At 64.6% G+C, this 55,840-nt stretch carries 56 protein-coding genes (1 of these 56 cut by a window edge); 25 read left to right on the top strand and 31 right to left on the bottom strand.

Annotated features, from left to right (window positions below; all coding sequences use genetic code 11):
• Window positions 1-944, top strand: the 3' portion of a protein-coding gene (locus HOP51_RS17170; RefSeq protein ID WP_276574362.1) for a cytochrome D1 domain-containing protein. The gene continues 268 nt to the left of window position 1, outside the view; only the last 944 of its 1,212 coding nucleotides appear in the window; its start codon lies beyond the left edge, outside the window; the stop codon is at window positions 942-944.
• An 87-nt stretch (window positions 945-1,031) separates the two neighbouring features.
• Here the strand turns inward: HOP51_RS17170 and HOP51_RS17165 are convergent, their stop codons facing one another.
• The 3 genes from HOP51_RS17165 to HOP51_RS17155 form a co-directional block, all read right to left on the bottom strand.
• Window positions 1,032-2,753 (bottom strand): nitrite reductase, encoded by a 1,722-nt coding sequence (locus tag HOP51_RS17165; RefSeq protein ID WP_234275137.1) that lies wholly within the window; start codon window positions 2,751-2,753, stop codon window positions 1,032-1,034.
• A 539-nt stretch (window positions 2,754-3,292) separates the two neighbouring features.
• Complete coding sequence (locus HOP51_RS17160) at window positions 3,293-4,459, bottom strand: cytochrome P450 (protein WP_234275136.1); 1,167 nt, start codon at window positions 4,457-4,459, stop codon at window positions 3,293-3,295.
• 20 nt (window positions 4,460-4,479) lie between these two features.
• A complete protein-coding gene (locus HOP51_RS17155) occupies window positions 4,480-4,926 on the bottom strand; it encodes a MarR family winged helix-turn-helix transcriptional regulator (RefSeq protein ID WP_228716951.1) in 447 nt (148 codons plus the stop codon).
• 78 nt (window positions 4,927-5,004) lie between these two features.
• On the opposite strand from HOP51_RS17155, the gene HOP51_RS17150 reads away from it, so the two are divergent.
• The 6 genes from HOP51_RS17150 (at window position 5,005) to HOP51_RS17125 (ending at window position 10,513) form a co-directional block, all read left to right on the top strand.
• Window positions 5,005-5,565 carry a YIP1 family protein gene (locus tag HOP51_RS17150; RefSeq protein WP_234275135.1) on the top strand — a complete coding sequence of 187 codons (561 nt, stop codon included), beginning with the start codon at window positions 5,005-5,007 and terminating at the stop codon, window positions 5,563-5,565.
• A 91-nt stretch (window positions 5,566-5,656) separates the two neighbouring features.
• Window positions 5,657-6,652 (top strand): ubiquinone anaerobic biosynthesis protein UbiU, encoded by a 996-nt coding sequence (ubiU, locus tag HOP51_RS17145; protein ID WP_234275134.1) that lies wholly within the window; start codon window positions 5,657-5,659, stop codon window positions 6,650-6,652.
• Window positions 6,653-6,660: 8 nt separating this feature from the next.
• Window positions 6,661-7,575, top strand: a complete 915-nt coding sequence (locus HOP51_RS17140) for a U32 family peptidase (protein WP_234275133.1) — start codon at window positions 6,661-6,663, stop codon at window positions 7,573-7,575.
• A gap of 187 nt (window positions 7,576-7,762) precedes the next feature.
• The gene (locus HOP51_RS17135) at window positions 7,763-9,493 is read left to right on the top strand and encodes a ribonucleoside triphosphate reductase (RefSeq protein ID WP_234275132.1); all 1,731 of its coding nucleotides are present in this window, start codon (window positions 7,763-7,765) and stop codon (window positions 9,491-9,493) included.
• A gap of 47 nt (window positions 9,494-9,540) precedes the next feature.
• Window positions 9,541-9,705 carry an anaerobic ribonucleoside-triphosphate reductase gene (gene nrdD / locus HOP51_RS17130; RefSeq protein WP_234275131.1) on the top strand — a complete coding sequence of 55 codons (165 nt, stop codon included), beginning with the start codon at window positions 9,541-9,543 and terminating at the stop codon, window positions 9,703-9,705.
• 58 nt (window positions 9,706-9,763) lie between these two features.
• Entirely contained in the window at window positions 9,764-10,513 is a 750-nt protein-coding gene (locus HOP51_RS17125) for an anaerobic ribonucleoside-triphosphate reductase activating protein (RefSeq protein WP_234275130.1), read from the top strand.
• A 3-nt stretch (window positions 10,514-10,516) separates the two neighbouring features.
• On the opposite strand, the gene cdd is transcribed toward HOP51_RS17125, so the two are convergent.
• The 6 genes from cdd to HOP51_RS17095 are packed head-to-tail and all read right to left on the bottom strand — an operon-like array spanning window position 10,517 to window position 16,362.
• Window positions 10,517-10,924 carry a cytidine deaminase gene (gene cdd / locus HOP51_RS17120; protein ID WP_234275129.1) on the bottom strand — a complete coding sequence of 136 codons (408 nt, stop codon included), beginning with the start codon at window positions 10,922-10,924 and terminating at the stop codon, window positions 10,517-10,519.
• Between the two features lie 8 nt (window positions 10,925-10,932).
• Window positions 10,933-11,661 (bottom strand): purine-nucleoside phosphorylase, encoded by a 729-nt coding sequence (gene deoD, locus HOP51_RS17115; RefSeq protein WP_234275128.1) that lies wholly within the window; start codon window positions 11,659-11,661, stop codon window positions 10,933-10,935.
• Between the two features lie 10 nt (window positions 11,662-11,671).
• Entirely contained in the window at window positions 11,672-12,922 is a 1,251-nt protein-coding gene (locus HOP51_RS17110) for a phosphopentomutase (RefSeq protein ID WP_234275127.1), read from the bottom strand.
• Window positions 12,919-14,280: a thymidine phosphorylase gene (gene deoA, locus HOP51_RS17105; RefSeq protein ID WP_234275126.1), complete on the bottom strand. Its 1,362-nt coding sequence runs from the start codon at window positions 14,278-14,280 to the stop codon at window positions 12,919-12,921. Before deoA ends, HOP51_RS17110 begins: the two co-directional genes overlap by 4 nt.
• Window positions 14,280-15,053: a deoxyribose-phosphate aldolase gene (deoC, locus tag HOP51_RS17100; RefSeq protein WP_234275125.1), complete on the bottom strand. Its 774-nt coding sequence runs from the start codon at window positions 15,051-15,053 to the stop codon at window positions 14,280-14,282. Before deoC ends, deoA begins: the two co-directional genes overlap by 1 nt.
• A 37-nt stretch (window positions 15,054-15,090) precedes the next feature.
• On the bottom strand, window positions 15,091-16,362 hold the full coding sequence (locus HOP51_RS17095; protein ID WP_234275124.1) for a NupC/NupG family nucleoside CNT transporter: 1,272 nt from the start codon (window positions 16,360-16,362) through the stop codon (window positions 15,091-15,093).
• Window positions 16,363-16,639: 277 nt separating this feature from the next.
• Here HOP51_RS17095 and HOP51_RS17090 point away from each other — a divergent pair, with 277 nt between their 5' ends.
• The gene (locus HOP51_RS17090) at window positions 16,640-17,389 is read left to right on the top strand and encodes a DeoR/GlpR family DNA-binding transcription regulator (RefSeq protein WP_234275123.1); all 750 of its coding nucleotides are present in this window, start codon (window positions 16,640-16,642) and stop codon (window positions 17,387-17,389) included.
• Between the two features lie 81 nt (window positions 17,390-17,470).
• Here the strand turns inward: HOP51_RS17090 and HOP51_RS17085 are convergent, their stop codons facing one another.
• The 4 genes from HOP51_RS17085 to norR form a co-directional block, all read right to left on the bottom strand.
• Window positions 17,471-18,226 (bottom strand): ribonucleoside-diphosphate reductase, encoded by a 756-nt coding sequence (locus HOP51_RS17085; RefSeq protein WP_234275122.1) that lies wholly within the window; start codon window positions 18,224-18,226, stop codon window positions 17,471-17,473.
• Window positions 18,227-18,277: 51 nt separating this feature from the next.
• Window positions 18,278-20,389, bottom strand: coding sequence for an adenosylcobalamin-dependent ribonucleoside-diphosphate reductase (locus tag HOP51_RS17080; RefSeq protein WP_234275121.1), 2,112 nt, complete (start codon window positions 20,387-20,389; stop codon window positions 18,278-18,280).
• 37 nt (window positions 20,390-20,426) lie between these two features.
• Complete coding sequence (gene ubiT / locus HOP51_RS17075) at window positions 20,427-20,909, bottom strand: ubiquinone anaerobic biosynthesis accessory factor UbiT (protein ID WP_234275120.1); 483 nt, start codon at window positions 20,907-20,909, stop codon at window positions 20,427-20,429.
• A gap of 217 nt (window positions 20,910-21,126) precedes the next feature.
• A complete protein-coding gene (gene norR, locus HOP51_RS17070) occupies window positions 21,127-22,671 on the bottom strand; it encodes a nitric oxide reductase transcriptional regulator NorR (protein WP_234275119.1) in 1,545 nt (514 codons plus the stop codon).
• A gap of 149 nt (window positions 22,672-22,820) precedes the next feature.
• Between norR and ytfE the strand changes: the two genes are divergently transcribed.
• Window positions 22,821-23,477 (top strand): iron-sulfur cluster repair protein YtfE, encoded by a 657-nt coding sequence (gene ytfE, locus HOP51_RS17065; RefSeq protein ID WP_234275118.1) that lies wholly within the window; start codon window positions 22,821-22,823, stop codon window positions 23,475-23,477.
• Window positions 23,478-23,541: 64 nt separating this feature from the next.
• Window positions 23,542-24,657, top strand: a complete 1,116-nt coding sequence (locus HOP51_RS20975; RefSeq protein ID WP_276574361.1) for a methyl-accepting chemotaxis protein — start codon at window positions 23,542-23,544, stop codon at window positions 24,655-24,657.
• Between the two features lie 103 nt (window positions 24,658-24,760).
• Here HOP51_RS20975 and hemN read toward each other — a convergent pair whose 3' ends face one another.
• Together hemN and HOP51_RS17045 are read right to left on the bottom strand one after the other, a co-directional pair.
• Window positions 24,761-26,146, bottom strand: a complete 1,386-nt coding sequence (hemN, locus tag HOP51_RS17050; protein WP_234275117.1) for an oxygen-independent coproporphyrinogen III oxidase — start codon at window positions 26,144-26,146, stop codon at window positions 24,761-24,763.
• A gap of 100 nt (window positions 26,147-26,246) precedes the next feature.
• A complete protein-coding gene (locus HOP51_RS17045) occupies window positions 26,247-27,458 on the bottom strand; it encodes an NnrS family protein (RefSeq protein ID WP_234275116.1) in 1,212 nt (403 codons plus the stop codon).
• 68 nt (window positions 27,459-27,526) lie between these two features.
• Here HOP51_RS17045 and HOP51_RS17040 point away from each other — a divergent pair, with 68 nt between their 5' ends.
• The 11 genes from HOP51_RS17040 to HOP51_RS16990 all read left to right on the top strand — a co-directional run bounded on the left by HOP51_RS17040 (window position 27,527) and on the right by HOP51_RS16990 (window position 37,938).
• A complete protein-coding gene (locus tag HOP51_RS17040; protein ID WP_234275115.1) occupies window positions 27,527-27,949 on the top strand; it encodes a YbaN family protein in 423 nt (140 codons plus the stop codon).
• 42 nt (window positions 27,950-27,991) lie between these two features.
• Window positions 27,992-28,438 carry an Rrf2 family transcriptional regulator gene (locus HOP51_RS17035; protein ID WP_234275114.1) on the top strand — a complete coding sequence of 149 codons (447 nt, stop codon included), beginning with the start codon at window positions 27,992-27,994 and terminating at the stop codon, window positions 28,436-28,438.
• Window positions 28,439-28,539: 101 nt separating this feature from the next.
• Window positions 28,540-28,851 (top strand): c-type cytochrome, encoded by a 312-nt coding sequence (locus HOP51_RS17030; protein ID WP_234275113.1) that lies wholly within the window; start codon window positions 28,540-28,542, stop codon window positions 28,849-28,851.
• A gap of 271 nt (window positions 28,852-29,122) precedes the next feature.
• Window positions 29,123-31,264 (top strand): transcriptional regulator NosR, encoded by a 2,142-nt coding sequence (gene nosR, locus HOP51_RS17025; protein WP_234275112.1) that lies wholly within the window; start codon window positions 29,123-29,125, stop codon window positions 31,262-31,264.
• Window positions 31,265-31,267: 3 nt separating this feature from the next.
• Window positions 31,268-33,163 carry a TAT-dependent nitrous-oxide reductase gene (gene nosZ / locus HOP51_RS17020; protein ID WP_234275111.1) on the top strand — a complete coding sequence of 632 codons (1,896 nt, stop codon included), beginning with the start codon at window positions 31,268-31,270 and terminating at the stop codon, window positions 33,161-33,163.
• A gap of 54 nt (window positions 33,164-33,217) precedes the next feature.
• Window positions 33,218-34,540 carry a nitrous oxide reductase family maturation protein NosD gene (locus HOP51_RS17015; protein ID WP_234275110.1) on the top strand — a complete coding sequence of 441 codons (1,323 nt, stop codon included), beginning with the start codon at window positions 33,218-33,220 and terminating at the stop codon, window positions 34,538-34,540.
• Window positions 34,537-35,484: an ABC transporter ATP-binding protein gene (locus tag HOP51_RS17010; RefSeq protein ID WP_234275109.1), complete on the top strand. Its 948-nt coding sequence runs from the start codon at window positions 34,537-34,539 to the stop codon at window positions 35,482-35,484. The genes HOP51_RS17015 and HOP51_RS17010 overlap by 4 nt, the downstream gene beginning before the upstream one ends.
• Window positions 35,481-36,305 carry an ABC transporter permease gene (locus HOP51_RS17005; protein ID WP_234275108.1) on the top strand — a complete coding sequence of 275 codons (825 nt, stop codon included), beginning with the start codon at window positions 35,481-35,483 and terminating at the stop codon, window positions 36,303-36,305. The genes HOP51_RS17010 and HOP51_RS17005 overlap by 4 nt, the downstream gene beginning before the upstream one ends.
• A 20-nt stretch (window positions 36,306-36,325) precedes the next feature.
• The gene (locus HOP51_RS17000; RefSeq protein ID WP_234275107.1) at window positions 36,326-36,910 is read left to right on the top strand and encodes a nitrous oxide reductase accessory protein NosL; all 585 of its coding nucleotides are present in this window, start codon (window positions 36,326-36,328) and stop codon (window positions 36,908-36,910) included.
• A 96-nt stretch (window positions 36,911-37,006) separates the two neighbouring features.
• Complete coding sequence (locus tag HOP51_RS16995; protein WP_234275106.1) at window positions 37,007-37,576, top strand: hypothetical protein; 570 nt, start codon at window positions 37,007-37,009, stop codon at window positions 37,574-37,576.
• Window positions 37,576-37,938: a DUF6164 family protein gene (locus tag HOP51_RS16990; protein WP_234275105.1), complete on the top strand. Its 363-nt coding sequence runs from the start codon at window positions 37,576-37,578 to the stop codon at window positions 37,936-37,938. The genes HOP51_RS16995 and HOP51_RS16990 overlap by 1 nt, the downstream gene beginning before the upstream one ends.
• A gap of 16 nt (window positions 37,939-37,954) precedes the next feature.
• On the opposite strand, the gene HOP51_RS16985 is transcribed toward HOP51_RS16990, so the two are convergent.
• From HOP51_RS16985 to HOP51_RS16945, 9 genes are all read right to left on the bottom strand, one after another.
• Window positions 37,955-38,512, bottom strand: coding sequence for a hypothetical protein (locus HOP51_RS16985; RefSeq protein ID WP_234275104.1), 558 nt, complete (start codon window positions 38,510-38,512; stop codon window positions 37,955-37,957).
• 35 nt (window positions 38,513-38,547) lie between these two features.
• Entirely contained in the window at window positions 38,548-38,889 is a 342-nt protein-coding gene (locus HOP51_RS16980) for a cupredoxin domain-containing protein (RefSeq protein ID WP_234275103.1), read from the bottom strand.
• A 29-nt stretch (window positions 38,890-38,918) separates the two neighbouring features.
• Window positions 38,919-40,598: a NapC/NirT family cytochrome c gene (locus tag HOP51_RS16975; RefSeq protein ID WP_234275102.1), complete on the bottom strand. Its 1,680-nt coding sequence runs from the start codon at window positions 40,596-40,598 to the stop codon at window positions 38,919-38,921.
• Window positions 40,599-40,763: 165 nt separating this feature from the next.
• Window positions 40,764-42,374: a cytochrome D1 domain-containing protein gene (locus HOP51_RS16970; protein WP_234275101.1), complete on the bottom strand. Its 1,611-nt coding sequence runs from the start codon at window positions 42,372-42,374 to the stop codon at window positions 40,764-40,766.
• Window positions 42,375-42,647: 273 nt separating this feature from the next.
• Window positions 42,648-43,409, bottom strand: coding sequence for a Crp/Fnr family transcriptional regulator (locus HOP51_RS16965; protein WP_234275100.1), 762 nt, complete (start codon window positions 43,407-43,409; stop codon window positions 42,648-42,650).
• Between the two features lie 30 nt (window positions 43,410-43,439).
• Window positions 43,440-44,330: a c-type cytochrome biogenesis protein CcmI gene (gene ccmI / locus HOP51_RS16960; protein ID WP_234275099.1), complete on the bottom strand. Its 891-nt coding sequence runs from the start codon at window positions 44,328-44,330 to the stop codon at window positions 43,440-43,442.
• A 14-nt stretch (window positions 44,331-44,344) separates the two neighbouring features.
• A complete protein-coding gene (locus HOP51_RS16955; RefSeq protein WP_234275098.1) occupies window positions 44,345-44,818 on the bottom strand; it encodes a cytochrome c-type biogenesis protein in 474 nt (157 codons plus the stop codon).
• Window positions 44,815-45,375 carry a DsbE family thiol:disulfide interchange protein gene (locus HOP51_RS16950; protein WP_234275097.1) on the bottom strand — a complete coding sequence of 187 codons (561 nt, stop codon included), beginning with the start codon at window positions 45,373-45,375 and terminating at the stop codon, window positions 44,815-44,817. Before HOP51_RS16950 ends, HOP51_RS16955 begins: the two co-directional genes overlap by 4 nt.
• On the bottom strand, window positions 45,375-47,378 hold the full coding sequence (locus HOP51_RS16945; RefSeq protein WP_234275096.1) for a heme lyase CcmF/NrfE family subunit: 2,004 nt from the start codon (window positions 47,376-47,378) through the stop codon (window positions 45,375-45,377). Before HOP51_RS16945 ends, HOP51_RS16950 begins: the two co-directional genes overlap by 1 nt.
• A gap of 450 nt (window positions 47,379-47,828) precedes the next feature.
• Between HOP51_RS16945 and HOP51_RS16940 the strand changes: the two genes are divergently transcribed.
• Complete coding sequence (locus HOP51_RS16940; protein WP_276574363.1) at window positions 47,829-48,350, top strand: peptidylprolyl isomerase; 522 nt, start codon at window positions 47,829-47,831, stop codon at window positions 48,348-48,350.
• A gap of 59 nt (window positions 48,351-48,409) precedes the next feature.
• On the opposite strand, the gene HOP51_RS16935 is transcribed toward HOP51_RS16940, so the two are convergent.
• On the bottom strand, window positions 48,410-48,790 hold the full coding sequence (locus HOP51_RS16935) for a VanZ family protein (RefSeq protein WP_234275095.1): 381 nt from the start codon (window positions 48,788-48,790) through the stop codon (window positions 48,410-48,412).
• Window positions 48,783-49,865, bottom strand: a complete 1,083-nt coding sequence (hemE, locus tag HOP51_RS16930) for a uroporphyrinogen decarboxylase (RefSeq protein ID WP_234275094.1) — start codon at window positions 49,863-49,865, stop codon at window positions 48,783-48,785. The genes HOP51_RS16935 and hemE overlap by 8 nt, the downstream gene beginning before the upstream one ends.
• Window positions 49,866-50,033: 168 nt before the next feature.
• Between hemE and ribA the strand changes: the two genes are divergently transcribed.
• From ribA to HOP51_RS16915, 3 genes are all read left to right on the top strand, one after another.
• Window positions 50,034-50,669, top strand: a complete 636-nt coding sequence (ribA, locus tag HOP51_RS16925) for a GTP cyclohydrolase II (protein WP_234275093.1) — start codon at window positions 50,034-50,036, stop codon at window positions 50,667-50,669.
• 220 nt (window positions 50,670-50,889) lie between these two features.
• Window positions 50,890-51,756 (top strand): dienelactone hydrolase family protein, encoded by an 867-nt coding sequence (locus HOP51_RS16920; RefSeq protein ID WP_234275092.1) that lies wholly within the window; start codon window positions 50,890-50,892, stop codon window positions 51,754-51,756.
• 35 nt (window positions 51,757-51,791) lie between these two features.
• Entirely contained in the window at window positions 51,792-51,941 is a 150-nt protein-coding gene (locus HOP51_RS16915; RefSeq protein WP_234275091.1) for a hypothetical protein, read from the top strand.
• 427 nt (window positions 51,942-52,368) lie between these two features.
• On the opposite strand, the gene HOP51_RS16910 is transcribed toward HOP51_RS16915, so the two are convergent.
• From HOP51_RS16910 to HOP51_RS16890, 5 genes are all read right to left on the bottom strand, one after another.
• The gene (locus HOP51_RS16910; RefSeq protein ID WP_234275090.1) at window positions 52,369-52,647 is read right to left on the bottom strand and encodes a PAAR domain-containing protein; all 279 of its coding nucleotides are present in this window, start codon (window positions 52,645-52,647) and stop codon (window positions 52,369-52,371) included.
• A 176-nt stretch (window positions 52,648-52,823) separates the two neighbouring features.
• Window positions 52,824-53,051: a PAAR domain-containing protein gene (locus tag HOP51_RS16905; RefSeq protein WP_234275089.1), complete on the bottom strand. Its 228-nt coding sequence runs from the start codon at window positions 53,049-53,051 to the stop codon at window positions 52,824-52,826.
• 50 nt (window positions 53,052-53,101) lie between these two features.
• A complete protein-coding gene (locus HOP51_RS16900) occupies window positions 53,102-54,121 on the bottom strand; it encodes a DUF6708 domain-containing protein (RefSeq protein ID WP_234275088.1) in 1,020 nt (339 codons plus the stop codon).
• 54 nt (window positions 54,122-54,175) lie between these two features.
• The gene (locus HOP51_RS16895; protein WP_234275087.1) at window positions 54,176-55,198 is read right to left on the bottom strand and encodes a DUF6708 domain-containing protein; all 1,023 of its coding nucleotides are present in this window, start codon (window positions 55,196-55,198) and stop codon (window positions 54,176-54,178) included.
• 4 nt (window positions 55,199-55,202) lie between these two features.
• On the bottom strand, window positions 55,203-55,840 hold a 638-nt coding region (locus HOP51_RS16890), incomplete at its 5' end, for a hypothetical protein (protein ID WP_234275086.1).

The following is a 55,840-nucleotide window of genomic DNA, read 5'->3' as shown; positions in this document are numbered from 1 at the left end:
ACGGCGGCCTGACCAAGCTCGACCTGCTCACCGGCGAGATCGCCGGGCGTATCATCCAGGGCGGCAACAGCATCGGCGGCGCCATCTCCCAGGACGGCCGCTTCGTGGCGGTGGGCAACTACGAACCGGGCGGGGTGAAGGTGTTCGATACCGAGACCATGGAACTCGTCATCGACGTACCGGCCACCTACGAAAAATCCGATGGCAGCAGCGCCCAGGCCAAGGTGGTGGGGGTGGTGGACGTGCCGGGCAACATGTTCGTCTTCAGCCTGTTCGAGGCCGGCGAGATCTGGACGCTAGACATGTCGCAGGACGAGCCTGAGCTGAGCAAGTTCCGTGACGTGGGCAGCATGCCCTACGATGCCCTGATCACCCCCAACGGCCGCTACTACATCGCCGGCCTGTTCGGCGAGGACGGCATGGCCCTGCTCGACCTATGGCATCCGGAAAGCGGCGTGCAGCGCATCCTGCCCGACTACGGCCAGGGCGAGGAGCGCTTGCCGGTGTACAAGATGCCCCATCTCGAGGGCTGGGCCATGGCCGGCGACCGGGCCTTCTTCCCCGCGGTGGGACGCAACGAGGTGCTGGTGGCCGATACCACCGACTGGTCGTTGACCCATCGCATCGGGGTTCACGGACAGCCGATCTTCGTCATGAGCCGCCCCGACGAACGCCAGGTATGGGTCACCTTCGCTCACCCGCTCAACGACAAGGTGCAGGTGATCGACACCCAGACCCTGGAGGTGATCGAGACCCTCGAACCCGGCGAATCGATCCTGCACAAGGAGTTCACCCCCCGCGGCGAGCACATCTGGATCTCGGCCCGCGACAGCAACCAGGTGGTGGTCTACGACACCCGCACCTTCGAGGAGTTGGCCAGGCTGCCGGCAGAGTCCCCGAGTGGGATCTTCTTTACCCACCGGGCACACCAAATCGGGCTGTAGCGCCCTCGATAGTTGTGCCCCGATCGTCATCCACCACGCCAGGGCCCCAGGTCATGCGACCCGGGCCCTGTCACGTTCGCCGTACGATCAGTAGACCTCATGCATGGAGTTGTAGACGTTGAACTTGCCGGTAGGCGTCACCAGCCGTTCGTCCTTGATCACCGCCTTGAGACTGCGGGTGGCGTCATCGACCACCACCAGTGCCGAGGTGGCGTTCATGTCGTTCCAGACCGAGAACCACACCTCATCGCCGGCCCGGTTGTACTCGGGCTGCACGACGCGCTTGGGTCCTTGACCGAGATCGGCCCAATCGGCGATCGGCAACACCTCGAACCCCGCCTCCAGATCATTGATATCGAATACCGCCACGCTCTGGCTGATGCTCTCGTCGGGGTTGAACGTCGTATCCACATAGAGGTTACTCGACTCGGGGTGGGTCTTGATGAACAGCGAACCACCGCCCTGGCCGTGCAAGCTACGCACCACTTGCCAAGCCTGCTGTGGATGCGCTTCCGGGTCGGTACCGATCAGTTGGATGGTGTCGTCGCCCAGGTGACTGGTAGCCCATACCGGGCCGAACTCAGGATCAACGAAGTTGGCGCCGCGCCCCGGATGCGGGGTGCGCCCCACATCGACCAGCGCTTCCAGTTTGCGCTCCTCGGTATCGATGACCGCCACCTTGTTGGACTCATTGGCGGCAGTCATGAAATAGCGCAGCGAGCGATCGAAGCCACCATCGTGAAGATAGGGTGCCGCGTCGATTTCGACGGTCTCGAGGGCATTGAGGTTCGCGTAGTTGACCAGCAACACCTTGCCGGTCTCCTTGACGTTAACGATGAACTCGGGGTGCTTCTGCGAGGCGACGATAGCGGCAACACGCGGCTCGGGATGATATTCCAACTCATCGACGGTCATGCCGCGGGTGGAAACGATCTTGAGCGGTTCCAGTGTCTGGCCATCCATAATCACGTAGTGGGGCGGCCAGTATGCGCCGGCGATGACGTACTCGTCCTCATAGCCCCGGTAGCGCGAGACCTCCACGGAGCGAGCCTCCATGCCGATCTTGATCTCAGCCACGGTCTCGGGCTCTTCCATCCATAGGTCAATCATATTGATCGCCCCGTCACGTCCGATCACCAGCAGGTAACGCCCCGAGGCGGAAATCCGTGAGATGTGCACGGCATAACCCGTGTCGAGCAGCTTGACGATCTCCTTGCTGTCGCCGTCGATGAGCGCAATCTGCCCGGCATCGCGCAAGGTAACGGAGAATAGATTATCGAGATTGAGGTCATTCTGCGGCTCGGTGGGGCGCGCCTCGGGCGGAATGTGCACCACCCGGCTCGCCTCCATGGCCGCTTTGCCATATTCGGGCGGTTGCGGCGGCTCGTGCATGATGTAGCGGGTCATGATGTCGATCTCATCCTCGGTCAACTCTCCCGAGGTCCCCCAGTTTGGCATACCGGCAGGCGAACCGTAGGTGATGAAGGTGCTGAGGTAGGCTTCGCCGCGCTGCTGGGTAATCTCCGGCGTCAACGGCTTGCCGGTTGCTCCCTTGCGCAGCACGCCGTGGCAACCGGCGCAGCGTTGAAAGTAGAGTTCAGTAGCGCGCTGAAACTCCGCTTCCGTCATGTCGGGAGCACCGGGAGCCGTGACTCTGTTCGCTGAGCCTGTCTCAAGCGCCGTGTCAGCACCATGGTCGGTACCTCTGGCGCCGTTGGGGTGTTCATCTTGAGCGCCGGCCTGACCGGTCGCCAGTGCCGCAGCCGTTACGGCTACCGCCAGTACGGTGCGAATCAGCCTATTGTCCATTCGTCATTCCTCATGCCTGTCCAATATTCATGATGACTGCCCACAGCCACAATCAATGAAGCCAGCCATTGAAATACGGCGATGCGTCTGCCGATCTCATCAGGAGGAAGGAAAGGTTCGCTCTCCGGCGACTCCGCTTGCTCTTCTCTTTTAATAAAAACCGCCTGTAATGCTCACAAATTCGATGAATTACTGGCGATTATCTTCCTACAAAGGCCGGATTAAATGGACATGTTGTCGCACCAAAAAGCAGATATAAATCCAACATGACATACATCAAACAGGATGATCTCCTACCCATTTTTGGATATTGATTGGCTGCCTAACATCGCATCGACCAATCAAAATTGGTTGATATACATCAATGGAGAATCCCTCATCGCCGACGAGGAGTCGCTCATCATCAACGAGGGATGAGCTACGAAAATCCGCAAGTTTTTAATGCAATCGAGACAAGCCCTGGCAATTGCCAGGGCCGAAAGAGGGCGTATGATAGGCAGCCGTTGTCATCCAACCACCGAGGCCGAATGGCGGTAGACTCAGCGCGTAACCCGCAGCGGCACCTTTGAGTAGCCGCCGGCAGGAAACCGAGCCCTAATGGCTGGTTCATCCGGTATCAGGGCCAAGTGCACGGTATCGGCAAGCAGTGCTTCCATGATCAGGCGCAGCTCCATGCGCGCCAGCGGCGCGCCGGGACAGACATGGATACCGGCGCCATAAAGCAGGTTGGTCTCCGCATCCCGATCCAGCCGGAACTCATCCGGATCGCCGAATACGGCCTCGTCGCGGTTGGCTGCCCCCCACAGAAGCGTGAGCTTCTCCCCCGCCTCCAGGCGCCGCCCCCCGATCATCACGGGTTTCGTCGTAACCCTGCGATTGGACATTAACGGCGCATCGAGCCTCAGGATCTCGTCGATGGCAGCCGGCAGCAGCTCCGGCTCGCCGCGTAGCCTTGCCTGTAGATTGGGATGCTCGGCCAGGTAGCGCACCAGAATTCCCACACTGGCCGCTATCGTCCCCAGTTCCCCTACCGTCCAGTTCCGGATGATGCTGACAATCTCCTCGTCCCGTAGTGGCCGGTCCTCTACGATTTCACGCAGCAAGCGAGTCGTCACATCGTCAGGGGCGGCCGCTCCCGCGGTCCGTCGGGTATCGAGCAGTTCCCGAATCACACCGTCGAACTCCAGTGCCAATTTTCCCAGGCGCTCCCGGTCTCCCGCCAAGGTGGCGTTATGCTGTTGCCGAATCCAGTCGCGCAGGGGCTCGTGTAAACTCGATGGCCAACCCATGAAAGCGCACTGAATCTCGAGAGCAAAGCTCTGGCCCAGTTCAGCCATTGCCTCGACCTCGCCCGTTTGCGGCAGCCGCGCCACCATGCTCTCGGCGATCTCTCGACACTGTGGCTCGAACAATGCCATCGCTTCGGGACTGAAATACGGTTCGACCAGCCGTCGAAATCGCGTATGTTCCGGCGGATCCATGGCGTTGGGCACGGAGAGATGACGACTGGCGGCATTGCTGAAAGTCTCGTGATCCGTGAGTACCCGCATCACGTCTTCATGGCGAAATAGCGACCACTGCAGGTAGTCGCTGTAGGCCACAGGGCAACGGCGACGCATCTCATCATAAGCAGCCATCTGGTCGCGTTGCACCGAATCGGCTCGTGGGTCCCAGTCATGCGAATCAGGGGCGAAAAGGTCGGTCATGATGTCTCCTCCGCTCGGCACTATGAATGAGGCAACTCGGGCCAGCCCGGCAAGGTGAACTCTTCCTGCAGATGGCGCAGTTCCGGCTGATGCTCCTTCGCCACCCGCTCCGCGAGCTGCGCTCCCTTGGGTAGCAGGTGCACTTCGCTATGCCGACGATCGATCCGCCCCGATCGACGCTCCACCAGGGCCAGCTGCTCGCAGCGATCGACTAGCATCACGGTTCCGTGATGCTTGGCTTGCAGGCGCTCGGCAAGTTCGCCCACCGTGGCCCACTCACGTTCCTCGAACCCCTTCAGATGCAGCAACAACTGGTACTGGAGTGACGTCAATCCATGTCGGCGGCAAATTTCCTCGCTCTCACGCAGAAAGCAACGCAACCGATAACGGAAGTGAGAGAGGCGTTCGAAATCCCGCTTGGTCAACGCTTCGGCATCTGTCTCCCGGCCGGCGTACTTCCGCATCATCGTGCTCCTTGACAGGTTATGGCTCCAAGGCTAGAAAATATCATGCTGTGATATAAAAAAATTGACCGTGAGCATTTCATGAACCTTTCGAGCCTTCTTCGACTCCCTTTCTCGCGAGGCGGCTGGCAGCAGCTGCGCCGCGAGCGCCCTTCCCTCAACGCATTGATCCTTCGCGTCGTACTGCCGCTGTCGCTGCTGCCGCCGGTCATGCTGCACTACGCCATCCATCAGCACGGCGATACCCTGCTCACCGGTCTGGCCGAACGCCCCTGGGCCATCATCGCCCCGGCACTGTTCACCGCCGAGCTGCTCACCTTCCTGATCATGGGCTGGCTGATCCATGGCGTGGCGAATGCCCACCGCCTGCGACTCAGCCATGGCGACGCCTATCTGCTGGCGGCCCTGGCCCCGCTGCCGCTGTGGTTCTCCTCGTTGACGCTGTTCGTTCCCGACATGATCTTCATCGTCGGCGGTGTGCTGCTGGCGATGGCGGTGTCATGCGGGCTGATCTACCACGGCCTGCAGGCGCTATGCGAGCGCGAGGAACACGACGTCATGGCGATGTCTGCCACCTATGCGGTGATGGCCTTCGGGCTGATGGCCTGGGGGGTACTATTGGCCCTGGTCTGGGCTTTGTAAGCAAACCCACTTCCGCATGACCCTCATCAAAAGTCCTTTCCGCGTAGTCGACTAGCATGGTCGGGTTTACCCAGACTGCGAGGAGAGCGACATGGAGCTCGTCTGCCCGGCCGGCAACCTGCCGGCCCTGAAGCGGGCGGTGGATGAAGGCGCCGATGCCGTCTACTTCGGCTTCCAGAACGCCACCAACGCCCGGCAGTTCGCCGGCCTCAATTTCACCGACAAACGCGCCCGCGAAGGCATCGACTACGCCCATGCCCGCGGCAAGAAAGTGTTCTGCGCCATCAACACCTATCCACAGCCCGACGGCTGGACCCAGTGGACCCGCGCCGTGGACCAGGCCGCCGGGCTCGGCGTCGACGCCCTGATCATGGCCGATATGGGCCTGCTCGACTACGCCGCCCGGCGCTACCCCGATCTCGCCCGCCACCTTTCGGTGCAAGGTTCGGCCACCAGCCATGAGGCCTTGCGCTTCTACCACGACCAGTTCGGCATCAAGCGCGCCGTGCTGCCACGGGTGCTCTCCATTACCCAGGTGCGCGACCTGGCCAAGCAGAGCCCGGTGGAGCTCGAGGTGTTCGCCTTCGGCAGCCTGTGCATCATGGCCGAGGGGCGCTGCTACCTGTCGTCGTATCTCACCGGCGAATCGCCCAACACACGCGGCGTCTGCTCGCCGGCGGCCCACGTGCGCTGGGAGGAGACACCGCGGGGGCTGGAGTCACGCCTTAACGGCGTGCTGATCGACCGCTATGGCGATGGCGAGCGTGCCGGCTACCCGACCCTGTGCAAGGGGCGTTTCGAAGTCGCTGGCGAGACCTATCACGCCATCGAGGAGCCCACCAGCCTCAACACCCTGGAGCTGCTGCCGGAGCTGCGTGAGCTGGGAATCAGCGCGGTGAAGATCGAGGGCCGCCAGCGCAGCCCCGCCTACGTGTCGAAGGTGGCCGGCATCTGGCGCCAGGCGCTGGATCGCCTGGAACGCGCACCCGAGCGCTTCCACCCCGACCCCGCCTGGATGGCCGGCCTCGGTGAGGTCTCCGAAGGCGCCACCACCACCCTGGGCGCCTACGAACGCCGCTGGAAATAGGAGGTTTCATGTCATCCGATTCCCTGCAGCTCGCCCTGGGCCCGGTGCTGTTCTACTGGACCCGCGAGCGCTACGCCGACTTCTACCGCGAGGCCGCCGACTGGCCGGTGGAGATCATCACCCTGGGCGAATCCGTCTGCTCGCGTCGTCGCGACATGAAGCTCGACGACTGGCTCGGCATCGGTCGCGAGCTGGCCCAGAGCGGCAAGCAAGTGGTGTTGGCGAGCCAGACCCTGATCGAGTCCGAGGCCGACCTGCGCGACCTGCGCAAGCTGTGCGACAACGGCGAGTTCACCGTCGAGGCCAACGACCAGAGCGCATTGCAGCGCCTGGCCGCCGCCGGCCTGCCCTTCGTCGCCGGGGCGGCGCTGAACCTCTACAACCCCGCCGCCATCGGCGTGATGGCCCGGGCCGGCATGCAGCGCTGGCAGGCGCCGGTGGAGATGTCCCGCGACGATCTCGCCCGCCTGCTCGCCGATTGCACAGCCGAGGGACTCGAGCAGCCCTGCGAGGTATTCGCCTACGGCCACCTGCCGCTGGCCTGGTCATCGCGCTGCTTCACGGCCCGGCGCCACCAGAAGCCCAAGGACCGCTGTATGTTCGTGTGCCAGAAATACCCCGAAGGTCTGGCACTGCGCACTCAAGAGGCGTCCAAGGAAGTGTTCACTCTCAATGGCATCCAGACCCTCTCCGGCGCCTGCCAGGACCTGCGCCACGAGATCAGCGACATGGCCGCAATGGGCGTGGCGGTGGCGCGCCTGAGCCCGAGGGCCGAAGGCATGGCCGAGGTAGTCGCTGCCTTCGACGCCGCTCGCCATGGCAAGCTGCCCGCCGCCGACCCGCTAGCCCTGGTCGAAGCCGAGGTCTGTGACGGCTACTGGCACGGCCGCCCGGGTATGGACAATACCCGGCTGCACGTCTAACCGCCGAATGAGCGCTTTTGCGCCTGTATTCGAACCCCGCCGACCGGCGGGGTTCGTCGTTCCCCGAGGTTCCAACTGGCCTTTTTCTGACCTGGGTCATGTTCTCTCGCTGCCGAAGGCACTAGCCTTCACACACCATATGTTGTGTATCGACACATCGAAAGGCAGCACATATAGGGAGATTACGGTGAACGCCCCCACAAGCCAGGCCAGTCCGCGCCGCATCGACGTCGCCTCGACCGTCAATGAATACCTCGAACGTGCCGACTGGCGCGTGCACGCCAACGCCAACCAGGGCTACTCCCTGGGTGGGCTGATCCTCAACGTCTCGGGCAAGCTGATCGCCAACTACTGGCTCGACGAGGTCTACCCGGCCGAGGTCGGCGCCGCCCATCGCGAGGGCGACCTGCACATTCACGATCTCGACATGCTGTGCGGCTACTGCGCCGGCTGGTCGCTGCGCCAGCTCTTGATCGAGGGCTTCAACGGCGTGCCCGGGCGCGCCGAGAGCGGCCCGCCGCGCCACCTCTCCAGCGCCCTGGGGCAGATGGTCAACTTCCTCGGCACACTGCAGAACGAGTGGGCCGGCGCCCAGGCCTTCAGTTCCTTCGATACCTATCTCGCGCCCTACGTGCGCAAGGACGGCCTCGACTTTGCCGCGGTGAGGCAGGCTATCCAGGAGTTCATCTACAACCTCAACGTGCCGTCGCGCTGGGGCAGCCAGACGCCCTTCACCAATCTCACCTTCGACTGGGTGTGCCCGGCGGACCTGCGCGACCAGGTGCCTATCGTCGGCGGCGAGGAGCAGCCCTTCACCTACGGCGAGCTGCAGGCGGAGATGGACCTGCTCAACCGCGCCTACCTGGAAGTGATGGAAGCCGGTGACCGCCAGGGCCGGGTGTTCACCTTCCCCATCCCCACCTACAACATCACCCCGGATTTCGACTGGGAGAGCGACAACGCCGAGCGGCTGTTCGCGCTGACCGCCAAGTACGGCCTGCCCTACTTCCAGAACTTTCTCAACTCCGACCTGGAGCCGCACATGGTGCGCTCCATGTGCTGCCGCCTGCAGCTCGACCTCTCCGAGCTGCTCAAGCGTGGCAACGGCCTGTTCGGCAGCGCCGAGCAGACCGGCTCGCTGGGCGTGGTGACGCTCAACTGCGCGCGGCTGGGCTACCGCTTCGCCGGCGACCGGGCGGGGCTGCTTCGCGAGCTCGACCGCTTGCTGGCACTGGGCCGCGACAGCCTGGAGCTCAAGCGCGAGCGCATCCAGCAGTGGATGGATGAAGGGCTCTACCCCTTTACCCAGCGCTATCTGGGCACCCTGCGCAATCACTTCTCGACGCTGGGCGTGAACGGGCTCAACGAGATGGTGCGCAACTTCTCCGACGACCGCTACGACATCACCGCCCCCGAGGGGCGCCAGCTCGCCCTGGAGGTGCTCGACCACGTGCGCGCCAGGATGCAGGAGTTCCAGGCCGAGACTGGCCATCTCTACAACCTGGAGGCGACCCCGGCGGAGGGCACCACCTATCGCTTCGCCCGCGCCGACGCCGAGCGCTTCCCGGGCATTTTGCAGGCGGGCACGCCGGAGGCGCCCTACTACACCAACTCGAGCCAGCTGCCGGTGGGGCACACCGACGACCCCTTCGAGGCGCTGATCCACCAGGACCCGCTGCAGACCCGCTACACCGGCGGCACCGTGCTGCACCTCTACATGCGTGAGCGGCTCTCCAGCGCCACCGCTTGTCGCAAGCTCGTGCACACCGCGCTGTCGCGCTTCCGCCTGCCCTACATCACCGTGACGCCGACCTTCTCGATCTGCCCGGTGCACGGCTACTTGGCCGGCGAACACGAATTCTGCCCGAAGTGCGACGAAGCACTGCTGGCAAGACGCGCCGCGGCCGTACCGGCCTGAGCGTTTTCTCAACCGCTGCAACCCCAACCACTGCAAGGAGCCAAACCATGACGAACGTCGATACCCTGCCCACCGAACAACGCCAGCGCTGCGAAGTATGGACCCGCGTGATGGGCTACCACCGCCCGGTCAGCCAGTTCAACGTCGGCAAGCGCGCCGAGCATCGCGAGCGCCGGCATTTCACCGAGCGGGCCGCCGACCTGACGCCCTGACTGCCTGACCTGCCGGGCCCCGTGCCCGGCATTCACACCCCAAGCCGAGGAGCCCCTCATGATCGCCACTGACCTCGACCCGCCCGCCCTCGCGCCTCTCGACGGCATCCGCCTGCCCATTGCCGGCCTGACCCAGATGACCACCCTGGACTATCCGGATCACCTGGCCTGCGTGGTGTTCCTGCAGGGCTGCCCGCTGCGCTGCGGCTACTGCCACAACGGCCACATGATGCCGCCGCGCCGCGGCGACGAGAGCGAATGGCAGGCGGTACGGGAGTTCCTGGAGAACCGCCGGGGGCTGCTCGAGGCGGTGGTGTTCAGCGGCGGCGAGCCGACCCTGCACAACGCCCTGCCGGCGGCGGTACGCGAGGTGAAGGCGATGGGCTTCAAGGTCGGCTTGCATACCGCCGGCCCCTACCCGGCACGGCTCTCGCGGCTACTGCCGTGGCTCGACTGGGTGGGGCTCGACGTGAAGGGACGCGGAGGCGACTTCGACCGCATCTGCGGACGCCCCGGCATCTGGCAGCGCAACAGCCAGAGCCTGACGGCGCTGCTCGACGGCGGCATCGATTTCGAATGCCGCACCACCGTGCATTGGCGCGACTTCTCATTGGCCGAGGTGGAACGCCTGGCGCTGACCCTGGCCGACTGCGGCGTGCGCCGCTACGCCATCCAGGTGGCCCGCACCCGTCAATGCCTCGACCCGGCCTACTGCCAGCCGGTGGAGAATGCCCCGCCGCGGGCGGTGCTCGCCGGGCTGGTCAGGCGCTTGGGGCCGCACTTCGAGCGCATCGAGCTGCGGGATTAGCCTTCAAAGCCCCAGATTCTCCGGCCCAAACGCATCGGGCAGAAGTTGCTCCATGGTGTAGCGCTTGAGCAGCCTGCCCTCGGCGTCGACCACGTGAATGAGGGTCTCGGCGTCAGCGAATTCACGGATGCGCTGGCGACAGTCGCCGCAGGGCGAGCATAGGTGCTCACCGGGACCGATCACGTAGACGTGACGCAGACGTCGCTCGCCAGCGCTGATCATGGCGGCGATGGCCGAGGCCTCGGCGCACAGCCCCTTGTAGTGTGCCACCTCGACGTTGGCGCCGACGTAGTGCGCGCCGCTCTCGCTTTCCACCAGCGCGCCCACCGGATGTTGCGAGTACGGTGCGTACGCGTTACCGCGGACCGCGATCAATGCGCCGACGATGACCGGGTCGACGGTGTCTCTCATGCCAGCGCTCATGCCGCCCCCGCCGCGTCGTCGCGCAGCACCGCATCGAGGGCCACCTCGACCATCTCGTTGAAGCTGCGCTCGCGGGCCTCGCTGGGCAGCGACTCGCCCTTGAGGATGTGGTCGGAGACGGTACAGATGGTCATCGCCCGGCCGCCGAACTCCGCCGCCACGCCATAGAGCCCCGCCGCCTCCATTTCCACGCCGACGATGCCATAGCGCTTCATCAGTTCGAACAGCTCGCCCTGGGGGTTGTAGAACAGATCCGCCGAGAACAGGTTGCCCACCTTCACCGACACGCCCTGGGCCGCGGCGGCATCCACTGCGTGGCGGGTCAGCGAGAAGTCGGCGATGGCGGCGAAGTCGTGGCCCATGAAGCGGGTGCGATTGACCGCCGAGTCGGTGCTCGCGCCAAGGCCGATCACCACGTCGCGCACTGCCACGTCGTCGCGCACCGCGCCGCAGGAGCCAACCCGGATCAGCCGCTTCACGCCATAGTCGGTGATCAGTTCCTTGGCATAGATAGAGACCGAAGGAATGCCCATGCCATGGCCCATCACCGAGATCTCGCGGCCGCGGTAACTGCCGGTGAAGCCGAGCATGTTGCGCACGTTGTTCACCTCACGCGCATCCTCGAGGAAGGTCTCGGCGATGTACTTGGCACGCAGCGGGTCGCCGGGCATCAGCACGGTGTCGGCGAAGATGCCGCGTTCGCCCTGGATGTGGGGAGTCGCCATGTCGAGGCTCCTATGCAGCGAGAGGGTCAGTATGAGGCGGCTTGGGGAGAAAGCTCGTGCCGTCGTCCATGGGCGAAAGGCCCAAGTGCGACGCCAGGCTCTGGCCGATGTCGGCGAAGGTGTCGCGTGCGCCCAACGAGCCGGATGCAAGGCCCGCGCCCAGCGCCAGCACCGGCACCCGTTCGCGGGTATGATCGCTACCGTGCCAGGTGGGGTCGCAGCCGTGGTCAGCGGTGATCACCAGCAGGTCGTCGTCGCGCAGTTTGGCCAGCAGCTCGGACAGCCGCGCATCGAAGGCCTCCAGCGCGGCGGCATAGCCGGTCACGTCGCGCCGGTGGCCGTAGAGGGTGTCGAAGTCGACGAAGTTGGTCATCACCAGCGAGCGCTCGCCGGTCTCCTCCAGGGCAGCCAGGGTGGCGTCCATCAGCGCGTCGTGGCCGCTGGCCTTGATCGTGCGTGTCACGCCGCAGTGGGCGTAGATATCGGCGATCTTGCCGATGGCGATCACTTCGCCGCCGTCGCTCTCGAGCTTCTGCAGCACCGTGGGTGCGGGCGGCTCGACGCTGTAGTCGCGGCGGTTGGCGGTACGGGTGAAGTCCGCCGCACTTGCACCGACGAAGGGTCGCGCAATCACCCGGCCGATGTTGTAGGGCTCGAGCAATCGCCGGGCGGTCTCGCATAGGGCGTAGAGCCGCTCGAGGCCGAAGGTCTCCTCGTGGGCGGCAATCTGGAACACCGAGTCGCCCGAGGTGTAGACGATGGGCTTGCCGCTGGCCATGTGCTCCTCGCCGAGGCGGGCGATGATCTCGGTGCCCGAGGCGTGGCAGTTGCCCAGCACGCCAGGCAAACCGGCTTCGCGCTCGAGTGCCTGGAGCAGCTCCGGTGGGAAACTGTCTTCCAGGTCGAAGAAATAGCCCCAGTCGAAGCGCACCGGCACGCCAGCGATCTCCCAATGGCCCGAGGGGGTGTCCTTGCCCGAGGAGATCTCCCGGGCGTGACCGTAGGCGCCGATCACCTCGGCCGGCACCTCGACACCCTCGGTCCAGGCGCCGGTACTCTCGCGGTGGGCGTGGAACAGCCCCAGCCGGCCCAGGTTGGGTAGCGCCAGCGGTCCCTGGCGTATCGCGTTGTCGCACTGTCCGCGGGCGCAGGCGGCGGCGATATGGCCCAGGGTATCGGCCCCCGCGTCGCCGAAGTCCACCGCATCCGGCGCCCCGCCGATGCCGAAGGAGTCGAGTACCAGCACGATGGCGCGAGTCATGGCGCCTCCCGACGAATCACGTCTTGAATGAGTGTAGGCAGTGTGACGTCGCCGGTCGCGACGTCGTTCACTTCGATGGCGGCACGCAGCTGGCTGGCGGCGCGCTCGGCATCGGCCTCGCTTGCCGCATGCACCCAGGCCAGCGGGCGCTCGCCGTCGACAGGCTCGCCGAGGGCGGCGATACTGGTCAGGCCGACGGCATGGTCGATGACATCGCTCGGCACACGGCGTCCACCGCCCAGCTCCACCACGGCAAGCCCCACGGCGCGAGTGTCCATGCGCGTGACCCGGCCGCTGCGCTCGGCATGCACAGGGCGCACGATGGGCGCACGGGGCAGGTAACGGTCGTGGCGCTCGAGCAAGTCGGCGGGGCCGCCCAGGCCCGCCACCATACGGGCGAAACGCTCGGCGGCAGCCCCCGAGGCGAGCCGCTCGTCGAGCAGGGCCAGGGCGCCTTCATGGTCGCTGGCCAGCCTGCCGGCCAGCAGCAGCTCGGCGGCAAGCGTGCGGGTTACCTCTAGCAGACGCCCGTCCCTCTTATCTCCGGCGAGCAACGCAATCGCCTCGCGCACCTCGACGGCGTTGCCGGCGCAGGGCGCCAACGGCTGGCTCATGTCGGTGAGCAGCGCGGTGGTCGGCGTACCGGCGCGGCTGGCCGCCTCGGCGATGGTCGCCGCCAGTTCCCGCGATTTCTCGGGCGTGGGCATAAAGGCGCCGCTGCCGCTCTTGACGTCCATCACCAGGGCGTCGAGGCCGCAGGCGAGCTTCTTGCCCAGGATCGAGCTGACGATCAGCGGCAGCGACTCCACCGTGGCGGTGACGTCGCGAATGGCGTAGAGCCGCCGGTCGGCCGGCGCCAGCTCGGCGGTTTGGCCGACGATGGCCACGCCCGCCTCGCGCACCAGCTTGCGGAAACGCTCCCGCGAGGGGGCGATGTCGTAGCCGGGAATCGCCTCTAGCTTGTCCAGGGTGCCGCCGGTGTGGCCCAGGCCGCGGCCGGAAACCATCGGCACGTAGCCACCGCAGGCGGCGATCCACGGCCCCAGCACCAGCGAAACGAGGTCGCCCACGCCACCGGTGGAGTGCTTGTCGAGCACCGGCCCCGGCAGATCGAGCCCCGGGCCCAAGCCGCGCCACGCCAACACCTCACCGGAATCGCGCACCGCCTCGGTCAGTGCCACCGTCTCGGCGGCATTCATGCCATTGAGATAGATCGCCATGGCCAGCGCACCGACCTGGGCATCGGAGAGGCTGCCGTCGGCGATGCCCGCTACCAGCTCGCCTATCTCCCCGGGCGAGAGCGCCTGACCGTCGCGCTTGGCGCGAATCAGCTCCTGGGGAAGCGCACGGAAAGCCATCAGTAGCCTCCCATCGGGCCCTGGTCTCGCTCGACGCCCAGGGTGTCGAGCAGGCTGCCGAGTAGCCCCGAGGCGCCGAAGCGGAAGTGTGCCGGGGTGATCCACTCAGCCCCCATCACCCGCTCGGCAAGCTGCAGGTAGGCGGCGGCATCCTCGGCGGTGCGTACCCCGCCGGCGGCCTTGAAGCCCACGTCGCGGCCACTCGACTTGATCGCGGTGAGCAGGATCTTGGCCGCGCTCAGGGTGGCATTGACCGCCACCTTGCCGGTGGAGGTCTTGAGGAAGTCGGCACCGCCGTCGATGGCCAGCATGCCGGCGCGGTCGATCAGCCCGGCGTCCTTGAGCTCGCCGGTTTCCAGGATCACCTTGAGCACGGCGTCGCCGCACTCACGCTTGCACGCCTCGACCAGCTCACGGCCGACCTCGGCGTCGCCCGCCATCAGCGCGCGATAGGGGAAGACCACGTCGACCTCGTCGGCGCCGGCGGCAATGGCCGCCCGGGTCTCCTCTGCGGCGCGCTCGATGTCCGCCTCGCCGTGGGGGAAGTTGGTCACCGTGGCCACCTTCACCTTGCCGGCCAGGCCCTGCTCGGCCAGCGCCTGGCGCGCAGTCGGCACGAAGCCAGGATAGACGCACACCGCCGCCGGGTGGCCCGAGGGTGTATTGGCCTTGCGGCACAGTTCACGAATGACGGCGTCGCTGTCGTCGTCGTTGAGGCTGGTGAGGTCCATCAGCGCCAAGGCCTGGCGCGCGGCCTGCTGCAGTTCGGTCATGACGTCACCTGTAGAGAACGGAGAGAAATCGAGGCCATCAGATCACGCCCCCCAGGGCGAGGAAGAAGCCGGCGATGGCCGCCGACATCAGGTTCGAGAGCGTGCCCGCCAGCACCGCCTTCACCCCGAAGCGGGCAATGTCGTGGCGTCGACTGGGGGCGATGCTGCCCAGGCCGCCGAGCAGGATGGCGATCGACGAGAGGTTGGCGAAGCCGCACAGGGCAAAGGAGAGAATGGCGATGGTGTGGCCACTCATGGCCTGGCCGGTATTGGCCACCATCGCGTCGCCATCGATGTAGGGTGCCAGGTTGATGTAGGCGACGAACTCGTTGACCACCAGCTTCTGGCCGATGAAGGAACCGGCCAGGGTGGCCTCCGCCCAGGGCACGCCGAGCACGAAGGCAAGCGGCGCGAACAGCCAGCCGAGGATCAGCTCCAGGCTCAGTTGCTCGACGCCGATCCAGCCGCCTACGCCGCCGAGCATGCCGTTGATCAAGGCGATCAGGCCGATGAAGGCGAGCAGCATGGCGCCGACGTTGGCCGCCAGGCGCAGCCCCGAAGTGGCACCGGTCGCCGCCGCATCGAGCACGTTGACCGGCTTGTCCTCCTCCTCGATGACCTGGTTGGCCTCTTCGGTGTCGTCCACCGGCTCGTGGGTCTCGGGCATGATCAGCTTGGCGAACAGCAGCCCGCCGGGAGCGGCCATGAACGACGCCGCAACCAGGTACTCCATGGGGATACCCAGCGCCGCGTAGCCGGCCAACACCGAGCCCGCCACCGAAGCCAGCCCACCGCACATCACCGCGAACAGCTGCGAAGGGGTCATGCGCGCGATGAAGGGACGTACCACCAGCGGCGCCTCGGTCTGTCCGACGAAGATGTTGGCGGTGGCCGAGAGCGATTCGGTGCGCGAGGTGCCCAATGCCTTCTGCAGCGCCCCGCCGAGGATGCGGATCACCCACTGCATGATGCCGAGGTAGTAGAGCACGGCGATCAGCGAGGAGAAGAAGATGATCACCGGCAGCACCTTGATGGCGAAGACGAAGCCGATGTTGCCGGTATCGGCCAGGCCGCCGAACAGGAAATCGATGCCGTCGTTGGCGTAGAGCACTACCTGGCTGACACCGGCGGAGATGGTCTGCAGCACCGCCTGGCCGAACGGCACATAGAGCACGAAGGCACCGATGCCGGCCTGGATGGCGAAGGCGCCGCCTACGGTTCGCAGCCGAATGTCGCGCCGGTTGAAGGAGAAGACAAGGGCGATGGCGATGAGCGTCGCCATGCCGACCAGGCTCATGATGGCGGTCATGGAATTCTTCCTTTGGTGCCGGCGGCGATGTGCCAGGACCCGCCGCATCTGGTTGTCGTGATATCAGCGCAGGGAAAACTGCACGAGATGTTAAAATTATAACATTTTGCGTTATCCAACCAACATCTATTCGAAGCGCAAAATTGCTACGCCAACCGTAGTGGCTTGGGGGCAGGACAGTGTAGGGAGTGGAAAATACTCGTTGCCTGGCTCAGCATAGGGCCAGCCAAAGCGATCTTCGAGCCAAGTTCTGGAGTGTGAAATTGGAGAGCAGTGAATGAAAGACCGCAGCGCCATGCGCCTGGCCCGTCTGCAGCAGGCACTGGCCGGTGGCGGCACCCTTCCTCTCGGCGAGGCCGCCCAGATGTGCGGCGTCTCCGAGATGACCATTCGCCGCGACGTAGCCGCAAGCGACGGCGCCATGATGCTGCTCGGTGGACGCCTGGTCATGGCCAATCACTACGCGCCGGTCTATGACCTCGACCAGCAGCAGGACAGCCACGCCTTGGCCAAGCGACGGCTCTGCGAACAAGCCGCCCGCTTCATCGAAGACGGGGATACCCTATTCATCGACTGCGGCACCACCCTGCTACCCCTGGCAGGCATGCTCGCCAGGGGCAGCCAACTCACCGTGGTGACCTATGCACTCAACGTCGCCAATGCGGTGAGCCTGGTCCCCAGCGTACGCCTGGTACTGCTGGGTGGCCTCTATCACACCACCTCGCACTCCTTCGGCAGCGACGACATGAGTGCGGCGATCAAGCGCCTGGGCATCAATCGTGCCTTCATCTCGGCCGCCGGGGTGCACGCCGAGCGCGGCGTGAGCTGCTTTCACTTCCACGAGGTCGCCCCCAAGCAGGCCGCCATTGCCTGCGCCGCACAACGCCTGCTGGTAGTCGACGAGAGCAAGATCGGACAGATCCGCCCCGCCTACTTCGCCAAGCTCGACGACTTCGACGTGGTGATCACCGACGGCGACATGGCGCCATCGCCGGAGAACGGCGGCCCGAGAATCGTCGCCGCCTGACCCCGGACACGGCGAAGCCGGACCAAGTCCGGCTTCGGTGGGTGGTGTTGATGGCCGAGCGCAGCCAGTTTTCGTCCAAGCCTAGCCACACTTGGACCAGCCACAACCCGCATAGCAAGTCGGGCAGCCATCCATCATGATCAGCTCGCCGCGACACTCCGGGCAGTGACCGACCACCGTGGGGCCATCGCTTTTCTCTTCGGCGGCTGCCGCCTTGGCCTGCTGCTCGGCCTGCGCTTCCTCTTCCGGTGTCGGTGGCTGCCAGGGGTGGCCGTGGGTCAGGCGGTGGGCATAGCGGCGCACCAGCTCCTCCACTGGCACCTGGTTGCCATCCTGATCGAGGAAACCGCGGCGGTAGAGGATCTGCTGGATCGACCAGGCGATGGCCGCTACCTCGGAGTCGTGGAACATCGGCTTGCCCCAGCGGTTCATGCCGCAGCGCACCAGGCCCTTGTCCCAGGCCACCTTGCGCAAGTCGGCCACCGCCTGGGTGACGTAGCCGCCGCGAGCGGCCAGCGACAGGCTGCGCATGGTGGCAGTGATCCACTGGTGCTCGCTGGAGAGCTGGCCGGAGGGGAAGAAGAACTCCACCGGGCGTTCGATCACCACGCGCTTGCCGTCGAGCACGCCCTCCACCGGCATGAAGGAAACCAGCAGGTAGACCTTCTTGCGGCCTTCGGCGCCGACATAGGAGATCTTTTCGGACACAGCCTCGAGGGTACCCTCGGGGCGCGAGGGTATGCGTACCGTGAGCGGATTCTCGTCGGCCAGCGGTGGCGCTTCCACCGCCTTCTTGACGCTGTAGGAAACGATCTTGGACTTGATTTCGACGGCCATCAGCGGGCTCCTTCAATACTTGTCTTCACGACGCGGAAACGGATCGAGCGGTTACCACTTTCCATAGGTACCCTCTTTCAGTGCGTCATAGAGATTGGCCGCGTTGTGCTCCTCGCCGTCGTAGATCACCTTCTCGTCGCCCTTGAGTTCCAGTGTCTCGCCGTCCTCCAGCTCGAACACGTAGGTGGTGTTCTTGAGATCATCCTCGCGTACCAGCACGCCCTGGAACGCTTCCGGGTTGAAGCGGAAGGTGGTGCAGCCCTTGAGCTTGCTCGCGTAGGCGTCCAGATAGAGGTCCTTGAACTGCTCGAAGGGGAACTCGGTGGGCACATTGACCGTCTTGGAGATGGCCGAGTCTACCCAGGCCTGGGCCGCTGCCTGCACCGCCACGTGCTGCTGCGGGGTGACCGCGTCGGCGGTGATGAAGTAGTCGGGCAGGTCGCTCTCCACCGCATCGCTGGCGATGAAGTGCCGATAGGCGGCAAGCTCGAAGGAGACTACTTCGACCTGCTCCTTGGTCTTCTTGCCCGACTGGATCACGTTGCGGAAGTAGCGGTGCGAGAAGGACGGCTCGATGCCGTTGGAGGCATTGTTGCCCAGCGACAGCGAGATGGTGCCGGTCGGTGCGATGGAACTGTGGTGGGTGAAGCGCGCGCCATGCTCGGCGAGTGCCGCGACCAGCTCCGGCTCCACCTCGGCGACCTTCTGCATGTAGCGGCTGTAGCGCGCGTGCAGGATGCGCCCGGGCACCTTGTCGCCGATCTCGTAGCCGTCCTTCGCCAACTCCGGGCGCTCGCGCATCATCTTCGGCGTGATCTCGAAGTCCTCGGCCAGTATCGGCGCCATGCCCTTCTCGCGGGAGAGTTCCAGCGCCTGCTTCCAGCCCTCGATGGCCAGGTTGCGGCTCACTTCCTCGGTGAAGGCGAGCGACTCGGCCGAGCCGTAGGGGATCTTGAGCATGGTCAGGGTCGAGCCCAGGCCGAGAAAGCCCATGCCGTGACGGCGCTTGGCCTCGATCTCGCGGCGCTGGCCCTCCAGCGGCAGGCCGCTGATCTCGACCACGTTGTCGAGCATGCGGGTGAAGATCGCCACTACCTGGCGATAGCGCTCCCAGTCGAAGCGCGGCTTCTTGCCGAAGGGGTCGATGACGAAGCGGGTCAGGTTGACCGAACCGAGCAGGCAGGCGCCTTCCGGCGGCAGGGGCTGTTCGCCGCAGGGGTTGGTGGCGCGGATCTCCTCGCAGAACCAATTGTTGTTCATGCGGTTGACCTGGTCGATCAGGATGAAGCCCGGCTCGGCGAAGTCGTAGGTGGAGCGCATGATGGTGTCCCACAACTCGCGGGCCTTGATCACCTCGACGATACGACAGGCCACGCGACCCTCGGCGTCGACGGTGTAGCCCTCCTCGATCACCGGCCAGTCGCGGTAGATCAGGTCCTCGGGCTTGACGTCTTCTTTCTCGCCGGCATGCAGCGGGAAGGCCAGCGGCCAATCGGCGTCGTTCTTCACCGCTTCCATGAACTCATCGGTGATCAGCAGCGAGAGGTTGAACTGACGCAGCCGGCCGGCTTCACGCTTGGCCTCGATGAAGCTACGCACGTCGGGATGGCCGACGTCGAAGGTGCCCATCTGGGCGCCTCGGCGACCGCCCGCCGAGGCCACCGTGAAGCACATCTTGTCGTAGATATCCATGAACGCCAGCGGGCCGTTGGTGCCGGCGCCGGCGCCGAACACGAAGGCGCCCTTGTGACGCAGGGTGGAGAACTCGTAGCCGATGCCGCAGCCCGCCTTGAGGGTCATGCCGGCATCCACTACCGAGGAGAGGATCTCGTGCATGGAGTCGCGGATGGTGCGCGAGACGGTGCAATTGATCAGGCTCACCGCCGGCTTGTAGTCCTCGGCGCCGGCGTTGGACATGATGCGTCCGGCGGGAATGGCGCCGTTCTCCAGCGCCCAGCGGAACTTGGGCAGCCACTCCTCGGCCCTGTCGCCTTCCACCGCGGCCAGGGCACGCGCAACGCGATCCCAGGTCGCCGCCACGTCCTTGTCGACGGGCCGGCCATGACGATCCTTGAGGCGATACTTGGAGTCCCAGATATCGCGTGAGGGCGCTTGCATAGGCACCTCGTGGGATGTCTTGACGGCCTTGGTGGAAGTACTCATGCAGGGATCTCCAGTCAGGGTCAAAAGTTCAAATCGTTCAACGTTCCTGGCGCGCCATGCGCTCGAAGCGTGCCAGCCATTCCCCGAGCCGCCCCTGGGCCAGGCCCTCCTCGCGGCTGTCGAGCAGGTTCTTGACCATCAGGCCAAGCTCGGTATCGCCCTCGATCACCAGCCGGCGCTGGAAGAACAGCGCGTCGGGATCCTCGCGCCGGGTCGCCAGGCACAGGAACTCGCGCCAGCCGCCGCGAATGGTGGCCTCTCCCGTCTCCGGGCTGAGCCGGAAGCGCTCCGCATCGAGGGTCAGCGTCAGCACCACGCCCAGGTCCTCGATGTGTAGCGAGATGCGCCGCCCTTCGAGCACATCGAACTCGCCCTCTGCCAGAGGCTCGGCAAAGGTACGGTTGAGCAGCGGCTCGATCAGTTGACGCTTCACCGCGAGCGGCACGCGGGGATCGATGGCACGAATCAGTCGAGTCGGGGCCGGAGGGCGCGGCAGGGACGACAAGGGCAACATGAACATGATGTGCTCTCCCACGGAGCGAACGGTGGATATCGCTGGCCACAACGGCCGATGAAACCGTCCATCCTAAGCGCGACGCGGGCTGCCTGCACTGACATGCGTCAAGCGCTTGCCTCTGCCCCCAACCGGGGACTTGGCTACCATATATAGCCAAGTCCAGGGGATCAAGCACCATATCTGGGTTTTATTTTTAACGCTAACGCTTGCAATCCGATAACTACTTGATCCCCAAGCGACGTGCCAGCTTGTGCAGGTTGCTGGGGTCCACGGCAAGCCGGCGGGCGGCATTCGCCCAGTTGTCGCCGCTCGCCGCCAGGGCTTGGCGAATCGCCTGCCGCTGCGCGGATTCGACCTGGCTGCGCAGCGGCTCGTCGGTGCTCGACGCCACACCAGGGACAGCGGATTCGTCGCGACCGGCTTTCAACGCTTCGCCCTTTAACGTTTTGCCATGAGACAGGTCGAGCCACTCCGGTTCCAGGGTGACGATGTCGTCGCGTCGGGCACCGTGGCCCAACGCCTTGATCGCCGCTCGGCTGATGACGTGCTCGAGTTCGCGCACGTTGCCCGGCCAGGCGTAGGCCAGCAGCGCCGCCTCGGCCGCCGGCGCCAGGCGCAGGCTGCGCACGCCGAGCCGGGCACGGTTGATCTCGAGAAAGTGACCGGCCAGTACCAGCACGTCGCTGTCGCGCTCGCGCAGCGGTGGGATCGCCACCGGATAGACCGACAACCGGTGATAGAGATCGGCACGAAAGTGGCCTTCGCGCACGCCGTCGGCCAGCCGGCGGTTGGTGGCGGCGATGATGCGCACATCGACCCGGCGCGGGGTATCCTCGCCCAGGCGCTGCACCTCGCCGTTCTGCAGCGCACGCAGCAGCTTGGCCTGGATCGGCAGCGGCAACTCGCCCACCTCGTCGAGGAACAGGGTGCCACCGTCAGCGGCCTCGAAGCGGCCCGCACGATCCGCCGTGGCGCCCGAGAAGGCCCCTTTCACGTGGCCGAACAGCTCACTCTCGGCCAGGGTCTCCGGCAGGGCCGCACAGTTGACCTGCACCAGCGGCTGCTCGCGCCGTGGCGAACGCTGATGCAGGCGCCGGGCGAACAGTTCCTTGCCCACCCCGGTCTCGCCCATCAGCAACACCGGAAGGTCGGACTCCGCCACCACGTCAAGTTCGTTCAGCAGGCGCTGCAACCCGGCGCTGTGGCCGAGAATCTCGCCGCCCTCGCCCGGCTCGGCATGCGGGAGCATGCCGTGGCTCGCCATGCGCAGCGCGCGCACCTCCTGCTCCAGGCGCGAGACGCGCACCGCAGCCTCGACCAGCAGTGCGTAGCGCTCAAGCGCCGTGCATGCAGCCTCGTCGAAGGTACCTGCCACCAGGGCGTCCAGGGTCAGCACGCCCCACGGCTCCCCTTCGACGTGCAGGCTGATGCCCATGCAATCGTGCACGTGCAGCGGCTCTCCCGGCTGCTGCTCGACCAGGCCGTCGTATGGGTCGGGCAGGCTGGAGTCCGGCGGGAACAGGGTCGAACGGCGGCTCGTGAGAATGGCGGCAAGACGCGGATGGCGGGCCACCTCGAAGCGTCGCCCCAGCGCTTCGCGCACCAGGCCTTCCACCGCCACCGGCGCCAGCACGTCATCCCGCACCCGCAGCAGGCACACCGCGCCGCAGCGGAAGCCCTCACGCAGGGTACGTACCAGGCGCTGCAGGCGCACGACGCTGGGCAGGTCGGCAGTGAGGTCGGCGAGGAGAGAATCATCCAGCATGGTAAAAACCACCCAATAAGGTATAAATCACCTTAACCGAGAAAGGTAAAATTTACCATTCAAACAGCAACCCATTGATAAAGAAGGAGCGCAAAAGTGGCATGGCGATTGCTCTGTCAGGGTGTCACCCATCATCGAGGTAATGCCACATGAACCTGCAGGAACAGACCGTTGGCCGCATCGCCCTGTCGCTTCCCGGTGCCACCCGCATCTTCCATGCTCATCACATCGACTTCTGCTGCGGTGGGCGTATCAGCCTGCGCCAGGCCGCCGAGCGCGCCGGCCTGCATGTCGACAAGCTGATCGCCGAACTCGAGGCGCTGCCGGCCGCCAGCAGCGAGCAACACGACTGGCGCGAGGCCAGCAACGCCGAGCTGATCGACCATATCCTGACCCGCTATCACGACGTGCACCGTCAGCAGTTGCCCGAGCTGATCCGCATGGCGCGCCGGGTGGAGCAAGTTCATGGCGATCGCGACACCTGCCCCAACGGACTGGCCGACCTGCTGATGGTCATTCACCAGGAAATGGAGAGTCATATGCAGAAGGAGGAACAGATCCTGTTCCCCATGCTGCGCAACGGCATGGGCGCCCAGGCCCAGGGGCCGATCGCGGTGATGCGCCACGAGCATGACGATCACGGTGAAAACCTGGAGCAGGTAATGCGGCTCACCGACGACATCACCCCGCCCAAGGGCGCCTGCACCACCTGGCGTGCCCTCTACACCGGCCTGCGCGAATTCCGGGAGGACCTGATGGAGCACATCCACCTGGAGAACAACCTACTGTTCGAACGGGCCGGCTGAATCCTGCCTTGTTGCCCGCGCCCGCCCCGGCGGGCGCCATCCCTTCCTGACGACAGGAGACGCCATGCGACTCTGGAAAAAGGCCCAACCCAAGACGAGCGACAGCGATGCGCTACGTGAGGAGCGGGACCGACTGCAAGCTCGACTCCTGGAGCTCGAGGCCGAGCGACAGGTTCATCGACACCTCTTCGCCAACCTCACCGGCTTCGGCGATTCACTGGCCGCGTTGCGCGAATCCTTCTCCGAACTCTCCGGGTTGCTTGCCGACAACCGGCGCGTAGCCGACCACACCACAGGCGAATCGCAGCAGAGCCAGGAGGCCCTGGACGCCATGGTCAACGAGCTGCGCAACCTCAACCAGCGTATCGGCCAAGCGGCGGTGCAGGTCACCTCCCTGCGTGGCGACGCTGACAGTATCGGCAACTTCGTTCACCTGATCGAAGAGATTTCGCTTCAGACCACGCTGCTGGCCTTCAATGCCAGCATCGAAGCCGCACGTGCCGGCGATGCCGGGCGCGGCTTCGCCGTGGTGGCAACCGAGGTACGCGAACTTGCCACCCGTACCGGAGCAGCCACCGAGGAGATCGATAGCCTTACCGGCAGCATTCTCGCCCAGACCGGCACGGTGGATGCCGCCATGCATCACAACGCGTGTGAAACCGAGCGGCTAAGCGCCGCGGCAAGCCAGGTGATGCAGCGCACCGAACGGCTGCTGGCGCTGAGCCGGGAAAGCAGCCAGGCGCTGACCTTCTCTGCCATGCTGAGCGAAGTGGAGCTGGCCAATCTGGAGGAGCTTGAGGTGAAGCTGGAGGTGTACCGAATCCTCATGGGACTCTCCACCACCACTGCCGACGAGCTACCCGACGAAACCCAGTGCGCGCTGGGCCGCTGGTATTATGCCGGGGCCGGCGGCATGCGTTTCGGCGATGACGAGGACTTTCGCGCCCTGGAACTTCCACATCGCGAGGTGCACCGTCAGGCCATTGCAGCCGTACGCATGTACCAGGCTGGCGAGATGGACGAGGCGATGCAGGCCCTGGCCAGGATGGAGTCAGCCAACCTCGACGTGATGAAGCGGCTACGCCATATCATGCAAAAGTACCGCCCCCAGGCTGTCGAAGCCAGCCAGGGGGCGCTACCTGTCCCTGCCAGGCTGGCCACCAAGCCGCTACCGGCGTGAAGCCACAGCTCACCTCGGCGCCCTATTCCGGAGCCCACTTGCGAGGGCTCGAACAGAGAAAGCGGCGCCACTGGACGCCGCTCGTTCGCTCCTCTCGGCAGGCCTACACCGTGCGCGAGAAGCGCCCCTCGTTGGGTGTGAGATAGGCATCGAAGGCCATCGCCATGTTGCGCATCATCAGCCGCCCGGCGGGCAGTACCTCGATGGAAGCGGCGTCAATCGACAGCAGGCCGTCGGCCTGCATCTCCTCGAGCTGGCCCAGGGCATCGGCGAAATAATCGCGGAAGACGATGTCGTGGCGCACCTCGATGTTGGCGAAGTCGATGCGTCCGTGGCACATCAGGGCGTTGATCACGTCGCGGCGTAGGCGGTCGTCATCGTTGAGCCGATAGCCGCGCATCACCGGAAGCCGCCCCGCCTCGAGCCGCGCCTGGTACTGGGCGGTCTCCTTGACGTTCTGGCTGTAGCTGTCGCCGACCTTGCCGATGGAGGTGATGCCCAGCCCGATCATGTCGCAGTCGGCATGGGTGGAATAACCCTGGAAGTTGCGCTGCAGGGTGCCGTTCTCCTTGGCCAGGGTCAGCTCGTCGTCGGGCAGGGCAAAGTGATCCATGCCGATGTAGACGTAGCCGGTCGCAGTCAGGCGGCGAATGGTCAGTTCCAACAGCTCCAGCTTGCGCTCCGGCGGCGGCATGTCCTCGGGGCGGATCAGCCGCTGGGCCTTGAACAGCTCCGGCAGGTGGGCATAGCTGTAGGCGGCGATACGATCCGGGCGCAGGGCGATGATCTTCGTCAGGGTGGCGTCAAAGCTCGCCACCGTCTGCAATGGCAGGCCGTAGATCAGGTCCACGCTAACCGACTGGAAGCCGGCCTCACGGGCGGCCACCACCAGCTCGACGACCTGCTCCTCGCTCTGCACGCGGTTGACCGCCTTCTGCACGTCGGGGTCGAAATCCTGTACGCCAAAGCTCAGCCGGTTGAAGCCGAGGTCGTGCAGCTCGTGGATCTGGCTAGGCGTGACCGTACGTGGATCGACCTCCAGCGAAAACTCCCGCGCCGCAGGCTCGGCGAAGTGGAAGGCCTCGTCGAGGGCCGCCATCAGCTCGCCGAGCTGGGCGTTGCTCAGGTAGGTGGGAGTACCGCCGCCCAAGTGCAACTGGGTCATGCGTCGATTCTCGTCGAACAGCGCGCCCTGCACACGGATCTCCTGCTTCAGCCAGTCGAGATACTCCGCCGCCCGCTCGGTGTTGTGGGTGATGATCTTGTTGCAGGCGCAGTAGTAGCACAGGCTCTTGCAGAACGGGATGTGCACGTAGACCGACAGCGGCTTGGGCGAGGCGACCCGGTTGCTGCGCTCCGCGGCGGCGCGATAGTCGTCCTCGGCGAAGGCCGCATGGAACTGCGGCGCCGTCGGATAGGAGGTGTAGCGGGGCCCCGGGCGGTCGTACTTTTCCACCAGGGGGCGATTGAACAGTTGATCGTCTTGCATGAGCGGAACAGCCTCTTGAAACCTCGGCATGGAGCGCGCCATGCCCTATTGCCGGTGAGTATGACATCGGCTATCGGTGTCGTCTCGACAGCTCGCCGCTCTATTGTCCGGGGTCAAGTTTGCCGGTGTGCGCAGCGAGCACCCTCCGGCCCGCACGCCTTTCCACCTGCCTTGCCACACGCCCCAACCACACCCGCAATCGCCAGGCCACCATCAGCCAACCCAGGCTCCAGGACAGGGCCGAGGCCCATAACAGCAGCAGCCAGTGGGAGCCGACCTCGATCGCCCACAGGCGCAGCACGGCCGCCACGGCGAACAGGCCGGCCAGCGGCAGTAGTGCTGCCTCTTCCTCCGGGCCACGCTTGGCACGCAGGATCACGTGACGCAGCATGATCGCACTCGCCAGGGTGCCAAGCGCCCCGACGGTGAAGGCGTGCAGAGCGGTGCTGGCATGCTGCGGCGCCCACCAGCTGCGTGCCAGCAGCAGCAGGCCGATGGCGATCCAGGCGTAGCCCAGCATCAGCACCTGCAAATCCGGGCGCTCCTGGCAACGTAGCGGCTCCCAGCGCCAGATACGCGCCAGCACCAGCAGGCCCGCCGCCAGCACCATCAGAGCCGCCAGCGGCCGCAGCGTGGCCCATAGCATCAGGAACGGCGCCACTCCCAGCAGCACGATCAATGCCGCCTCGATACGTGGCTGCACGCCGGTGCCGGCCGCACGGAAGCGCTTCATCAGGTAGCCATTGACCGCCGGGGCGATGACGCGCCCGCCCATGAAGGACATCAGCAACACCAGCCACAATACGCTCTGGTGCATCAGCGGCGTCGTGGTCGGCATATCTTCGAGGTAGCGCCAGGTGAGGGTCACCACGGCCAACAGGCAGAGCATGCCCAGCAGCGGCGAGAGCAGTCGGTTACGCCATTTCTTCGCGGCGATGAAGCGCGGCACCAGCCGCGAGGCCACCCACAGGGCGAAGGCGCCATCGGCCAGCGAAGAGATTGCCGCACCTGACCAGTCCAGCACGCCCAGCCTGCCTACCAGCCACAGCGTCACCAGCAGACTCAGTTGCCGACGCGGCATGGGGCCCAGCAGGTAGCCGGCGATCACCGCCAGTGCGAAACCGAACAGCATTTCCCGCGCATGGGCGGCCGGCGTCGCCAGTTGCACCGATATCCAGCCGTGGTAGAGCGCCAGCAACGAGAGCGGCACCATCACGGCGGCATGTATCGCCGCCAGCGGAAACAGCCAGCGCCAGGCGGGTATGCGAGGAGCGGTAATATCGATACCGGACTTGGCAGCGTCTTCAAACATGTATATAAAATACTATTTATAGACGCGACTGGAAACCATGCCACAGCAGTGTATATAGCGAGGTTGCCATGAAAGACCCTTTGGTACGCCTTGGCTGGCAAGCGCTGGCTTACGGCTGCATCGGCCTGGGAACCGCCGGGCTGGTGGTACCGCTGCTGCCGACCACCCCTTTCCTGCTGCTCGCCGCCTGGGCGGCACCCAAGGGCTCGCCGCGACTGGCGCGCTGGTTGTGGCACCATCCTCGGCTGGGCCCGCCACTGCGCGCCTGGCAACGGCAGCGGGCCATCGCCAGGCCAGCCAAGCGTCTTGCCACGGTACTGCTGTTCTTGAGCTGGCTGGTATTATGGCTGGGTGGCGCACCTATCCCGGTACTAGGCGTAACAGCAACCCTGTTCTGCTGTGTGGCCCTTTTCATCTGGACGCGACCCGATGCCACACCTTTGGGCAGCGAACGCCACGCTAAGCATACTGCTATGATAAGAAGGACTTAGCGTACATAAATCGTTGCTTATCCAGCCAACGCCGGACTTGCCATGCATCTGACTCGCTACACCGACTATGCGCTGCGCGTGCTGATCTATCTTGCCGTCAAAGGCGAGGAGCGTGCCACCATCCACGAGATTGCGGAAAGCTTCGGCGTGTCGCGCAACCATCTGATGAAAGTGGTACAGGACCTCAGCCACCGAGGCTATATCACCACCATTCGCGGCAAGAACGGCGGCCTGCTGCTCAATCGTGCACCAGAGGAAATCACCCTGGGCGGACTGGTACGCGATACCGAAAACGAGCTCGGCCTGGTGGAGTGCTTCCGCGACCACAATGACTGCATCATCACCCCGGCCTGCCGGCTAAAACCGATTTTCAACGAAGCCCTGGACGCCTTCATGGCAGTGCTGGATCAATACACCCTGGCCGACATGCTCGGCATGCGACAGCCGCAGCTCGCCCGTTTGATGCAGATCGCCACCAGCCCTGCCTGACTGTGCCAAAATCCGTTTTGGCTTTTGACGGAAGCCTGACGTACCGCGGGGCGACCCGCTTCGACAGGCTTCGCCATGACCGTAAGCAACTGGAGACAACCATGAAGAAAATCACCGCCGCCCTGCTAGCCGGCACCGCCACCCTGGCGTTTGCCGCTTCCGTCCAAGCAGAGCCCGATGGTGAAGCCATCTATAACCAAGCCTGCATGGCCTGCCACATGACCGGTGCCGCCGGTGCGCCAATCAAGGGCGATGCCGACGCCTGGGCACCGCGCCTGGAACAGGACATGGATACTCTCTATGCCCATTCCATCGAAGGCTTCGGTGCCATGCCACCCAAGGGGGGCCACGTGAATCTCAGCGACGAGGAAGTGAAGGCTGCCCTCGATTTCATGCTCGAACCGGTACTCTGACCCCTCTACAGTTTCAGTAGCTAGATCCTCCACAGGCGGGGCATTGAGCCGACTCCAGGCGACAGCCCCGCCACTGCTTTCCCTCTCTCCTGCGCGGTCGCCCCGCCGCCCCCAAGCGATTACGCGTCACACCACCGCCCATGATCCACGTCAATTAAGGACTGACAATCAGCTGGCATGATGGCAGCAGGTAACAAAGATTCATTTTATATACCTGTAATACCTGTCGTCTCTCACATTTACTGCGACGGGTACGCGATAAGGAATGCCCATGCCCATTCGGCGCAGCCCGCTCTCTTCTCTAACCCTGATTTGGCTGTTCGGCCTGCTGATGCTGCTCGGCCTGCCCACGCAGGCCTTCGAACTGTCACAGGTGCAAGAGGGATTCCCCAGCGCCACGCGCCTGGCCGATACCGACGGCGGGCTTCCCGCCAAGGCGGTCTACGCCGACGAGACGCTGCTGGGCTACGCCTTCGAGACCCAGGACATCACGCCCATCCCGGCCTATTCCGGCAAACCGATCAACATGCTGGTGGGAATCGACCGCGAGGCGCGCATCACCCAGGCCACCATTCTCGGCCACGAGGAGCCGATCATGCTGGTGGGCATCCCCGAGCAGCACCTGGTGGACTACGCCGCCGCTCACGCCCCTCATCACGTCAACCAGCGCCTGCGCGTGGGCGAGAACCTCGATGCCATCTCCGGTGCCACGGTCACCGTGATCGTGCTCACCGAGACGGTGATGCGCGCCGCCCGTCGGGTCGCCGCCGCGCAGGGGCTGATCGACGACCCGCTGGCCACCCCGCCGGCCCAGGTGCGCCATGATGTGTTCGAGCCGACCGACTGGGAAACCCTGGCAGGCGACGGCAGCGTGCGCCGCCTGCACCTGACTCATGGCGAGGTCGACGCCGCCTTCGCCGGCACCGCCGCCGAGGCCTACGCCAGCGGCGAGGATCCCGACAGCACCTTCATCGACCTCTACGTGACCTATCTCAACGCGCCCACCATCGGTCGCAACCTGTTGGGCGACGTGGTGTACGAGCAGTTGATGGAGCGCCTGGAGGAGGGCGAGCATGCCATCGGCGTGATGGCCCGGGGCGACTACTCCTTCAAGGGCTCGGGCTACGTGCGCGGCGGCATCTTCGACCGCATCGAGGCCAGCCAGGGCAATACCAACATCGCCTTCCAGGATCGCGACCACCGTCGCATCGTGCGCCTGGCCATCGACGGCGCGCCAAGGCTGACAGAGCGCGACATCTTCATCGTGCGCAACGAGACCGCTTTCGACCCGGGCGAACCTTGGGAGTTGGGCCTGCTGGTGCGCCGGGCCGCCGGGCCGCTGGAAACCGAGTTCGTACGTTTCAATGCCCACTACAGCATTCCCGAAGCCTATATCGAGCGCCCCGAACCCATGGTGGAAGAGGCGTTGTGGGTACAGGTATGGCGGGACCGCACCTTCCAGATCGTGGTGCTGGGCTTAGGCCTCACCGTGCTGACCGGCATCATGCTGTTCCAGGACGTGCTGGTGCGCTACCCGCGCATGCTGGCCCCGCTGCGCATCGGCTTCCTGCTCTACACCGTGGTGTTCATCGGCTGGTACTCGCTGGCCCAGCTCTCGGTCGTCAACGTCCTCACCTTCGTGCATTCGCTGATGGGCGGCTTCAGTTGGGAGTCGTTCCTGATCGACCCGATGATGTTCATCCTCTGGTCGTTCGTTGCCGTCACGCTGTTGATGTGGGGCCGCGGCGTGTTCTGCGGCTGGCTGTGCCCCTTCGGCGCCATGCAGGAGCTGATCAACAAGGCCGCACGCCGGCTCAAGGTACCCCAGTTCGAGGTGCCCTTCGCCCTGCACGAGCGGCTGTGGGCAATCAAGTACATCATCCTGCTTGGGCTGTTCGCGGTGTCGCTGCACTCGCTGGGCCAGGCCGAGCGCTACGCCGAAGTCGAGCCGTTCAAGACCGCCGTGACCCTGCGCTTCCAACGCGACTGGGCCTTCCTGTTCTACGCCCTGGGCCTGCTCGTCATCTCGGCATTCACCCACAAGGCCTACTGCCGCTACGTCTGCCCGCTGGGCGCGGGGCTCGCCATCCCCGCCCGCCTGCGCCTGTTCGACTGGCTCAAGCGCCATCGCGGCAACTGCGGCACGCCCTGCCAGATCTGCGCCAACGAGTGCGAAGTGGCCGCCATCCATCCCGACGGCCGCATCAATGCCAACGAGTGCCACTACTGCCTGGATTGCCAGGTGACCTACCACGACGACCGGCGCTGTCCGCCGATGGTCAAGCGCCGCAAACGCTTCGAGAAGGCCACTCGCGCCTCCTCCAGCGGCGGTGTCGCAGGAACCCTTCCGGCCGACGCTGCGCAGGGCAGCCAGGCCAATCTGCAGCGCATCCCCACTCTTCAGGAGGAGTGAACCATGAGCGACAAGAAAGACCACATCAAGGACCTCAGCCGCCGGCACTTCCTGCGCAACAGCGCGGTGACCGGCGTGGCCGGAGCCAGCCTGGCCGGAGGCTTCGGCACTGGCGCCCTGGTACGCAGCGGATCCGCCAAGGCCGCCGCGGGCAGCGAACACGAGGTCCCGCCGGGCGAACTCGACGAGTACTACGGCTTCTGGAGCGGCGGACATTCCGGCGAGATACGCATTCTCGGCATTCCCTCGATGCGCGAGTTGCTGCGCATCCCGGTGTTCAACGTCGACAGCGCCACCGGCTGGGGCATCACCAATGAGTCCAAGCGCGTGCTGGGGCCGAACGCGCCGCTCAACGGCGACACCCACCACCCCAAGGTGAGCTACACCGACGCTCGCTACGACGGCCGCTACTGCTTCATCAACGACAAGGCCAACACCCGGGTGGCGCGTATCCGCCTCGACATCATGCGCACCGACAAGATCGTCACCATTCCCAACGTTCAGTCGATCCACGGCCTGACCCTGCAGCGCGTACCTAGCACCGAGCGGGTTTTCGCGGCGGGTGAAATGGTCGTGCCGCTGAACAATAACGGCGAGTACCTGGACGACCCGTCCGAGTACTGGACCATGATGACGTGTATCGATGCCGAAACCATGGAGTTCAAGTGGCAGGCGATCGTCGACGGCAACCTCGACAACTGCGACACCGACTACACCGGCCGCTTCGTCGCCGCCTCCTGCTACAACTCGGCCCGCGGCATGACCCTACCGGAAATGATGGGCCCCGAGCGCGACTGGACGGTGATCTTCGACATACCGGCCATTGAGCGCGCCGTGGCAGAGGGCAACTACATCACCATCGGCGACTCGCCAGTGCCGGTAGTCGATGCCCGCGAGCAGGCCCACGCAGGGCGCAACACCTTCGCCCTCTACGTGCCGACCCCGCGCAGCCCCCACGGCGTCAACACCATGCCGCCAGAGGGCAAGTACTGCGTGGTCAGCGGCAAGCTCTCGCCGACCTGCACCGTGATCGAATGGGCACGCGTGGCCGAGTGGTTCGACGGCGGCCTGTCCGACCCGCGCGACACCGTGGTCGCCGAGCCGGAAGTAGGCCTGGGGCCGTTGCACACCACCTACGACAACCGCGGCAACGCCTACACCTCGCTGTTCCTCGACAGCCAAGTGGTGAAGTGGAACGTGGAGGACGCCATCCGCGCCTACAACGGTGAAGAGGTGAACTACATTCGCGACCGCATCGACGTGCACTACAACATCGGCCACATCAAGGCCTCGCTGGCCTGTAGCCGTGACGTCGACGGCAAGTACCTCTCCGCGCTGTGCAAGTTCTCCAAGGACCGTTTCCTGCCGGTGGGTCCGATGCACGCCGAGAACGACCAGTTGATCGACATCTCCGGCGAGCAGATGAAGCTGATCCACGACGGCCCGACCTACGCCGAGCCCCACGATGCGCTGATGATTCGCGCCGACCAGCTCAACCCGAAGGCGATCTACGACCGCGATGACCCCTACTTCGCCGAAACCGTGGCCATGGCCCAGGCCGACGGCGTCACCCTGGAGCGGGACAACAAGGTGATCCGCGACGGCAACAAGGTGCGCGTCTACATGACCTCGGTGGCGCCGAACTTCGGCACCACCGAGTTCCGCGTGAAGCAGGGCGACGAGGTGACCATCGTGGTGACCAACATGGACACCATCGAAGACGTCAGCCACGGCTTCGCCCTGATCAACCACGGCATCAACATGGAGATCCATCCGCAGCAGACCTCTTCGGTGACCTTCATCGCCGACAAGCCCGGAGTCCACTGGTACTACTGCAGCTGGTTCTGCCACGCCCTGCACATGGAAATGTCGGGCCGGATGCTTGTAGAACCTGCGTGAGGTAACCCGGCCGGCCCTGCGGGGCCGGCCACTATTCCATTCGAGGTGGCCGTGGTGAAACGTCTTTTTTCTCTCCTGGGTGGCTGCGGCCTGCTGCTGTTGGCGAACCTCGCCTTCGGTGAGCTGCGCATCGCACCCGGCGACGGCCCTCTCCAGACGCACATCGATGCGGCCGCTCCCGGCAGCGAGCTGACGCTTGCCCCCGGCGTGTATACCGGCAGCATCCGGATCGACAAGCCCCTGACCCTGCGCGGCGAACCAGGTGCCATCCTCGACGGCGAGGGCAGCGGCGACGTGATTCGCGTGCGCGCCCCCGACGTACGCATCGAAGGGCTGACCCTGCGCAATTCCGGCTTCAACCTGACCGACATGAATGCCGCCATCCACGCCGAGCGCGGCGCGCACCGCATCCACATCGCGGACAACGCCATGCACAACGTGGCGTTCGGTGTGTGGCTGTGGCACCTGGAGGCGCCCAGCGTGATCGGCAACCGCTACGCTGGCAGCACCGCGGTGCGCTCGCAGGATCGTGGCGACGCCATCCGCCTGTACAACATCGACGGCGGGCTGATCGCCGGCAACGACGTACGCGATGCCCGCGACGCCATCTACGTGGATACCAGCCGCGACCTGGAATTCCGCGACAACCGCCTGCGCGACTCGCGCTTCGGCATTCACTACATGTTCACCCACGGCGGCAAGATCGTCGGCAACCATACCAGCGGCACCCGCGCCGGCTATGCGCTGATGATGTCGCGCGACCTCGAGGTGGTGAACAACCGCGCCGAGCGCGACATGAACTACGGCATCCTGATGAACTACGTGAACTACAGCACCATCGCCGGCAACGACATCCGCGACATTACCGCCTGGCACGGTCCCGCCGGCGGCGAGCACGGCGTGACCCTGGGTGCCGAGGGCAAGGCGCTGTTCATCTACAACTCCCAGAGCAACGTGATCCACGGCAACCGCCTGGCAGATAGCGAACTCGGCATTCACCTCACCGCCGGCTCCGAGAACAACCGCATCCACGGCAACGCCTTCATCAACAATCGTCAGCAGGTGATGTACGTGGCCACCCGCACCCAGGAGTGGTCGCAGGACGACCAGGGCAACTATTGGAGCGACTACCTGGGCTGGGATCTGGACGGCAACGGCATCGGCGATACGCCCTACGAGCCCAACGACGCCGTCGACCGCCTGCTATGGCGCCACCCCGAGGCGCGCCTGCTGCTGCACAGCCCCGCCGTGGTCGCACTGCGCTGGGTACAGCGCCAGTTCCCGATCTTCCGCGCCCAGGGCGTGCGCGACAGCGCGCCGCTGATGCAAGCCCCCATCCCTGGGGAAGCCCCTATCCCTGGAGAGGCCCACTCATGAAACCGGTCATCGACTGCCAAGGGCTGACCAAGCGCCACGGCGAACTCACCCGCCTCGACGCCCTCGATCTCACGGTCCGGGAGGGCGAGGTGCTGGCCCTGCTGGGCCACAACGGCGCCGGCAAGACCACCACCATGAAGCTGATCCTGGGCCTGATCTCCCCCAGCGCAGGCTCGCTCGAAGTGCTTGGCGGCGCCCCCGACGGCCCCCACGCCGAGACGCTGCGCCGCCACCTGGGCTACCTGCCCGAGAACGTCAGCTTCTACGAACAGCTCAGCGGCCGCGAGGTGCTCGCCTACTTCGCCCGCCTCAAGCGGGTCGAGCGCCGCCAGGTGGATGAATTACTCGAGAAGGTGGGCCTGGGCGCGGCGGCCAAGCGCCGGGTCAAGACCTACTCCAAGGGCATGCGTCAGCGCCTCGGGCTGGCCCAGGCGCTGCTCGGCGAGCCGCGTCTGCTGCTGCTCGACGAGCCCACCACCGGGCTCGACCCCGCCGCCACCCGCGACTTCTACGAAACCGTACGCGAGCTGCGCGAGCGCGGCTGCACGGTACTGCTCTCCTCCCACGTGCTACCCGGTGTGGAGCCCTATATCGATCGCGCGCTGATCCTCGGCGCCGGCCGGCGCCTGGCGCTGGGCAGCCTCGACGAGCTGCGCCGCGAGGCATCTCTGCCGCTGACCATTCGCGCCAGAGGCCGCTGGCCGGGGATCGACTGGTCCGCCGGCTGGGAAGACGCGCGCATCGCCCCACGCCATCTCAACGGCTCGGCGCTGGAACTCGGCGTACACCCCTCGGCCAAGATGAGCGCCCTGCGCCGCCTGACCGGCACGCCAGGCGTGGAGGACATCGACGTGCTACCGCCGACGCTGGAGCACCTCTACGCCCACTTCTCGGCGCCGGTTGCCACGGCTTCGTCACCCTCGGACAAGCGAGGTACGCCATGAACACTGCCCTCATCGTCGCCCGCAAGGAGTTCCAGGACGGCCTGCGCAACCGTTGGGTGTTGGCCATCGCGCTGATTCTGGCCGCGCTGGCCGTCGGCATCGCCTGGTTCGGCGCCGCCGCCAGCGGCAGCATGGGCTTCACCTCGCTTGCCACCACGGTGGTCAGTCTGTCGACGCTGGCCGTGTTCCTGATTCCGCTGATCGCCCTGCTGCTGGCCTACGACGCCGTGGTAGGCGAACAGGAGGCGGGCACCCTGCTGCTGTTGCTCACCTACCCGCTCAGCCGCACCTCGCTGCTGCTGGGCAAGTTCCTTGGCCACGGCCTGATCCTGGGTGCCGCCACGGCGCTGGGCTTCGGTATCGCCGGCGCGGTGATCGCCCTGGCCGCCGAGGGCGTGGCGTTGGGCGAGCTGATCGCGAGCCTCGGCCTGCTGATCCTCAGCAGCGTGCTGCTGGGCTGGGTGTTCATCGCCTTCGCCTACCTGATCAGCGTATGGGTCAGTGAGAAGGCCCGCGCCGCCGGGCTGGCCCTGGGCGTGTGGTTCCTGTTCGTGCTGGTCTTCGATCTTGGCCTGCTGGCCCTGCTGGTGAGCGTGCAGAGCGGCGGCGACTGGCTGCCGTGGCTGCTGCTACTCAATCCCACCGACGGCTTCCGCCTGATCAATATGATCGGCTTCGAATCCGCCCAGGCCTATACCGGGGTGACCGCCATCGCCCAGGACACCGCCTTCCATGCCGGCTGGCTGATGCTGGTTCTGGTCGGCTGGATCGTGGCCCCGCTGGGGCTGGCCATCCTGCGCTTCCGCCATCATTCGGCTTGAGAATAACCGGAGACCCTTCGATGATTCGCGCCATCACCGCTACCCGCGCTCTTGCCTTTGGCCTCGTCCTGCTGCTGGCCGGATGCGGCAATGAAGATGACAAGCCCCTCGCCGCAGCCCAGCCGATCACCGACGGCGACAGCTGCCACGTCTGCGGCATGCTGATCGCCGAGCTGCCCGGGCCCAAGGGGCAGGCTTACCTGAATCGCGACGATGCGGTACGCAAGTTCTGCTCCACCACCGACATGTTCGCCTTCCTGCTGCAGCCAGAGAACGAGAGCCGCCTCAGCCATGCCTGGGTCCACGACGTGGCCGTCACCCCCTGGAGCCAACCGGCCGATGACGCCTTCATCCTGGCCAGCGAAGCCTGGTACGTGGCCGGCCACGACCGGCGCGGCGCCATGGGCCATACCCTGGCCTCGTTCAAGGAGCGCCACCACGCCGAGGCCTTCGCCGAAACCCACGGCGGCGAGGTGCTGGCCTTCGGCGACATCGACCTGGCGCTGCTGACCGATCTGGCCCGCGCGGATGCCGGCATGCAGCACGGCGGCGGCATGCCGGATCATGGCGCCATGCCCGGCCACGACAATGCACACGGCCATTGATCGGCGCGATGCCGGCTCCGCCTCCCGCCGGGGCGGAGTCGGCGTCCGGGGCGCGGCATGCTACCATCCTTGGGCTCGTCGTTCAGGAAACCGGCCATGCCCTCGACTTCCTCTACCCGCTCACCCGTCCGCGCACGCCTTGCCTGGTGGCTGCTGGCAGGTCTCGTCGCTGCACCGCTGGCCAGCGCCACCAACTACAACGTCAGCGATGCCGAGCAGCACGGAAACTGGCACTCCGTGACGCTGTCGCTGGGCGATGAGCGCCACTTTCGCGCCCTCGAGCAGACGAGCTACAGCGACTCGATCCTGAGCGTGAACTACACCGCCGGCGTCTGCGACCTGCCGTGGCTGGAAGTCCGCGTCGAACTCGAGGAACTCCAGTCAGAGAGCCGCGTGGCCAACCTGGTGCCCGGCGACCTGCGGGTCGACTACGCCACCATCCACAGCGGTGCCGCGGAGTTCATCACCCAGCGCGGCGACCGCGGCTTCTACGTCAATTTCTACCTCGACGAACTGGGCCTGCTGATCGACGAGATGCGCGAGGGCGAGACCCTGCGGCTGCGCTTCGACCGCGGCGACGAGGACTACTGGTTCATGAGCTTCGACCTGACCGGCGCAGGCGACGCCATCGCTCGCGCCGAGCAGCTGTGCGAGACGGCCGGCTGATGGCGACGCTGCTGTTCCGGCTGGCCAACGTCACCGAAGAGGAGGCGTGGGAGGTACGCCGGCTGCTCGACGAGCACGGCTTCGACACCTACGAGACCCACGCCGGCTTCTGGCGCCTGGGCGTGGATGCCATCTGGCTGCGCGATGTCTCGCAGTTGGACGCGGCCCGCGAGGTGCTCGAGCGCTACCAAACCGAACGCCAGCAGCGGGTCCAACGGGAGCACGCCGACCGGGTCGAGCGCGGCCAGGCTCCCACACTGTGGCGGCGCCTGCGTCACCATCCCATCCAGATGCTGCTGGTGGCACTGGCGGTATTGGCCATGCTGGCCTTGACGCTGGTGCCCTTTCTCGGCCTGATCTGACGCACAGCCGGCAGGATCAGCGCAGCAGCCGGGTATCGAGATACTCCACCGAGAGATAATCCTCAAACGACCACAGCCGCACCAGGCGGCCGCGCTCGTGCCCCTCGCCGCCGTCACCGCCCCACATGGTCAGGCTGTTCGGCTCCTGGGGCATGTCCGCCTTGAGCTGCTCGAACCACCATTCGGTCATCTCCGCCTCCCACGGCTGGCCGTACTGGGCCTCGAGCCGCTCCCTGACGCGCGGATAGTCCGTCACGTCGGGGTGGAAGGCCACTACCAGGGCCAGTTGGTCGCCGCCCGCCGGAAACACATAGCGCAGATCGGTCTCGGGTTCGTCCGGCGCCTGCAGCTCGGCGTCCAACAGCAGGTCGCCGTCCTCGGTCTCGTTCATCTCGATACCGGCCACGCCATCATTCTCCAAATACGCGATCACCTCTGCGGAGGACATCCCAAACTCGGCGCTGCGATAACCACTGGGACCACCCTGAGCCGCTGCGCTGACACCGGCCCAGGCCAGTGCCAGCGCAGCCACAAGCCCGCCGAACAGTACTGCGGGTCGAACGATTGTCGCCATGGGATTCTCCTGATCGCTCTTGCTACGCTTGATGTTCACTCTGCCACGACCCGTATCACTCCGCGCATGTCGCGGTTCTCGTGAGGCTGGCAGCGATACTCGTAGATACCGGCCTCGTCGAAGGTGCGCTCCCAACTCTCCTCCGGGAAGAGACGCCCGGAGGCGATCTCTTCCGCGGGGAAGAAGACATCGTGGCTGGTGCGCTTCTCAACATTGACCCAGCGCACCGTGGTACCCACGGTTATCTCGAGCTCGGCGGGATGATAGCCATAGTCGCGCATCTCCACGTCTATCGTCTTTTCGCCGGCCTGAGCCGCCCCACCCAGCAGGGTGGCCAGCAGGCCCAGGGTGATCAGAAGCCGCTCGTGCATTTTCATTGCACCCTCCTCTCCGGGGTATCAGCGCATCACCGTATGATGCGCGTGGCATTGATCTCCACCATGTCTTCGCCGAAGGTCTCTTCGGGGTTCTCGACGCCGAAGGCCAGACCGTACTGGAAGGAAACGTGGTGGAAGCGCGAGTCGGCGTAATCGTCGTGCAGCGCCACGTTGAAGCTGTAGAGGCGCTCCAGGTCGAGCGGCTTGTCGCCTTCCGTGCCGGTCTTGAGCGCGCGGGTCATGTAGGCGGTCCATACTCCGCCCTGCTCCTCGGCGCTGAAGGCAATGGCCTGACTGTCGCTGAAGTGACGCTCGTCGAGGATGTAGCCGGACTCGACGGAGCCATCGCCGCTGTTGTAACGCGCCAGGTCGACATAGACCCCGGCGTTCAGCAGCTTCTCGATTTCCGCCTCTTCCCGGAGCTTGTCCCAGCCACCGCGAGCGGCACCGCGGCGTCCGCGAATCTCGATTTCGGTGCGGCTCTCGGTAAGGTACTTGGTGACGCCGCCCGCACTCATCAGGTCGAGCCGCTCGGCGAGTTCGCTGGCCGCCAGCGCTTCGGCCTCCGGAGCATCCGGCATGTAGGTGGAGTCGTGATGACAGCTCGCCCAGCAGCCTGCCCGCTCGGCCATGTCGACGCGCTCGTCGGAGAGGCTCACGGTCAACTTGAAGGGGTTGTCCGGGTCCATCACGCCACCTTCGATGAAAGGCAGCGGGGCATGCTCGCCGGCTTCCCACTGGAACTGCATGTAGAGGTAGTCGTCGTCAAAGGCGGCCCTGACGCTCATCGGCACGTGGCCGCGCTTGTTGCCCAGGTCATAGGTCTCGATCTTTTCACTGGCGACGGCCAGCGCGCCAATGTCCGCCTCTTCACCCTGGTGACACCAGATGCAGCGGTCGCCGAAACTGAAGGCACGGCTGCCGCCGTGGGAACTGCCGTCCTGGATCCACTCGATGGAGGCCTGGCCGGGCAGGAACAACGTCAAGTCGATGGCTGGCACGTCGCTCCAGTCGAGCGAGGCAGCAATGTTGGCCTCGACGGACGCAGCCTCGCCCAGTTCCTCGGCTTCCAGCGGCATCTCGGGCTCGCCGTGCATAGCGTCGGTCACCGGCTCATCATGCTCGAAGCGGCCCGCCCACACCGGCGACTCATCCCACTCCTCAGGCAATTGGTGAGCAATGCCCTGGTGGCACTCGATGCAGGTCATGCCCTGCTCGAAGGCGCGGGCATGCTCGCGCGAGGCGCGGGCGGCCTGCTGCTCCAGGTCCATCGCCGACCAGTCATGACAATTGCGGCATTCACGCGAATCGGTACGCAGCATCGAGCGCCATACGTTCTCGGCCAGTTCCAGGCGCTTGCCCTCGAACTTCTCCTTAGTATTGACGGTACCCAGCATCCAATGCCACACCTCGCGACTGGCCTGGATCTTGCGGATCATCTTGGGCCCCCAGGCATCCGGCACGTGACAGTCGGAACAAGCGGCCCCAACACCGGTGGCGTTCTGGTAGTGGGGCCGGTCGAGGTACTCCTCGTGCACCCAGCTCATCTCGTGGCAGGCCGTGCTGCAGAACTTGTAGCTGTTGGTCGCTTCCATCACAGTGTTGAAGCCGCCCCAAAAGATGATACCGGCAACGAAAAAGAACACGGCAGCGCCCAGCGATGCCCCCATGATCGTGATCCTGCGCCAGTTGCGTAGACGCTTCACCATGATGTCACTCTCCCCGATATGTCATGGCGTCAGTCGCTGCCATGCTGCCCTGTCGTATGTCTCTGGCCCCTTGCCCAGCCGCTCCAGATGACCTCATGCGGAACGTGGAACGGCTGGAGAAAAGGCCGGGGCACCCATGGGTGCCCCGGCGCAGCGGCCGTTTGCTCAGCCGATGTGGTTCTTGCGGTTGTAGACGTTGAACTTGCCGGTGGGCGTGTTCAGGTTTTCGATGACCGCCTTCACTTCCAAGGTCTTGTCGTCGTAGACCACGATGGCGCCATCGTCCTGATGGCCGCTACCGCGAGCCCAGATGGACACCCACACCTCGGTGCCGGTCTGGTCGTATTCCATGTGCACGGCTACGGCATCATGCTCCATGGGACGATCGGCCACGTGGATCGGGGTCAGCTCGCGGGTCTCCTTGTCCATCACCATGACCCACTGGTTGACGTCGGACTCGGGATGCATGGTCTGGTCGATCCACACATGCGGCGAGTCGGGATGCGTGCGTACGAACAGGCCCGGCCCATCGGTTTCGACGCTGCTGCATATCTGCCAGGCCTGGTCGGGATGCCCTTCGGGATCGTTGCCCCAGAAGGTCATGCGGCCTTCGCCCAGGTGGGTGGTGCCCGCCACCGGGCCGCACTCGGGATCGATCCAGTTGGCACCCGGGCCAGGGTGCGGGATCGCACCGGTTTCCAGCATGCTGATCTTCTTGCGTGTCTCGGTATCGACGAAGACCATCAAGTTGCTGTTGTTGGCGGCGATCTGGAAGTAGCGACCGGTAGGATCGAAGAAGCCGTCGTGCAGGTACTCGGCGGTCTCCATCATCTCTACCCGGAGGTTATCGATATCGCTGTAGTCGACCTGCCAGATCTGGCCTGACTCCTTGACGTTGACCAGGAAACTCGGAGCGTGCGGGGTGTTGTAGAGCGCCGCGACGCGGGCCTCGTTGCGGAAGTTGCCTTCGGTGTCGTAGCTGCGGGTGGAGACCACCTTGAGCGGTTCCATGGTCTCGGCATCGGCGATCACGAAGTGCGGTGGCCAATAAGATCCCCCGATGACGTACTTGTCCTTCCACTCGCCATAGTGGGACACCGCCACGTCGCGGGCGTCATAGCCGATGAACACCTCGGCGGTGACCTGGGGCGGATCCATCCACAGGTCGATCTTGGAGAGACGCCCGTCACGCCCCTGGACGTACCAGAAGCGTCCGTCGGAACTCTCCTTGGCCACGTGGACCGCATAGCCGGTCTCGACCTCGGTAACCAGTTCTTTGGTGTCGGCATCGATGATGCCCATGGCACCACGGTCACGCAGGATGGTGACCATGAAGTTTTCCCAGTTACGGTCATGCTGGGGCTCGGTGGGCAAATCCTCTGGCGCGACGAAGACCTGCCAGCGCTCCTTCATGTCAGCCAGCGACATCTCCGGCGGATCGACCGGCTCGTTCTGGATGTACTTCGAAATCAGCGTGATGTCGGCCTCGGAGAGGATGCCGTTGAAGTTGTTCATGCCGCCTTCGGTACCCAGCGTAATGATGCTCTCCAGACGGCGCTGGCCTAGCTCCTGGGTGTTTTGGGGCAGCAGGTCGGGACCGGTGGCACCGCCTCGCAGCGTACCGTGACAGCCCGCGCAGCGCTGAAAGTAGATATCGTTGGCGCGCTCCAGTTCTTCAGCGGACAGCTCCGGCGCCGCGGCTTGGGCAGAGCCCATCATGGCGGCCAGCGGGAAGCTGAGGGCGAAGACTCCCTTGGTCAATGCTCTCTTGTACATAACACGTGCCTCGCTTGGTTTCCCCTTCGGGTAGTGGCTGGCGGGTGCCCGGCATGACCTTTTCTTCTCAACCGCTCGGCGACCATGCGCTTCAGCCACCCCCCACCTGCCGCCATTAGTAGCAGCTTTGACTTTTGGCTCACTTGACCATTGTCAATAGATGCATTCTGAAGTTGACTTATGTCAGAAGAGGGGCGAAATAACCGTCGGTAGGCATGCAGCGACCCGCTGACCGGGCCGTTTTGCAGATGTTATAGGTGGCAGGTGCCTGCATCAGCGATAGGGGCGCATCGCTGCGGTTCGCTGCCCCGGCGCCACGCTTGGCAGCGGCGTAAGCAGCTCCTCCTCGTCGGTATTGGCGAAGCGGCGCAGGGCGGCGATGTCCGCGACGTGCACGCAGTTGCGCTCGCAGCTCACCCCGACCTCCTTGAGCCGGGCCATGGCCCGCGAGAAGCTCTCCGGCTTCATGCCGAGCCGGCCGGCGATGAGCAGCTTGTCGCAGGGCAGGCAAACGGTGGCCCGGTTGGTTTCGCAGGGGCACAGGGCAACGATGAAGGCCGCCAGACGCTGGTAGGTCGGCTGGTTGGTCAGTTGGTCGAGCTGACGCACCAGATAACGCAGCATGCCCGTCAGGTTGGCCAGCAGGTTGAGCGTCAGGCCGTGGTTGCGCTCCAGGGTGGTGAGAAAGTGATCGGCGGTGAACACCAGCAGGCGGGCGTCCTCGGCGACGGCAGCGTTGACCGGAAATCCCAGGCGGTCGAACATCGCCGCCTCGGCAAAGGACTCACCACGGGTGAACAGCCCCACCATGCACTCGTTGCCGTCGGGACTCTCGCGGAACAGCTTCACCCAGCCGCTCAGCACCACGTAGAAGCGGTCCGCCGGCTCGCCGGCGCTGAACAGCAGCGTGCCGCGACGATAGCTGCGCTCCAGGGCCCCGTCGGTGAGCAGTGCCAGGGTCTCGTCGCCGAGCCCCGAGAACAGCGGCACCTGCCTGACGGCCTGCAGGGCCTCACGACTCAGCGGCGATTTCATCGGTTTCTCCTTCATCATGACAGCTCCGGTTCAGCCTTCCGTAGCGGCCTGCGCCACCTGGGCCAGATTGCCGCGAATTACCTCGGCTTCCGGCGAGTCCGGCGGCAACACGCCGAGCAGGCGCTCCCAGTAGCGGCGGGCGCTCTCCACTTCTCCCTCCAGAAAGGCCTCCGAGCCGGCCAGCCACAACCCCTGGGCGTGATGGGGGTCGATCTCCAGGGCCCGCTCGATCAGCCGCAGCGGTTCGCCGCTCAGGCCACCCTGGCGCTCGGCCATGACATCGGCATAGCGCGTGAGCAAGTCAGGATCCTGATCGCCACCGTGAGCCATGGCCTCGCGAAAGGCGCGTTCGGCGGCATCCAGGTCGTTGAGAAATACCAGGGTACGACCCAGCAGCACCCAGCTTTCGACGTCGTCCGGCTCCAGGGCCAGGCGGCCCTGGAGCTGCTGCGCCATCAGCTGGAACTGGCGGCGCAGCTCGGCTTCGGTGGCCGCGGTCGGCTCGACGACCGCCGTCTCGCTGGCGGAGTGTTGGGTGGCGAAGACCTCCTCGGCATGCCCCACCGTCAGGTAGATGCCAATCGCCATGAACGGCAGCACGGCAATGCAGACGATGGCGACAGCGCCTACCGTCCGCCCGCTCCCGCGTCCTTCGTCCAGTGCTTCGTCGGGCTCGATGGCACCGCTGTCGAGCAGCTCACGCTCCAGGTCGGCCACGGCCGTGGCGTACTGGGCATGGGTCAGGCTCCCTGCGGCCAGGTCCTGATCCAGTTCTTGAACCCGGTCGCGATGCACGCTGGCATTGACCGCCCGGCGTGAAGGCAGCACATCCCACTGTGGCTCACGCAGCAGCGGGTAGAGCACGAACGCCAGCGCCAGCACGCAAAGCAGCAGGGCAAAGAGAAGAAACAGTCCGTTCATCACCTTCTCCGGTATCAGACGTCGTGGCGCAGCCGCTCGAGTACGGCGCGCTCCTGATCGGTGAAATCGGGGCGCTCGGCCATGCCTTGCCGCCCGACGACGATGCGCCACCACACCAGGGCGCCGCCGAACATGAGCAGGAAGGGGCTCGCCCACAGCAGCCAGGTGTTGGCCTGCAGCGGCGGCCGGTAGCGCACGTAGTCGCCGTAGCGCTGGACCATGAAATCGACGATGGCGTCGGCATCGTGGCCGGCTACGGTCATGTCGTAGACCCGGCGGCGCATGTCGGCGGCCAGCTCGGCGTTGGATTCGTGAATGGTCTCGCTCTGGCACACCGTGCAGCGCAGCTCGCGCACCAGGGTGTCGTACTGGCGCTTCTGGGCCTCGCTATCGAATTCGATCGGCTGGCCGATGGCCAGCGCCATGGCGAACCCTGCCACCAACCACAGCGGCAGACCCAGCAGGTTCAGGAACAGGAATCGCTTCATGATTGCGCTCCCCCTCTCGCCGCGTGCAGCTTCTCCGCTCTCAGCTTCTCGACCAGCGGCAGCACCTCGTCGAGCAGCAACTGGCGGGTAAGAGGCCCGATGCGCTTGTAACGGATCACGCCTGCGGCATCGAGCACGTAGGTCTCCGGCGTGGCGTAAACCCCCCAGTCGATGCCGGCATCGCCGTGAGGGTCGTAGGCAATGGTGCGATAGGGGTTGCCGCTGACGCCGAGATAGCGCAGCGCCGAATCCCGCTCATCGCGGTAGTTGAAGGCGTGGATGGGAATGCCGCCAGCAGCCAGCTCCATCAGCAGCGGCTTCTCGGAGCGGCAGGTGCTGCACCAGGTAGCCCAGACGTTGACCAGCGCCACCTCGCCGATGAAGTCCTGCTCGGTGATCAGACGCTCGGCGTCTTCCAGCGCTTCGAGAGCGAAGGCCGGCGCCGGTTTGCCCACCAGCGGCGAGGGCAGATCGCGAGAGTTCATGCCCAGGCCGATGAACAGCAGGCCGAGCAGGGCAACGGTGGCGACCAGCGGCAGTAGCAGACGCAGTTTCATCAGCCGGCCACCTCCTGCGATCGTGCAGTGGCCGCTTCAGCCTGACGCTGCGGCCTTACCCTGCGGTTTCTGGCCAGGCGGTAGCGCTTGTCGCAGGCCGCCAGCAGGCCGCCCAGCGAGAGCAGGATGGCGCCGGCCCACATCCAGGCCATGTAGGGCTTGTAGTAGAGCCGGAAGCTCCAGGCATCGCCCACCAGCCGCTCGCCCAGCGAGACGTAGACGTCGCGGGTGGCGGCACGGTGCAGCGAGGCCTGGTTCATCGGCATCTGGGCGTGGGTGGCGTAGTAGCGCCGCTGAGGCAGCAGTGTCGCCACCGGGCGGCCGTCGCGGGCCACCTGCACCACCGCCTGGTCGGCCTCCCAGTTGGGGCCGCGCACGGTTTCCATGCGCAGCAGCGTGAAGTCGAAGCCCGCCGCCGAGGCGGTCTGGCCCGGCTGCATGCGCACGTCGCGCTCGACCTCGTAGGTATTGACCATGGCAATGGCCACCACGACCAGCGCCAGGCCGACATGGGCCAGGTGCATGCCCAGGAAGCTCGGCCGCATGACCTTGCGCAGCCGCACGGCCAGAGGTTGGCGCGTCGAGCCCATGCGCTTGTGCATGTCCAACAGCGCAGTGAGTACGATCCATGTGGCCAGCATCAGCGACAGCGCCGTCATGGGACGCCAAGCGCCCAGGGTCAGCGGCCACAGTCCGCCGGCCACCACGCTGACCGCCAGCACCCAATGCAGCTGGCGGAAGGTTTCGCCGGGATGGGCTTGCTTCCACATCACCGAGGGACCGAGACCCACCAGCAGCAACAGCGGCAGCATCAGCGGAGCGAACACCGCATCGAAGTAGGGCGGTCCCACCGAGATCTTGCCCAGGCCGAAGGCATCCAGCGCCAGCGGATAGAGCGTGCCGATGAAGACGGCCGTGCAGGCCACCGACAGCAGCACGTTGTTGGCCAGCAGCAGGGATTCGCGGGAGTACCAGGCGAAAGCGCCGCCGAGCCCTACCTTGGGCGCACGCCAGGCGTAGACGGTAAGCGAACCGAGCAGGGTGAGGGTGAGCATGCCCAGAATGAACACACCTCGCTCCGGGTCGGTGGCGAAGGCATGTACCGAGGTGATCACCCCCGAGCGCACGATGAAAGCACCCAGTATCGTCAGCGCGAAGGTGATGATCGCCAGCATCAGGGTCCAGACCTTGAAGCCGCCGCGCTTCTCGGTCACGGCAAGGGAGTGAATCAAGGCGGTGGCGGTGAGCCAGGGCAGGAAGGAGGCGTTCTCCACCGGATCCCAGAACCACCAGCCGCCCCATCCCAGCTCGTAGTAGGCCCACCAGGAGCCCACCGCGATGCCCAGGGTCAGAAATACCCAGGTCACCGTGGTCCAGGGGCGCGACCAGCGCGCCCAGGCGGCATCGAGTCGCCCCCCCAGCAGCGCCGCCATGGCGAAGGCAAAGACCACCGCGGTGCCCACATAGCCCATGTAGAGCAACGGTGGATGCAGGATCATGCCCGGGTCCTGCAATAGCGGATTCATGCCGCGGCCTTCCATGGGCCCCGGCACGATGCGTTCGAAGGGATTGGAGGTGAACAGCGTGAAGGCGATGAAGCCCACTCCGACCATGCCCAGCACGGCCAGTATCCGGGCCAGCATCTCGCGCGGCAGCGATTGGCTGAAACAGGCCACGGCCGCTCCCCAGGCTCCCAGAGTGAACACCCACAGCAGCAACGAGCCCTCGTGTCCGCCCCACACCGCCGTGATCCTGTAGATCAGCGGCTGGTCCAGGCTCGAGTGGCTAGCCACGTAGCGTACCGTGAAATCGCTGGCAACGAAGGCCCAGGTCAGTACGGCAAACGAGAGCGAGAGAAAGACGAACTGGCCGGCGGCGAGGAAGCGCCCGCTGCGCATCAGCCGAGCGTCGCTGAGCCGGGCGCCTACCAGCGGCAGCAGGCTCTGGGCCAGCGCCAGGCACAGCGCCAGGACCAAGGCAAAGTTTCCGAGTTCCGCCACCATGGGCTGGCACCTCCCGCCTCGCCGGCTACGGCGCAGGCGCCTGCCGGTCACTGTGTCAGGTCGTGGCCGGGGCAACGGATCGGAGAGATGAGAAACGAGGCTGCCTCGGCCGGGTATGGATGCATCGTCCGACCAACGCGGTTAAATATCCATACCCGATACTTCTTTTCCCGGGCGGGTTGTGATCCACGTCAAGGTATCCGGCGTGGCGGGATGTCGCGCCCTGCTTCGGGAGACGAACGCCTGACAGCGAGCGCGTCTGGACGTAAGCTATCAGCCTGTCGAACTTCACACTGATCCGCTGCGAAACCCCGGCTTTCTCGCGACGATCGGTCAAGTCCGACAGGTTGCTAGGCACCCATTTTCCTCGCCGCACACCATCACGAACAAACAGGAGCTTCCGTGCTAAAGCGAACCCTGATCTCACTGCTCGCCGCCGCCAGCCTGCCGCTGGCTGCCGCCCATGCCAACGCCGCCGACGTGGTGCTGCACACCAACCATGGTCCCATCGCCATCGAGCTGTTCCATGAGCAGGCCCCCGAGAGCGTCGAGAACTTCCTCACCTACGTGCAGGAGGGTCACTACGACGGCACCCTGTTCCATCGCGTGATCGACGGCTTCATGATCCAGGGCGGCGGCTTCGATCAGGACTTCCGCCAGAAGGCGACCCGCGCGCCGATCGCCAACGAGGCCGACAACGGCCTGCGCAACGAGCGCGGCACACTGGCCATGGCCCGCACCGGCGACCCGCACTCCGCCACCGCGCAGTTCTTCATCAATGTCAACGACAACGGCTTCCTCAACCATCAGGGCACCCACTCCAGCCAGGCCTGGGGCTATGCGGTGTTCGGACGCGTGGTGGAAGGCATGGACGTGGTCGACGCCATCAAGCGGGTGCCCACCGGCAGCCGTGGTCCGTTCCAGGACGTGCCCCGCGAGGCGGTGGTGATCGAACGCGCGGAAGTACAGTAAGAAACGACGACGCCCGCCATCGGTCGATAGCGGGCGTCGTCGTATGGGCGTGGGATGTCTTACCGTCGCAGCAGGTAGCGTCTGGCGGCTGCCAACACCAGCACGGCCGTTCCCGCGCCTAGGGTATTGGCCAGGATATCGGCCCAATCGCCGCCGCTGCGACCGGGAACGGGGATCTGCAGGTATTCGATGCAGACGCCGTAGAGCACCGCCGCGATGAAGGCCCGCACCAGCGGCAGCCCGGCCAGACCGATCAGTCCCGCCAGGCCGGCATAGCCAACGAAGTGGTTGAACTTGTCCCACGGCAGGTTGGTGGGCATCTCGTCACCGGGGGTCAGGCTACCGATGGCGATGACCACGGCCGCCAGCACGGCCAGCACCGCCCACAGGCGGTGCCACTTTCTCTCCTCACTCCACCGGAGCCAACGAGCCTCAGGCATTCTGATGCTGGATGGCTCGATGGTAGTGCGGGCTCAGGTCGTGCAACGCTTCCATGAAAGCGGTGACGTTGTCCGGATCGGTGAACTGGCTGATGCCGTGGCCCAGATTGAACACGTGCCCCGGCCCTTGGCCGTAGCTGTCGAGAATGCGACCCACCTCGGCGCGAATGGCCGCCGGCCGCGCAAACAGCACGTTGGGATCGAGGTTGCCCTGCAGCGCCACCTTGTGGCCCACCCGGGCCCGCGCGTCGGACAGCTCGGTGGTCCAATCGATGCCCACCGCATCCGGCCCTGCCAGGGCGATGTCCTCGAGCCACTGGCCGCCGTTCTTGGTGAACAGGATCACCGGCACGCGCTTACCCTCGTGCTCGCGAATCAGGCCGGCGACGATCTGCTCCATGTAGCGCAGCGAGAACTCCAGGTAGGCCGGCGTGGAGAGTACGCCGCCCCAGGTGTCGAAGATCTGCACCGCCTGGGCGCCGGCCCGTATCTGGGCGTTGAGGTAGCCGGTCACCGCGCTGGCCAGCGTATCGAGCAGGTCGTGCATCACACTGGGCGTGTCGTAGAGCATGGTCTTCACATGACGGAAATCCTTGCTCGAACCGCCTTCCACCATGTAGGTGGCCAGGGTCCAGGGACTGCCCGAGAAGCCGATCAGCGGAACGCGACCGTTCAGCTCGCGACGAATGGTTGCAACCGCACGCATCACGTAGTCCAGGTCGCGCTCGGCATCGGGCACCGTGAGCGCCGCGACCTCCTCGGCGGAGCGCACCGGCTTGCGGAACTTGGGTCCCTCGCCGGTCTCGAAGTAGAGCCCCAGTCCCATCGCGTCGGGAATGGTGAGGATATCGGAGAACAGGATCGCGGCATCCAGCGGATAGCGCTCCAGCGGCTGCAGCGTCACCTCGCAGGCCAAGTCGTGGTTGCGGCACAGGTCCATGAAATTGCCGGCTTCGGCGCGGCTGGCGCGGTACTCGGGCAGATAGCGGCCGGCCTGGCGCATCATCCATACCGGGGTACGGTCCACCGGCTGACGCATCAGGGCACGCAGGAAGCGATCGTTCTTGAGATCCATGCAGGCAGTCTTCCACAGGAAATGTCGGTCCATTGTAGCGCAACATGTTTCGCGCGGCTTGACCCGGGCCAAGTTCGGTGACGCCGTACATTCGTGAGCCCGGCCGGCGTTCCTGCTAGAATGCGGGATTCACTTCCGGCATCACCGTGGTCTTGACCGAGGTACCCCGTGACCATTCGATTCATCGCCGCCTCCCGGCTGCCCACTCCCTGGGCCACCTTTACCATGCACGGTTTCGAGGACGAAGCCACCGGCAAGGACCACATCGCCCTGACGCTGGGCAACGTAGCCGACGGCGAGCCGGTACTTGGCCGGGTGCATTCGGAGTGCCTGACCGGCGATGCACTGTTCTCGATGCGCTGCGATTGCGGCTACCAGCTTCAGGAAGCCCTCAAGCGCATCGCCGACGAAGGGCGCGGCATACTGCTCTACCTGCGCCAGGAAGGCCGCGGCATCGGCCTGCTCAACAAGATCCGCGCCTACCACCTGCAGGATCAGGGCGCCGACACGGTGGAAGCCAACGAACGGCTCGGCTTTGGCGCCGACCTACGCCGCTACGACCTCTGCGTGCCGATGCTCGAGCATCTGGGCATCAACGGCCTGCGCCTGATGACCAACAATCCGCGCAAGGTCGACGCCCTGACCCAGGCCGGCGTCACCATTGCGGAACGCGTGCCGCTGACCACAGGCCTCAATCCTCATAACGAGCACTATCTCTCCACCAAGGCCGGCAAGCTTGGTCACATGATGGCGCTGGGCGACTTCACCCAGGCCGGCGACGTGGATATCGAACGCAAGCCCTGAGCGATTCGGCATCGGCCCAACGAAAAGCCCGGCCTTGCGGCCGGGCTTTTCGTTGGGCCCTGTCGTCGTGGCGCTAGCGGCAGACACACCACGCCCAATCCAAAGGCTTCAGAACAGGGCAGTATACGCAGGCTTCCGAGGGAAGCTATGTTAGTAAAGGGTGACTCACGCCCGCTGTCTCCTAGACCCGACCAAGAAAAACGAGCAAGGAGAACTTCGCATGCGCCCATTATTCATGCTCTTGTGCCTGATCGCAGGATTGATGACAGGCTCGGCCATGGCCCAGGAAAGCAGCCTGCCGACGGGGGCCGACCCTGAGTCTGAGTCCGAGCCAGAGCTCATCACCTCGTGGGGGCCTCGCGTCGAAGGCGAGACGTTCGAGTATTCGACCGGTGGCCAAACCTATCAGGGATACCTGGCGCGCAACGTCAACGACAATAGACCCCGGCCGGCCGTCTTGGTGGTGCACGAGTGGTGGGGGCTCGACAGTTATGCCCGCGCACGTGCCGACCAGCTCGCCGCACTGGGCTTCGTCGCATTGGCCGTGGACATGTATGGCGATGGCCAGGTCGCCACGCACCCCGATCAAGCGGGCGAGTTTTCCTCGCGGGTCATGCAGGACTGGCCAGCCGCACGCGCCCGGTTCGAAGCGGCAATGTCCCAGCTGCGCCAGCACCCTGCCGTGGCGGATACCGGCATGGCGGCTCTCGGCTACTGCTTTGGCGGCAGCGTGGTCATGAACATGGCGTTGTCCGGCATGCCGCTCGAGGCCGTCATCAGCTTTCACGGCGCCCCCATTCAGGCGGCCTCCGCACGCGGGGGATTCAATGGTGCCGTGCAGATCCACAACGGTGGCGCGGATGCGCTCGTCGAACGTGGCGACCTATCGGCCATGGCGCATGCGCTCGAGGCACAAGGTGCCGACGTCGAGGTCATCACTTATCCCCAGGCTCTCCATGGCTTCACGAACCCCGGCGCCGACGCGCTGGCCGAGGAATTCGACCTGCCTCTCGGCTACAACGCCGCCGCTGACGCCTCCTCCTGGCAGGCAGCACTGCTGTTGTTGGACAGAACCCTCAATCAATGATCCCTCGGCATCAATGAACGGGAGGCTTTGCATTCATGTCACTGACGCCTTCGAACATGACGGAGCTGGGCAGTCCCTTGCCGGCATTCCGCTTGCCCGACCCACACGACGTGGAAGTCGACAGCAAACGGTTCCATATGGTCGAAGAAGCCCAGGCACGCGGTTACGCCTGCCTCTATCAATGAAACGCCCAAGATATTGCATCTGACTTGCTACAGGTTAAGGCCAAGGGCACTTCGGGTAGGCAAAGTAGGGGTATTGAGCAAGGAGGCTCTATTAGGGACGGCCGAGTCAGGAAGACTCGATATCCAAGGATGCTCGGGGCGGAAGGATACCCGAGGAGGATGTAAGGAAGCGAAGATCCAGCCCGGCCGCAAGGCCGGGCTTTTCGTTGTGCGCCAGGCATGGCGCGCAGCGTCTGACTGGCGCACCAACGAAGAACGGCCACACCAGTCTCTGGCTATGTGGTACCCCGAGCACATCCGGCATTAGCTGCGTTGGGTGTGCAGAAACCAGGGGGCATTACAGCACCGCTTCGCTGAAGAACCAGCCGCTGTGGCGCGTGCCGCCGACCCAGGCTGCGAAGTGGAGGGGCCTCGACCGATCGGATACTCAACCGAGGCCGTGCCGGCCTCCCGAAGCCGAAATCAGCTTGGCGCCACAGGAGGTATGGCAGCCATGAAAGGCCACCGGCTTGCCATCGAGCGTGATGGTGGGGTGGCCCTCGACGATACTGCATACCCCATGCCCTTTTTTCGGGCAGCTCACTTTGTCGCCCACCACCGCCACCGGCTTGCCATTCACCTGATAGTTGGACTGAGCGCTGACTACCCGGCCACCATGGGTCGTGGCGTCACCCAACAGAATCACACCGTCGCCAACATTGAACATCTACGTCTCCCTGTCATCTCCTGCCGAAGGCACGCGCTTCTTCGCGTAACGAAGCCCCCTGTCGACTCACTTGCCTTGAGTACCCCAGCCTGGCTGCCTACCTGCCCAACAAGACACCATCGAGCAATGAAAAAGAGCGGGGCACCAGGCCTGGGCCCACCTCCCCGGCCTTCGCATCAGCGCCAAAGACCGGATACGATCCAACCAATCACACCGACGAAACCACCTACGCCAATAACGGTGCAGATCAGCGGCCAGTAAAGCTCCCACCAGCCGATCGGGCCATTGTCGCGCCACGTCAGCACGTAGGAATCATCCGCATCCACCTGGGCGCTGATTACCCGAGCACCGTGGGTCGTGGCATCGCCCAACAGAATCACACCATCGCAGGCATTGAGTTGCACTCTCCCTGTAGCGTCATCACCCGTTGCACCTATCCCCGGAGACCACCTGCCTAGAAGGCCGCAAACAACAGCAAGGTGATGCCAACCCCGAGCACCGCCAGGCCGACGACAAAGCAGATCAGCGGCCAGCCCAGCTCCCAGAAGTCATACTTGCCGTTGTCGCGCCAGTCCTTGCGGTAAGGATCGTTGGGTTCAATGGGACACGCCGCCTCCACGTCCTCCGGCCAGCGAGGCACCTTGCAGGTGTACATGGCAAACCAGCGGCCTAGAGTCGTCAAGGTCCACAGCGGTGAAACCAGAAGTTGCATGAGCGGCCACTTTGCCATTGGTGCAAAAGTTCGAAACAAACCAAAGACCAATCCCTCACGGCGGCCATCAAGAGGCATGCAAATTTCGGTCTGCTTGTAGTTTTTTTCTACTCCATCCGGCTCCTCCATATAACGCCGAATATACTCCCATAACTGCAACATTCCTTCTCGATTTCCCAGATAAGGATAGCCTAGGGTAAAAGTATCCGTGACGGTTTCGCCATCCTCGGCAAGCACATGGGCACGAATATCCTCGGTACTGGTCACCTGGGATGACCCCGTGGTAACAGAACATATAAATAGTTTGTCCCAGCTCGCTTGGATGACCGAGCCATCCGGACGATAGGCGTAGACTGTTCGTGTCTTGCGGTTAAGACGGATGGGATAGTGGGTTTGACGAAAGGCGTCGAGACTAACTCCATACCCTCCCCCAAGAGCACACAAAGATAGCATTACGATGATAAATGCACCGCCAGCCCACATCTCGACAGTATTCTTCTCTATCATTAGCAAAAAAAATGCAGCTACAGCTCCGGTGAAGGGGATTACAAACATCCCACCCATCCAAGTTGAAAAGCCTTTCCCTGCATACCAGCGATCCACCAGTTCCAGATAGGTGCTATTTAACTTGATTACTGACAACCAGTCCAACGGGGCGTCGCTGGCAAGCTGCTTGGGATTCAACTTCTCTTTTCGCTCTTCCTCGGTCAATGGTCGATTGACCTTGTACGCCGTAAACCTTCCGAGCCCTGTATAGTCCATATCTTACCCCGCCTGCGGGAGCAAGCCCGCTCAATGCCAGACGCTCGTCCGCCATCAGGAGAACCACGCCCTCACCAGCCAGACAGCGCCGATGCCAAGCACAGTGAGCCCCACCGCGAAGCAGACCAATGGCCAGCCCAACTCCCAGAAGTCGTACTTGCCGTTGTCGCGCCAATCTTTTTGATAGGGGTCATCGGGACCGACCTGGCAAGCGGCCTCCACTTCTTCCGGCCAGCGAGGCACCTTGCAGGTGTACATGGCAAACCAGCGGCCTAGAGTCGTCAAGGTCCACAGCGGTGAAACCAGAAGTTGCATGAGCGGCCACTTTGCCATTGGTGCAAAAGCTCGAACCAAACCAAAGACCAACCCCTCACGGCGGCCATCAAGAGGCATGCAAATTTCGGTCTGCTTGTAGTTTCGCTCCACCCCATCGGGCTCTTCCATATAGCGGCGAATATACTCCCATAGCTGTAATAGCCCTTTCCGGTTTCCCAGATAGGGGTATCCCAGGGTGAAGGTATCCTTGACCGTCTCGCCATCCTCGGCCAATACATGAGCACGGATATCTTCGATACGGGTCATCTCCGACGAGCCGGTAGTAATGGCGCATATAAAGAGCTTGTCCCAGTCAGCTCGGAGTATCGTGCCGTCCGGTCGATAGGCATAGACTTGTCGGGTCTTACGGTTCAGACGGATGGGGTAATGGGTTTGGCGAAACACTTCATGGCGCATTATCCAAATGCCGACCCACGCAAAAAACATAACGGCCAAGGAGAATAACAGGTCAAGCATCCACATAACCGGGCTGGCCTGCTTGATAGACGAATATATGATATAAAAAAGCCCCAGCGTGAACGGAACTGCAAACATGCCTCCCATCCAAGTGGCGAACCCCTTACCTGCATACCAGCGATCCACCAATTCCAGGTAGGTGCTATTGATCTTGATGACCGACAGCCAGTCCAGAGGGTCGTCGCTGACGGGCTTCTTGGGATTCAACTGACCTTTTCGCTCCTCCTCGGTCAAGGGTCGGTCAAGCTTGTACGCGTGGAATCTATTTAGCCCGGTAAAATCCATCTGCTTACTCCGCTTGCGGGAGCAAGCCCGCTGGTATGCTGTCGTCTTCCTTGCTGTCGGTGTCGGCTCCGAGCGCCTCCAGGGCTAGTTCGAACTGTTCAATTTCCATTGCATGGCTTCCGTAGCGCTCACTTTCCAGGCGGCCAAAGTAACTGCGTGACATCCAGTCCTGCAAGGCGTTGTTCTTGAGAAAGTCAATCCATAGAGAGAGACCGATGACGGCCAGCGCCAAGATGATACCCCAGCCAGTCGCGGATAACCCGAGTACTCTAAATCTAATGACTCCGCTGAGAAATGCAGCAGCCCCCACGCCCGCACCAACAGAGAATAGGTACAGCCCCGCCAAGACGGTATTTCCGTGGCGGCGTGCATCAAGGAAGCTCTTAAAATCCCAGAATGCCATTAGTCCCGCCGCCGCAAAGCCAAGCCCGCGGCTAATCAGGCCGAGCCCTTTGACCCAAATGCTATTTGCCATCCGGGCCAGCCGGATACTTCCCGCCTGGGCGCCGTTCCGGATTCCGTCATGGATCAGGTTCCCTACCCCCGCGATGATCGCTCCGGCACTGGCACTAAGCCGCCAAGTATTTTCAGTGCGCTGATGGGCCATGCTGTCATCCAGTTTCTTCGCCATCTGGCCTGCAG

Source organism: Billgrantia zhangzhouensis, from assembly GCF_021404465.1.
GTDB classification, from domain to species: domain Bacteria; phylum Pseudomonadota; class Gammaproteobacteria; order Pseudomonadales; family Halomonadaceae; genus Halomonas; species Halomonas zhangzhouensis.
This window is presented reverse-complemented; position numbering and strand designations above follow the sequence as displayed.

Excerpts from the sequence above, each read along its gene's own strand:
- HOP51_RS17165 (WP_234275137.1), bottom strand. The coding sequence starts at position 2,753 with ATGGACAATAGGCTGATTCGCACCGTACTGGCGGTAGCCGTAACGGCT.
- HOP51_RS17160 (WP_234275136.1), bottom strand. The coding sequence starts at position 4,459 with ATGACCGACCTTTTCGCCCCTGATTCGCATGACTGGGACCCACGAGCC.
- HOP51_RS17155 (WP_228716951.1), bottom strand. The coding sequence starts at position 4,926 with ATGATGCGGAAGTACGCCGGCCGGGAGACAGATGCCGAAGCGTTGACC.
- HOP51_RS17150 (WP_234275135.1), top strand. The coding sequence starts at position 5,005 with ATGAACCTTTCGAGCCTTCTTCGACTCCCTTTCTCGCGAGGCGGCTGG.
- ubiU (WP_234275134.1), top strand. The coding sequence starts at position 5,657 with ATGGAGCTCGTCTGCCCGGCCGGCAACCTGCCGGCCCTGAAGCGGGCG.
- HOP51_RS17140 (WP_234275133.1), top strand. The coding sequence starts at position 6,661 with ATGTCATCCGATTCCCTGCAGCTCGCCCTGGGCCCGGTGCTGTTCTAC.
- nrdD (WP_234275131.1), top strand. The coding sequence starts at position 9,541 with ATGACGAACGTCGATACCCTGCCCACCGAACAACGCCAGCGCTGCGAA.
- HOP51_RS17125 (WP_234275130.1), top strand. The coding sequence starts at position 9,764 with ATGATCGCCACTGACCTCGACCCGCCCGCCCTCGCGCCTCTCGACGGC.
- cdd (WP_234275129.1), bottom strand. The coding sequence starts at position 10,924 with ATGAGAGACACCGTCGACCCGGTCATCGTCGGCGCATTGATCGCGGTC.
- deoD (WP_234275128.1), bottom strand. The coding sequence starts at position 11,661 with ATGGCGACTCCCCACATCCAGGGCGAACGCGGCATCTTCGCCGACACC.
- HOP51_RS17110 (WP_234275127.1), bottom strand. The coding sequence starts at position 12,922 with ATGACTCGCGCCATCGTGCTGGTACTCGACTCCTTCGGCATCGGCGGG.
- deoA (WP_234275126.1), bottom strand. The coding sequence starts at position 14,280 with ATGGCTTTCCGTGCGCTTCCCCAGGAGCTGATTCGCGCCAAGCGCGAC.
- deoC (WP_234275125.1), bottom strand. The coding sequence starts at position 15,053 with ATGACCGAACTGCAGCAGGCCGCGCGCCAGGCCTTGGCGCTGATGGAC.
- HOP51_RS17095 (WP_234275124.1), bottom strand. The coding sequence starts at position 16,362 with ATGACCGCCATCATGAGCCTGGTCGGCATGGCGACGCTCATCGCCATC.
- HOP51_RS17090 (WP_234275123.1), top strand. The coding sequence starts at position 16,640 with ATGAAAGACCGCAGCGCCATGCGCCTGGCCCGTCTGCAGCAGGCACTG.
- HOP51_RS17085 (WP_234275122.1), bottom strand. The coding sequence starts at position 18,226 with ATGGCCGTCGAAATCAAGTCCAAGATCGTTTCCTACAGCGTCAAGAAG.
- HOP51_RS17080 (WP_234275121.1), bottom strand. The coding sequence starts at position 20,389 with ATGAGTACTTCCACCAAGGCCGTCAAGACATCCCACGAGGTGCCTATG.
- ubiT (WP_234275120.1), bottom strand. The coding sequence starts at position 20,909 with ATGTTCATGTTGCCCTTGTCGTCCCTGCCGCGCCCTCCGGCCCCGACT.
- norR (WP_234275119.1), bottom strand. The coding sequence starts at position 22,671 with ATGCTGGATGATTCTCTCCTCGCCGACCTCACTGCCGACCTGCCCAGC.
- ytfE (WP_234275118.1), top strand. The coding sequence starts at position 22,821 with ATGAACCTGCAGGAACAGACCGTTGGCCGCATCGCCCTGTCGCTTCCC.
- HOP51_RS20975 (WP_276574361.1), top strand. The coding sequence starts at position 23,542 with ATGCGACTCTGGAAAAAGGCCCAACCCAAGACGAGCGACAGCGATGCG.
- hemN (WP_234275117.1), bottom strand. The coding sequence starts at position 26,146 with ATGCAAGACGATCAACTGTTCAATCGCCCCCTGGTGGAAAAGTACGAC.
- HOP51_RS17045 (WP_234275116.1), bottom strand. The coding sequence starts at position 27,458 with ATGTTTGAAGACGCTGCCAAGTCCGGTATCGATATTACCGCTCCTCGC.
- HOP51_RS17040 (WP_234275115.1), top strand. The coding sequence starts at position 27,527 with ATGAAAGACCCTTTGGTACGCCTTGGCTGGCAAGCGCTGGCTTACGGC.
- HOP51_RS17035 (WP_234275114.1), top strand. The coding sequence starts at position 27,992 with ATGCATCTGACTCGCTACACCGACTATGCGCTGCGCGTGCTGATCTAT.
- HOP51_RS17030 (WP_234275113.1), top strand. The coding sequence starts at position 28,540 with ATGAAGAAAATCACCGCCGCCCTGCTAGCCGGCACCGCCACCCTGGCG.
- nosR (WP_234275112.1), top strand. The coding sequence starts at position 29,123 with ATGCCCATTCGGCGCAGCCCGCTCTCTTCTCTAACCCTGATTTGGCTG.
- nosZ (WP_234275111.1), top strand. The coding sequence starts at position 31,268 with ATGAGCGACAAGAAAGACCACATCAAGGACCTCAGCCGCCGGCACTTC.
- HOP51_RS17010 (WP_234275109.1), top strand. The coding sequence starts at position 34,537 with ATGAAACCGGTCATCGACTGCCAAGGGCTGACCAAGCGCCACGGCGAA.
- HOP51_RS17005 (WP_234275108.1), top strand. The coding sequence starts at position 35,481 with ATGAACACTGCCCTCATCGTCGCCCGCAAGGAGTTCCAGGACGGCCTG.
- HOP51_RS17000 (WP_234275107.1), top strand. The coding sequence starts at position 36,326 with ATGATTCGCGCCATCACCGCTACCCGCGCTCTTGCCTTTGGCCTCGTC.
- HOP51_RS16995 (WP_234275106.1), top strand. The coding sequence starts at position 37,007 with ATGCCCTCGACTTCCTCTACCCGCTCACCCGTCCGCGCACGCCTTGCC.
- HOP51_RS16990 (WP_234275105.1), top strand. The coding sequence starts at position 37,576 with ATGGCGACGCTGCTGTTCCGGCTGGCCAACGTCACCGAAGAGGAGGCG.
- HOP51_RS16985 (WP_234275104.1), bottom strand. The coding sequence starts at position 38,512 with ATGGCGACAATCGTTCGACCCGCAGTACTGTTCGGCGGGCTTGTGGCT.
- HOP51_RS16980 (WP_234275103.1), bottom strand. The coding sequence starts at position 38,889 with ATGAAAATGCACGAGCGGCTTCTGATCACCCTGGGCCTGCTGGCCACC.
- HOP51_RS16975 (WP_234275102.1), bottom strand. The coding sequence starts at position 40,598 with ATGGTGAAGCGTCTACGCAACTGGCGCAGGATCACGATCATGGGGGCA.
- HOP51_RS16970 (WP_234275101.1), bottom strand. The coding sequence starts at position 42,374 with ATGTACAAGAGAGCATTGACCAAGGGAGTCTTCGCCCTCAGCTTCCCG.
- HOP51_RS16965 (WP_234275100.1), bottom strand. The coding sequence starts at position 43,409 with ATGAAATCGCCGCTGAGTCGTGAGGCCCTGCAGGCCGTCAGGCAGGTG.
- ccmI (WP_234275099.1), bottom strand. The coding sequence starts at position 44,330 with ATGAACGGACTGTTTCTTCTCTTTGCCCTGCTGCTTTGCGTGCTGGCG.
- HOP51_RS16955 (WP_234275098.1), bottom strand. The coding sequence starts at position 44,818 with ATGAAGCGATTCCTGTTCCTGAACCTGCTGGGTCTGCCGCTGTGGTTG.
- HOP51_RS16950 (WP_234275097.1), bottom strand. The coding sequence starts at position 45,375 with ATGAAACTGCGTCTGCTACTGCCGCTGGTCGCCACCGTTGCCCTGCTC.
- HOP51_RS16945 (WP_234275096.1), bottom strand. The coding sequence starts at position 47,378 with ATGGTGGCGGAACTCGGAAACTTTGCCTTGGTCCTGGCGCTGTGCCTG.
- HOP51_RS16935 (WP_234275095.1), bottom strand. The coding sequence starts at position 48,790 with ATGCCTGAGGCTCGTTGGCTCCGGTGGAGTGAGGAGAGAAAGTGGCAC.
- hemE (WP_234275094.1), bottom strand. The coding sequence starts at position 49,865 with ATGGATCTCAAGAACGATCGCTTCCTGCGTGCCCTGATGCGTCAGCCG.
- HOP51_RS16920 (WP_234275092.1), top strand. The coding sequence starts at position 50,890 with ATGCGCCCATTATTCATGCTCTTGTGCCTGATCGCAGGATTGATGACA.
- HOP51_RS16915 (WP_234275091.1), top strand. The coding sequence starts at position 51,792 with ATGTCACTGACGCCTTCGAACATGACGGAGCTGGGCAGTCCCTTGCCG.
- HOP51_RS16910 (WP_234275090.1), bottom strand. The coding sequence starts at position 52,647 with ATGTTCAATGTTGGCGACGGTGTGATTCTGTTGGGTGACGCCACGACC.
- HOP51_RS16900 (WP_234275088.1), bottom strand. The coding sequence starts at position 54,121 with ATGGACTATACAGGGCTCGGAAGGTTTACGGCGTACAAGGTCAATCGA.
- HOP51_RS16895 (WP_234275087.1), bottom strand. The coding sequence starts at position 55,198 with ATGGATTTTACCGGGCTAAATAGATTCCACGCGTACAAGCTTGACCGA.